The 57,671-nt window shown below is 41.3% G+C and carries 48 protein-coding genes, 1 tRNA gene and 1 pseudogene; 28 read left to right on the forward strand and 22 right to left on the reverse strand.

Annotation, left to right across the window (positions count from 1 at the left end):
- Positions 1 to 147 precede the first annotated feature (147 nt).
- Together nadA and CWC02_RS10710 are read left to right on the forward strand one after the other, a co-directional pair.
- Complete coding sequence (nadA, locus tag CWC02_RS10705) at positions 148 to 1,188, forward strand: quinolinate synthase NadA (RefSeq protein WP_138618121.1); 1,041 nt, start codon at positions 148 to 150, stop codon at positions 1,186 to 1,188.
- 151 nt (positions 1,189 to 1,339) lie between these two features.
- Positions 1,340 to 1,427, forward strand: a tRNA-Ser gene (locus tag CWC02_RS10710).
- Between the two features lie 10 nt (positions 1,428 to 1,437).
- Here CWC02_RS10710 and CWC02_RS10715 read toward each other — a convergent pair.
- Positions 1,438 to 1,962, reverse strand: a complete 525-nt coding sequence (locus CWC02_RS10715) for a carboxymuconolactone decarboxylase family protein (protein WP_138618123.1) — start codon at positions 1,960 to 1,962, stop codon at positions 1,438 to 1,440.
- 229 nt (positions 1,963 to 2,191) lie between these two features.
- Between CWC02_RS10715 and CWC02_RS10720 the strand changes: the two genes are divergently transcribed.
- On the forward strand, positions 2,192 to 3,076 hold the full coding sequence (locus tag CWC02_RS10720) for an AraC family transcriptional regulator (RefSeq protein WP_138618126.1): 885 nt from the start codon (positions 2,192 to 2,194) through the stop codon (positions 3,074 to 3,076).
- A 27-nt stretch (positions 3,077 to 3,103) separates the two neighbouring features.
- On the opposite strand, the gene CWC02_RS10725 is transcribed toward CWC02_RS10720, so the two are convergent.
- Both CWC02_RS10725 and CWC02_RS10730 read right to left on the reverse strand, forming a co-directional pair.
- Positions 3,104 to 3,502, reverse strand: a complete 399-nt coding sequence (locus CWC02_RS10725; protein WP_138618128.1) for a DUF2750 domain-containing protein — start codon at positions 3,500 to 3,502, stop codon at positions 3,104 to 3,106.
- An 85-nt stretch (positions 3,503 to 3,587) separates the two neighbouring features.
- Positions 3,588 to 4,169 carry a TetR/AcrR family transcriptional regulator gene (locus tag CWC02_RS10730; protein WP_138602417.1) on the reverse strand — a complete coding sequence of 194 codons (582 nt, stop codon included), beginning with the start codon at positions 4,167 to 4,169 and terminating at the stop codon, positions 3,588 to 3,590.
- A gap of 284 nt (positions 4,170 to 4,453) precedes the next feature.
- On the opposite strand from CWC02_RS10730, the gene CWC02_RS10740 reads away from it, so the two are divergent.
- The 8 genes from CWC02_RS10740 to CWC02_RS10775 all read left to right on the forward strand — a co-directional run bounded on the left by CWC02_RS10740 (position 4,454) and on the right by CWC02_RS10775 (position 19,854).
- Positions 4,454 to 5,497 (forward strand): alkene reductase, encoded by a 1,044-nt coding sequence (locus CWC02_RS10740; RefSeq protein WP_138618130.1) that lies wholly within the window; start codon positions 4,454 to 4,456, stop codon positions 5,495 to 5,497.
- 212 nt (positions 5,498 to 5,709) lie between these two features.
- Positions 5,710 to 8,067 carry a TonB-dependent receptor domain-containing protein gene (locus CWC02_RS10745; protein WP_138618132.1) on the forward strand — a complete coding sequence of 786 codons (2,358 nt, stop codon included), beginning with the start codon at positions 5,710 to 5,712 and terminating at the stop codon, positions 8,065 to 8,067.
- A gap of 57 nt (positions 8,068 to 8,124) precedes the next feature.
- Positions 8,125 to 9,252 carry a sulfatase-like hydrolase/transferase gene (locus CWC02_RS10750; RefSeq protein WP_138618134.1) on the forward strand — a complete coding sequence of 376 codons (1,128 nt, stop codon included), beginning with the start codon at positions 8,125 to 8,127 and terminating at the stop codon, positions 9,250 to 9,252.
- On the forward strand, positions 9,249 to 10,310 hold the full coding sequence (locus CWC02_RS10755) for an alkaline phosphatase D family protein (RefSeq protein WP_138618136.1): 1,062 nt from the start codon (positions 9,249 to 9,251) through the stop codon (positions 10,308 to 10,310). Before CWC02_RS10750 ends, CWC02_RS10755 begins: the two co-directional genes overlap by 4 nt.
- A gap of 153 nt (positions 10,311 to 10,463) precedes the next feature.
- The gene (gene recC, locus CWC02_RS10760; RefSeq protein ID WP_138618139.1) at positions 10,464 to 13,787 is read left to right on the forward strand and encodes an exodeoxyribonuclease V subunit gamma; all 3,324 of its coding nucleotides are present in this window, start codon (positions 10,464 to 10,466) and stop codon (positions 13,785 to 13,787) included.
- Positions 13,774 to 17,349: an exodeoxyribonuclease V subunit beta gene (recB, locus tag CWC02_RS10765; RefSeq protein ID WP_138618142.1), complete on the forward strand. Its 3,576-nt coding sequence runs from the start codon at positions 13,774 to 13,776 to the stop codon at positions 17,347 to 17,349. Before recC ends, recB begins: the two co-directional genes overlap by 14 nt.
- Positions 17,346 to 19,412 carry an exodeoxyribonuclease V subunit alpha gene (gene recD / locus CWC02_RS10770; protein WP_249364096.1) on the forward strand — a complete coding sequence of 689 codons (2,067 nt, stop codon included), beginning with the start codon at positions 17,346 to 17,348 and terminating at the stop codon, positions 19,410 to 19,412. Before recB ends, recD begins: the two co-directional genes overlap by 4 nt.
- A complete protein-coding gene (locus tag CWC02_RS10775) occupies positions 19,399 to 19,854 on the forward strand; it encodes a GNAT family N-acetyltransferase (protein ID WP_138618154.1) in 456 nt (151 codons plus the stop codon). The genes recD and CWC02_RS10775 overlap by 14 nt, the downstream gene beginning before the upstream one ends.
- On the opposite strand, the gene CWC02_RS10780 is transcribed toward CWC02_RS10775, so the two are convergent.
- Positions 19,851 to 20,480: a trimeric intracellular cation channel family protein gene (locus tag CWC02_RS10780; RefSeq protein WP_054553032.1), complete on the reverse strand. Its 630-nt coding sequence runs from the start codon at positions 20,478 to 20,480 to the stop codon at positions 19,851 to 19,853. The two genes, CWC02_RS10775 and CWC02_RS10780, sit on opposite strands and share 4 nt — an antisense overlap.
- 116 nt (positions 20,481 to 20,596) lie before the next feature.
- Positions 20,597 to 21,886: an amidohydrolase gene (locus CWC02_RS10785; RefSeq protein WP_138618156.1), complete on the reverse strand. Its 1,290-nt coding sequence runs from the start codon at positions 21,884 to 21,886 to the stop codon at positions 20,597 to 20,599.
- Between the two features lie 109 nt (positions 21,887 to 21,995).
- On the opposite strand from CWC02_RS10785, the gene CWC02_RS10790 reads away from it, so the two are divergent.
- From CWC02_RS10790 to CWC02_RS10815, 6 genes and pseudogenes are all read left to right on the forward strand, one after another.
- Positions 21,996 to 22,658 (forward strand): Crp/Fnr family transcriptional regulator, encoded by a 663-nt coding sequence (locus CWC02_RS10790; protein WP_138618158.1) that lies wholly within the window; start codon positions 21,996 to 21,998, stop codon positions 22,656 to 22,658.
- 54 nt (positions 22,659 to 22,712) lie between these two features.
- The gene (locus CWC02_RS10795; protein WP_249364097.1) at positions 22,713 to 23,117 is read left to right on the forward strand and encodes a V-type ATPase subunit a family protein; all 405 of its coding nucleotides are present in this window, start codon (positions 22,713 to 22,715) and stop codon (positions 23,115 to 23,117) included.
- A gap of 105 nt (positions 23,118 to 23,222) precedes the next feature.
- Positions 23,223 to 23,726 (forward strand): Mpo1 family 2-hydroxy fatty acid dioxygenase, encoded by a 504-nt coding sequence (locus CWC02_RS10800; RefSeq protein WP_138618162.1) that lies wholly within the window; start codon positions 23,223 to 23,225, stop codon positions 23,724 to 23,726.
- A gap of 21 nt (positions 23,727 to 23,747) precedes the next feature.
- The gene (locus tag CWC02_RS10805) at positions 23,748 to 24,536 is read left to right on the forward strand and encodes an SDR family oxidoreductase (protein WP_054561314.1); all 789 of its coding nucleotides are present in this window, start codon (positions 23,748 to 23,750) and stop codon (positions 24,534 to 24,536) included.
- 178 nt (positions 24,537 to 24,714) lie between these two features.
- A pseudogene (locus CWC02_RS10810) lies at positions 24,715 to 25,716 on the forward strand (branched-chain amino acid aminotransferase); the annotation flags it as partial.
- A 161-nt stretch (positions 25,717 to 25,877) separates the two neighbouring features.
- The gene (locus CWC02_RS10815; protein WP_138618164.1) at positions 25,878 to 28,031 is read left to right on the forward strand and encodes a prolyl oligopeptidase family serine peptidase; all 2,154 of its coding nucleotides are present in this window, start codon (positions 25,878 to 25,880) and stop codon (positions 28,029 to 28,031) included.
- Between the two features lie 68 nt (positions 28,032 to 28,099).
- Here CWC02_RS10815 and CWC02_RS10820 read toward each other — a convergent pair whose 3' ends face one another.
- Together CWC02_RS10820 and CWC02_RS10825 are read right to left on the reverse strand one after the other, a co-directional pair.
- Positions 28,100 to 29,191, reverse strand: coding sequence for a DUF481 domain-containing protein (locus CWC02_RS10820; RefSeq protein ID WP_138618166.1), 1,092 nt, complete (start codon positions 29,189 to 29,191; stop codon positions 28,100 to 28,102).
- Positions 29,192 to 29,292: 101 nt separating this feature from the next.
- A complete protein-coding gene (locus tag CWC02_RS10825) occupies positions 29,293 to 30,588 on the reverse strand; it encodes an anti-phage deoxyguanosine triphosphatase (protein ID WP_138602443.1) in 1,296 nt (431 codons plus the stop codon).
- Positions 30,589 to 30,802: 214 nt separating this feature from the next.
- On the opposite strand from CWC02_RS10825, the gene CWC02_RS10830 reads away from it, so the two are divergent.
- The 8 genes from CWC02_RS10830 to ttcA all read left to right on the forward strand — a co-directional run bounded on the left by CWC02_RS10830 (position 30,803) and on the right by ttcA (position 36,632).
- The gene (locus CWC02_RS10830) at positions 30,803 to 31,621 is read left to right on the forward strand and encodes a glucosaminidase domain-containing protein (RefSeq protein ID WP_054553042.1); all 819 of its coding nucleotides are present in this window, start codon (positions 30,803 to 30,805) and stop codon (positions 31,619 to 31,621) included.
- Positions 31,614 to 32,282 (forward strand): DUF2987 domain-containing protein, encoded by a 669-nt coding sequence (locus CWC02_RS10835; RefSeq protein WP_138618169.1) that lies wholly within the window; start codon positions 31,614 to 31,616, stop codon positions 32,280 to 32,282. The genes CWC02_RS10830 and CWC02_RS10835 overlap by 8 nt, the downstream gene beginning before the upstream one ends.
- A gap of 500 nt (positions 32,283 to 32,782) precedes the next feature.
- A complete protein-coding gene (gene ppk2, locus CWC02_RS10840) occupies positions 32,783 to 33,676 on the forward strand; it encodes a polyphosphate kinase 2 (protein WP_138618171.1) in 894 nt (297 codons plus the stop codon).
- An 11-nt stretch (positions 33,677 to 33,687) separates the two neighbouring features.
- Positions 33,688 to 34,002 carry a hypothetical protein gene (locus CWC02_RS10845; protein ID WP_054553044.1) on the forward strand — a complete coding sequence of 105 codons (315 nt, stop codon included), beginning with the start codon at positions 33,688 to 33,690 and terminating at the stop codon, positions 34,000 to 34,002.
- A gap of 117 nt (positions 34,003 to 34,119) precedes the next feature.
- Positions 34,120 to 34,542, forward strand: a complete 423-nt coding sequence (locus CWC02_RS10850; RefSeq protein WP_138618174.1) for a hypothetical protein — start codon at positions 34,120 to 34,122, stop codon at positions 34,540 to 34,542.
- 1 nt (position 34,543) lies between these two features.
- Positions 34,544 to 35,059 carry a demethoxyubiquinone hydroxylase family protein gene (locus CWC02_RS10855; RefSeq protein WP_138618177.1) on the forward strand — a complete coding sequence of 172 codons (516 nt, stop codon included), beginning with the start codon at positions 34,544 to 34,546 and terminating at the stop codon, positions 35,057 to 35,059.
- Between the two features lie 23 nt (positions 35,060 to 35,082).
- Complete coding sequence (locus tag CWC02_RS10860; RefSeq protein ID WP_138618180.1) at positions 35,083 to 35,496, forward strand: hypothetical protein; 414 nt, start codon at positions 35,083 to 35,085, stop codon at positions 35,494 to 35,496.
- Positions 35,497 to 35,738: 242 nt separating this feature from the next.
- On the forward strand, positions 35,739 to 36,632 hold the full coding sequence (ttcA, locus tag CWC02_RS10865) for a tRNA 2-thiocytidine(32) synthetase TtcA (protein ID WP_054553048.1): 894 nt from the start codon (positions 35,739 to 35,741) through the stop codon (positions 36,630 to 36,632).
- 64 nt (positions 36,633 to 36,696) lie between these two features.
- Here ttcA and uspE read toward each other — a convergent pair whose 3' ends face one another.
- The 10 genes from uspE to ccoN form a co-directional block, all read right to left on the reverse strand.
- A complete protein-coding gene (gene uspE / locus CWC02_RS10870; protein WP_138618183.1) occupies positions 36,697 to 37,620 on the reverse strand; it encodes a universal stress protein UspE in 924 nt (307 codons plus the stop codon).
- Between the two features lie 102 nt (positions 37,621 to 37,722).
- Positions 37,723 to 38,457: an FNR family transcription factor gene (locus tag CWC02_RS10875; protein ID WP_054553050.1), complete on the reverse strand. Its 735-nt coding sequence runs from the start codon at positions 38,455 to 38,457 to the stop codon at positions 37,723 to 37,725.
- 36 nt (positions 38,458 to 38,493) lie between these two features.
- Complete coding sequence (locus tag CWC02_RS10880; RefSeq protein WP_138618186.1) at positions 38,494 to 39,165, reverse strand: sulfite exporter TauE/SafE family protein; 672 nt, start codon at positions 39,163 to 39,165, stop codon at positions 38,494 to 38,496.
- A complete protein-coding gene (gene ccoS, locus CWC02_RS10885) occupies positions 39,158 to 39,325 on the reverse strand; it encodes a cbb3-type cytochrome oxidase assembly protein CcoS (RefSeq protein WP_054553052.1) in 168 nt (55 codons plus the stop codon). The genes CWC02_RS10880 and ccoS overlap by 8 nt, the downstream gene beginning before the upstream one ends.
- Positions 39,322 to 41,697, reverse strand: coding sequence for a heavy metal translocating P-type ATPase (locus CWC02_RS10890; RefSeq protein ID WP_138618189.1), 2,376 nt, complete (start codon positions 41,695 to 41,697; stop codon positions 39,322 to 39,324). The genes ccoS and CWC02_RS10890 overlap by 4 nt, the downstream gene beginning before the upstream one ends.
- Before the next feature lie 9 nt (positions 41,698 to 41,706).
- Complete coding sequence (locus CWC02_RS10895; RefSeq protein ID WP_054553054.1) at positions 41,707 to 42,198, reverse strand: FixH family protein; 492 nt, start codon at positions 42,196 to 42,198, stop codon at positions 41,707 to 41,709.
- A gap of 149 nt (positions 42,199 to 42,347) precedes the next feature.
- Positions 42,348 to 43,313, reverse strand: a complete 966-nt coding sequence (gene ccoP, locus CWC02_RS10900; RefSeq protein WP_054553055.1) for a cytochrome-c oxidase, cbb3-type subunit III — start codon at positions 43,311 to 43,313, stop codon at positions 42,348 to 42,350.
- Positions 43,310 to 43,495, reverse strand: coding sequence for a cbb3-type cytochrome oxidase subunit 3 (locus CWC02_RS10905; protein ID WP_010373992.1), 186 nt, complete (start codon positions 43,493 to 43,495; stop codon positions 43,310 to 43,312). The genes ccoP and CWC02_RS10905 overlap by 4 nt, the downstream gene beginning before the upstream one ends.
- Before the next feature lie 5 nt (positions 43,496 to 43,500).
- Positions 43,501 to 44,175 (reverse strand): cytochrome-c oxidase, cbb3-type subunit II, encoded by a 675-nt coding sequence (ccoO, locus tag CWC02_RS10910; RefSeq protein WP_054553056.1) that lies wholly within the window; start codon positions 44,173 to 44,175, stop codon positions 43,501 to 43,503.
- 12 nt (positions 44,176 to 44,187) lie between these two features.
- A complete protein-coding gene (gene ccoN, locus CWC02_RS10915) occupies positions 44,188 to 45,621 on the reverse strand; it encodes a cytochrome-c oxidase, cbb3-type subunit I (protein ID WP_036967883.1) in 1,434 nt (477 codons plus the stop codon).
- A 366-nt stretch (positions 45,622 to 45,987) separates the two neighbouring features.
- Between ccoN and CWC02_RS10920 the strand changes: the two genes are divergently transcribed.
- From CWC02_RS10920 to CWC02_RS10930, 3 genes are all read left to right on the forward strand, one after another.
- Positions 45,988 to 46,386 (forward strand): hypothetical protein, encoded by a 399-nt coding sequence (locus CWC02_RS10920; RefSeq protein ID WP_138600035.1) that lies wholly within the window; start codon positions 45,988 to 45,990, stop codon positions 46,384 to 46,386.
- Positions 46,387 to 46,976: 590 nt separating this feature from the next.
- Positions 46,977 to 49,568, forward strand: a complete 2,592-nt coding sequence (locus CWC02_RS10925; protein ID WP_138618192.1) for a TonB-dependent receptor plug domain-containing protein — start codon at positions 46,977 to 46,979, stop codon at positions 49,566 to 49,568.
- Between the two features lie 108 nt (positions 49,569 to 49,676).
- Positions 49,677 to 51,053, forward strand: a complete 1,377-nt coding sequence (locus CWC02_RS10930; protein ID WP_138618195.1) for a hypothetical protein — start codon at positions 49,677 to 49,679, stop codon at positions 51,051 to 51,053.
- A 56-nt stretch (positions 51,054 to 51,109) separates the two neighbouring features.
- Here the strand turns inward: CWC02_RS10930 and CWC02_RS10935 are convergent, their stop codons facing one another.
- Genes CWC02_RS10935 through CWC02_RS10955 form a run of 5 tightly spaced genes read right to left on the reverse strand, consistent with a single transcriptional unit; the run spans position 51,110 to position 57,665 of the window.
- On the reverse strand, positions 51,110 to 51,373 hold the full coding sequence (locus tag CWC02_RS10935; protein ID WP_055198739.1) for a hypothetical protein: 264 nt from the start codon (positions 51,371 to 51,373) through the stop codon (positions 51,110 to 51,112).
- Positions 51,374 to 51,384: 11 nt separating this feature from the next.
- Positions 51,385 to 52,218 carry a peptidoglycan binding protein CsiV gene (locus CWC02_RS10940; protein WP_054553059.1) on the reverse strand — a complete coding sequence of 278 codons (834 nt, stop codon included), beginning with the start codon at positions 52,216 to 52,218 and terminating at the stop codon, positions 51,385 to 51,387.
- The gene (gene mfd, locus CWC02_RS10945; protein ID WP_138618198.1) at positions 52,218 to 55,691 is read right to left on the reverse strand and encodes a transcription-repair coupling factor; all 3,474 of its coding nucleotides are present in this window, start codon (positions 55,689 to 55,691) and stop codon (positions 52,218 to 52,220) included. The genes CWC02_RS10940 and mfd overlap by 1 nt, the downstream gene beginning before the upstream one ends.
- A gap of 29 nt (positions 55,692 to 55,720) precedes the next feature.
- The gene (locus tag CWC02_RS10950) at positions 55,721 to 56,614 is read right to left on the reverse strand and encodes a carbon-nitrogen hydrolase (protein ID WP_138618201.1); all 894 of its coding nucleotides are present in this window, start codon (positions 56,612 to 56,614) and stop codon (positions 55,721 to 55,723) included.
- Positions 56,607 to 57,665 (reverse strand): agmatine deiminase family protein, encoded by a 1,059-nt coding sequence (locus CWC02_RS10955; protein WP_138618204.1) that lies wholly within the window; start codon positions 57,663 to 57,665, stop codon positions 56,607 to 56,609. Before CWC02_RS10955 ends, CWC02_RS10950 begins: the two co-directional genes overlap by 8 nt.
- Positions 57,666 to 57,671 lie beyond the last annotated feature (6 nt).

Genomic DNA, 57,671 nt, shown 5'->3' on the forward strand with positions numbered 1-57,671 from the left:
GTCCATCATGACCCACCATTCCTGATTTATCTTTTCTTTCTAAGTTATCCTTTATTTATCTTAACAGCTCACAGCAATACTGTTCATTAGCTTAAGATTCTCGTATAATTCGCGCCATGAATGCACTGTGGACTAAGTGGTCGAGAAATGAGTCTAGCTGAACAAATTATGCCTGAAGATTATATCTTCCCTCCAAAGCCAGCTCCGTTATCAAAAGACGAGCAAGCTGAGTATAAGGCACGTATCAAACAATTATTAAAAGACAAGAACGCGGTTCTTGTTGCCCATTATTACACTGATCCTGAAATTCAAGCACTAGCTGAAGAAACAGGCGGTTGTGTTGCTGACTCGCTAGAAATGGCGCGTTTTGGCGCTAAGCACGACGCAGATGTAATTGTGGTAGCCGGTGTTCGCTTTATGGGCGAAACAGCAAAAATCCTAACGCCAAATAAAACAGTTGTTATGCCAACGCTTGCTGCAACGTGTTCATTAGACGTAGGTTGCCCAATTGAAGAATTCTCAGCGTTTTGTGATCAGCACCCTGATCGCAAGGTAGTAGTGTATGCAAATACATCAACCGCTGTTAAAGCGCGTGCAGATTGGATTGTTACTTCTTCATGTGCCCTAGAAATCGTTGAGCACCTTGATGAGCAAGGCGAAAAAATCATTTGGGGTCCAGATAAACACTTAGGTTCTTACATTCAAAAGAACACAGGTGCAGACATGATCATGTGGAATGGCGCCTGTATCGTTCATGATGAGTTTAAAACCAAAGCACTTAAGGATATGAAAGCCTTACACCCAGATGCGGCTGTATTGGTTCACCCAGAGTCTCCTGCGGAGATAGTAGCCTTAGCTGATGCGGTTGGCTCAACAAGCCAACTAATCAAAGCAGCGCAAACTATGGACAACAAAAAGTTCATCGTCGCGACTGACCGAGGTATTTTCTACAAAATGCAGCAGTTATGCCCAGAGAAAGAATTCTTTGAAGCCCCAACAGCGGGTGAAGGCGCAACATGTAAAAGCTGTGCACATTGCCCGTGGATGGCGATGAATGGCTTAAAAGCGATTGAAGAAGCACTGACAGATCCACAAGGTAAAGAAGTGTTTGTTGATATGGACTTACGCGAAGGCGCATTAAAGTCGCTTAATCGTATGTTAGAGTTCTCAGCATCGCTTCAGCGTTAAGAACGACCGTCTATATACTTAAGGCAAGGTGTTTACCTTGCCTTTTTTGTTTGATTACTAATCACTTAGCAGCACAATTTTAAAAAGCCCTTGCGTCTGTAGGGTTGTTTTCATACTATAACGCCGCTGCTAAACTCTAAGCAGCGCCTTAGGTGACGTGTCCGAGTGGCTGAAGGAGCACGCCTGGAAAGTGTGTATACGGCAACGTATCGAGAGTTCGAATCTCTCCGTCACCGCCATTTCTTAAATTTACCCCACCATTGCAAAGTGCTTTTCAAGATTACATTTGGCGCGCATTGCTATGTGGCTACTGACTTTCCTAGCAAGTTCTATCACTAATAATTCAAGTTGTTCACGGCTATAACCAAGTAATACACAGCGTTTAAGTTGCTCGCTAACTAAGCTGCTGGCATCGTCTAATGCAAATAAAGCGCCTAAAGAGGCAAGCTCAAATACCTTGTTGTTTTGCTGATCTAAACCAAAAGGTAGTTGGCCGAATGTGAGCGCGGTTTTTAGTTGCTGCTCTGTGCGTTTGATAAGCAACGTATTTGAACCTTTAATATCATCAAGGGACTTTAAAACCTCCAGTGCTAGCAATGATTTTGGCACCCCAGAATACACACTGATATGCGGTAAAATATCACACAATTCTTGCATTGAAACGCCATCATTCAATGCGTGCTGACATGCTCGTTTTAACAAGGGCTTGTCATGAACGGTGACCAAGGCAGCGATCGCGACAAACACAAATAAATCCGTGTTGTTATGGTTCATAATTTCTCTTTTGATTTTAGATATTGAATGTATTGAGGTTTTGTAGCATTGGCTGATTGCAAAGAGCATGCAATCGAAAAATTGAAAATACATTATGGTTGATGATGGCCGTTTCTGCTTGCCATAAATGATTTAATTTTTGCCTAAAATAACGAACTGTTACCTAAAATGGTCCTAACCTCAAATTACGGTGATACACTTAATTGAGTATTTCTTAGAGGTAATCTAAATGCGTCAGGCATTGATAGAAGCGGTTAAAGCGATAGCGATTTCAGACGGTAATTTTGAAACAGCAATTCCTGAGTTATTGGTTTTCAGACGAAGCGAAGTCTCATTGCCGATGGCCTGCGTGTATGAATTAGGACTGGGCATTAGCTTGCAAGGTGCAAAGCGAGTTGTGCTGGGTGAACATAGTTATGATTACACTGACGGGCAATCGCTGGTGACCTCAGTCGATGTGCCTGTTGCCTCGCATATTACTCGTGCCAGTAAAGAGCAGCCATTTTATGGCCTTTACTTGCGTTTAGATGCTCATCAAATTAGCCACATTGTTGCTGAAATGGAGTTCGCAGGGCAAGACAAGTTCCCTAAGCACCAAGCTATGTCGGTGGTTGATACTGATAACGGCTTACTTGATGCTTTACTAAGGCTTATTCAACTCGACAACGAGCCACAATTAAAAGCTAACCTTGCGCCACTCATTAAAAAAGAAATCATATTGCGGTTGTTAAATAGTCCGCATAGCCCTTATTTAAGGCAGATTGTGATGTCAGGCTCTTCCCATCAAAAAATCGCCAAGACCTTATGTTGGTTAAAAGAAAACTACACGAGTCAATTTTCAATTGATGATTTGGCCCGTGATGCACACATGAGCCCCTCGACATTCAGGCTGCATTTTCGTGATGTAGTAAAAATGAGCCCGTTGCAATATGTAAAAAATCTACGGCTACAAGCGGCAAGGCAATTAATGCTGAATGAGCGAATTGATGTAGGCTCTGCGGCTTTAAAAGTGGGCTACGAGAGTCCATCGCAGTTTAGCCGCGAGTACACACGCTTTTTTGGCAAGCCACCGATTAAAGATATTTCAGCACTGCGGTTACAACAAATCGCATAAAAAAGGGAGCGCATGGCTCCCTTGTATTTAAAATCGTCTTTTTGGCATTCTCAGTTGTGAGTCAAACTCATCGGGGAATAAAATGGTGCCGTCGTCTTGGTCTGTTGGAAATACAGCAATAAGTAAGTCATCTTGTTCAAGGCCTGGTGTCCAGCGGCTTAACCAGTCTTTTACAGGGATGGCTTTTGGTGTGCAGTCTTGCCATTCACCGGTTGCCCAACTTTGGGCAAATTCGCGGCTAGGCCATACAGGCACGCAGTCGTCATCTTCGTTTGAGAGCATGACGCAGCCATGTTCATCATTGAGGATCCACACTTGTTTAAACTCTTGTACCGTTTCAAACATATAAGCGAGTCGTTTCTTTGCGCCTAAGGCGAGTACAGTATCAAATTCAGTTTCAACACGTTTAGCAGTTGCATTATTCATGACAGGCTCACTCTTTTAGTTATACACAGCTACACCTTAATCATAAGGTGATAAATTAATATGACAAGTAAAGTTATTAGCTAAATTAATTTACTAATGCAGCAAATAGATCGTCAGCAAGTTGTTGCAGAGATTTAGGGTCTTGATTTGTCAGCGCATAGGTACGAATACCGTATATGCCCATGACTAAAAAGCGTGCAAGTTGTTGCGCTGACTTGCTACTTACAAATTCGTTGTTATCTAGGGCTTTTTGAAGTTGCTCAGCGAGGGCATGCTCGTATGCATTAAGGTTGCTACGCAGCACAGTGCAAATTTGTGGGTCATTGCCTTCAACCTCAGAAATACTCTTCGTAAGTAAGCATACTTTAGCTACTTCACCTTCAATACACTCATCAACAATCACAGTTAAGTAATGTTTAAGAGTTGATAAAATTGATTGTTGGTCATTAAAAAGGGCTGTAAATTGTTGGTTTCTGTCTTTTTGATATTGCTCGGTGGCGGCTAAAAACAAGCCTTTTTTGTTGCCATAAGCCGCGTAAATAGAACCCGGGTGAAGGTGAGTCACTTCTTTTAATTTTTGCATACTGGTCTTCGCATAGCCATATTTCATAAAAGCATGCATGGCTTGGCGTAGTACAAATTCAGTATCAAATTCAGCAGTTCTCATTAAAGCTCCTCACGGTTTATAATACCAATCCGCAATAATACTTAGTCATTTTGAGGGATTAAACCTGTCGCTACCCGTGTTAAAAATTTCTGATTTAGAACAACTAAATAACGAAATTTTTGCCTTGTTATCAACGAGGTTTTCTTGCCTCAAAATAGACCACTTAATTAAGCGAATTGGTATAAACGAAGTTTACGTAATCTTGAACGATTATTCAAAATAAACCTTGAAGTATGTTTGTTTCGCCCTTATCTTGAATGTATGTTCAAGATAAGGATAAAACCATGACAACCGATTTACTTTCTCCGTTTAAATTAAATGACAGCATTGAGTTGCAAAACCGTGTACTAATGGCACCCCTTACACGCTGTATGAGCGACGATAATCTCGTACCTACCCAAGCAATGGTTGACTATTATGCGCGCCGTGCTGATGCGGGTTTAATTATTAGCGAAGCAACGATTATCCGCCCAGATTCACAAGGTTATCCAAATACACCGGGTCTATTTACTAGCGAACAAATTCAAGGTTGGAAGAAAGTCACCGATGCTGTGCACGCAAAAGGCGGCAAAATGTTTGCTCAGCTTTGGCACGTAGGTCGTGTTGCACACCCTCACTTTTTTGGTGGTGATGTACTAGCACCATCAGCAATTGGTGTAGAGGGGTCGGTACCAAGAATGCGCGAGTTAACTTACGTTACTCCAAAAGCGGCAACCATTGAAGACATCCAAGGTTTAATAGCTGATTACGCAAAAGCCGCCGAAAACGCTATTGAAGCGGGTTTTGACGGCGTTGAAATTCATGGTGCAAATGGTTATTTAATCGATCAATTCTTACACTTTGCTGCCAACCAACGTGAAGATCAATACGGGCAAACACCAGAAAACATGTCACGTTTTGCTCTTGAAGTCGTTGATGCTGTCGTGGCAGCAATTGGTGCAGATAAAACTGCATTACGTTTATCGCCAGGGGCGTATTTTAATATGACCGAAAGCGATGGTGATAAAGCGGTATTTGATTATCTATTACCAGCGCTTGAAACACGTAACCTTGCCTACTTACATGTTGGTATTTTTGATGACAGCATGCGCTTTGCAAGCTTAGGTGATAAGTCAGCGTCTGAATATATGCGCGGAGCGTACAAAGGTACGTTAGTAGGGGTAGGTAGCTATAGCTTTGAGTCGGCTAATCAAGCTATCGATAACAACCAATTTGATTTAATTGCGATTGGTCGCCCATTCATTGCGAACCCAGATTACATAAGTAAAGTTAAAAATGGTGAAGCGTTAACACCATACAGCGACGAAATGCTGGCTGAACTGATTTAAGCAAACCTAATAATATTGTCCAACCAACAAGCGCTCAGTTAATTTAACTGGGCGTTTTTTCTAATACTTTCTTATTTATTAAACAGTTAAGTCTTAAATCTGCCATGAAAATGCATTAATTGTTTAATTGTTGTGTCAAAAATTTTGACCCTAAATGTCATACACGCTCTGCATACTGTGCCCGCTTTTAAATACGTAACCTTGGAAAAACAATGAGCACAGTAACTAAAAAAACAAAGCTAAGCCTTGTAGTCGCAACGCTTTTAGCAACATCGGCAAATGCAAACACGAATAACGAAATTGAAGAAATTACCGTTGTTGCAAAGCCAACCAGTTATGCAAACAACGTTATTGAACCTGCCATGCTTGAGCAACAAAGTTCAGTATCAAGTGTGTTAGCCGTGATTGATAACCTACCGGGTATTAGCATCAACGAAGGTGATGCATTCGGTGGTGACGATTGGTCAACCACCATTACTATGCGTGGCTTTAGTATTGATGGTAATCAACAGCAATTAGGTATGACGATTGATGGTATTCCTAATGGTGGTTCTAACTATGGTGGCGGTGCAAAAGCAAACCGTTACTTAGACAGCGAAAACTTAGCAACGGTTGAAGTAGGGCAAGGTACGTCTGATATTGCTTCAGCATCACTTGAAGCATTAGGCGGTACTTTCAATTTTGTGAGTGCACAACCGAGTACCGAGCAAAGCACTACGTTTGCTTACACAACGGGCGATCATAACGCTAGCCGTTACTTTGTTAAGCACGAAACCGGCACTGTGTTTGATAACACGCAAGCCTATATCAGCTATTCGCAAACAGATACCAGCCGCTGGGTTGGTGATGGTAGCAATGGTGGTAAAGACAATCAGCACATTGAAGCGAAGTTTGTATCAGACTTTAGTGACTTAACTGTAACAGGTCGTGTTTCGTATGATGATGTTCATGAAATTAACTATAACAGCATCAGTATTAGTGAATTTGAACAAAACCCTGATTGGGATCGTTTAACTTGGAATTGGACAGGCGTGCCGCATTTTGATCAAATGTTTGCTGAGGGCTGGGGTACACTGCGTGAAAATACCCTTGCGTATGTAAAGTTTGATTACGCGTTAAGTGCCACTTCAAACTTAAGCTTGTCGCCTTACTATCATAAGAATTCAGGTCGTGGCGATTGGATCCCGCCTTATTTAACATCACCGGTTGATGGCGATGGCAACCCAACAACGATTGGCGGCGAAAACGCTGGTAGCTACGGCTTCACCGACAGCGACGGTAATCCACTTGCACCTGCTGCAGGTTGTACGGCAAGTTTAGAGTGGCCATGGTCATCTGGCCCCGGCTTAAACCCAGCCTGTTACCCAGATAATGCCATTCCGGTTATGTCGTATCGTCATACTCACTACAAAAAAGACCGCTTAGGTATGACCGGTGAGTACCAAGTAACGCTTGGCAATCATGATATTGAAGCCGGCTTTTGGTTTGAACAAACAGACCGCGATGAATCACGTGACTGGCATAAAGTTATTGATGCCCGTGTCTATCATCACTTTGACCATACGCCGTATTGGACACAGTACAAAAACACCTTTGAAACCGATACATTCAAATGGTACATACAAGACTCAATCAGTTTAGGTGATTTCACGCTTAATTTAGGTGCTAAACAGTATCTTGTTGAGCTGCAGCGTTATAACCATTTTGAAGATGAATACTCAGATAAAATCGACAGTGATTCTGACGTACTATTCAGCGGCGGGGTGTTGTATCAGCTATCTGCAAGCACAGAGCTATTCACCAGCTACAGCGAAAACTTTGCGGCAATTAAAGATGGTGTACTTGAACGTGATTCATCAACACTGACCGAAATTGAACCTGAAACAGCTGAAAACATCGACCTAGGTTTGCGTTACAGTGATGACCGCTTAAGCTTAACGGCAACCGCTTACAGCATTGAATTTGATAACCGTATTACCTTTATTGCTCCGGGCAGTGATACAGATGGAATTGATTACACCATTGGTACGAACGGTTCTTACATCAACGTTGGTGGTATTGAGTCAACGGGTGTGGAGCTTTCAGCAAGTTATATGCTGACTGACAAATGGAACCTTTACACATCGTATACCTACAATAACTCTGAGTATCAATCGAACGACCCAAGTGCTTATAACAGCGATGGTGAGTTACTTGAGGATGCATCAGCTAGCTTTAAAGCGGGTGATGAAGTGATTGACTCAGCACAAGATTTATTTGTGGTATCGGCAGATTACTACAGTGGTGATTTCCGCTTTGGTTTATCGGCTAAATACACAGGTGAGCGTTTAGGTGCATGGACTGATGAGCAAACCCGTTCGCGTAACGAGGTTGATGGTTACACTTTGGTTGATTTAAACATTGGTTATAACACCAGTCTTGATTCAGGCGTGTTTAAATCAATCGACCTTGCATTTGTGGTGAATAACCTGTTTGATAAATCATATCTCGCAGGTGGCACAGGTAATGGCTCTACCTACTTTATTGGTGCACCACGTACCGCAGCTTTAACACTTACAGCGCAGTTTTAAGTAATAAGCTAACGTTTTAAATAGCCCATCGTTGATGGGCTTTTTTGCAGGTGAGATATGAAAAAAATAATTTTAGCCACGGCGGTGGTGGCAGCATCACTTTTAAGCATAAGCTGTAAAGCTGCCGACAATGTTGTGCTTGTTACTCTTGATGGGCTTCGCTGGCAAGAAGTTTTCTCAGGGGCTGATGAGAACCTTATTGATAACACTGATTTTGTTGCAAATACAGATGAACTAAAGGCGCTTTTTTGGCGAGATGATCAAGCACAGCGAACTCAAGCGTTAATGCCATTTTTTAGTGAAACATTGGCAAAGCAGGGCGTTTTGATTGGCGATAGAACTCAAGGCTCATTCATGTCGGTAAGCAACCCGTGGTATTTCTCATACCCAGGTTACAGTGAAATTTTAACCGGCATAGTAGACGAAAATATCGATAGCAACGATAAAGTGCCTAACCCGAATAAAACCATTTTAGAGAGTTTAAATTCTCAGCCAGAGTTTAAAGGTAAAACCGCGCTTTTTGGTAGCTGGGATGTGTTCCCCTATATTGTAAATCGTGAGCGCAGTGGAGTGTTTGTTAATGCTGGCTTTGAAACTTTTGATGCGGTGAAGTCAGGGGAAGTGACTCTGCTAAACCAAATGCAAAGCGAGATCCCAAGCCCTTGGCATAATGTGCGTCTCGACAGCTTTACCTACCGATTTGCCAAACAATATTTATTAAATAAACAGCCGCGTTTGCTGGTTATTAGCTTGGGTGAAACCGATGACTTTGCTCATAACGGTAAATACGATGCCTATTTAAAATCGGCTAAACAAAGTGATGCGTTTATCCGTGACCTTTGGCAAACAATTCAACAAACACCGGGCTATAAAGACAATACCACATTGATCATCACGACCGATCATGGCCGTGGCAGTCATGCTGATGATTGGCAGCATCATAGTTCGAAGCGTGCTTTGGCACGTTCAGAGCAAGGAAAGCAGCGTTTTCCAAACGGCATTGTTGGCTCTGAGCATATTTGGTTAGCAGCTATTGGCCCAGATATAAAAGCAACAGGCTTAATTAAGCCAAGCAATGAGCTCAAACAAGCGCAAGTAGCGGCAACTGTGCTGAATATTTTAGGCGTCAACAGTCAGCAAGTTAACCCGAAAATGGCCGCGCCAATTAAGGAGATTTTAAAATGAGTTTAACTTTTAGTTTGTTTAAAAGCGCCTTATCTGGGTTAATGCTCGTTAGTAGTGTGAGTGCGATTGCCGCGCCAATTAAAATTTTGTTTGGCTCATGTGGTCATCAAGACAAGGCTATTCCGATTTTTGATGCTATCAACAAAGAGCAAGCCGATTTATTTATGTTCCTTGGCGATAACATTTATGGTGATACCGAAGATATGTCGGTACTTGCTGATAAATATCAACGTTTAGGGCAAAAGCCGGGCTTTAAAACATTACGTGCGAATACGCCAATCATTGCCATGTGGGATGACCATGATTATGGCGAAAATGACGCTGGCAGCGAATACCCCAAAAAACAGCAATCACGAAAAATCATGCTAGACTTTTGGCAAGAGCCTGCGGATTCTGCTCGCAGGACCCGTGAAGATGGTATTTACACTTCGTACACGTACGGTGAAGGTGAGCAAACAGTAAAGGTGATCATGCCTGATCTGCGTTTTAATCGCGCACCGTTAAATCACGTATCGGCGATGACCTATCAGCTTGAACGAAAACCTGCAAAACAAGGGCCTTATAGCCCAACAACTGATAAAAACGCCTCTATGCTTGGCGAAAGCCAATGGCAATGGCTCGAACAAGAGCTTAAGTCAGATGAGAAGATAAAAATCATTGCCTCAAGCTTGCAGCTATTAGCTGATTTTACAGGTTGGGAGTCATGGGCAAATTATCCAGCTGATCGTGAGCGTTTATTTGCGCTTATTAAAAAACATAAAGTAAATGGTGTAATTATTGTCAGTGGCGATACCCATTGGGGGGAGCTGTCTAAATATCAACAAAACCTAGATTACCCGTTATATGAGATGACTAGTTCTGGGCTTACAGAAAAGTGGAAAGATGTTAGCCCTAATAAACACCGTGTGGGTGATTACACTCATGAGGTAAACTACGGCGATTTAACAATCGATTGGGAAAAAGCAGACCCTACCATTCGTATTGCGCTTAAAGGTATTAAGGGTGATGAGATAATGCACACTGAGTTCGCGTTATCAACGATAAGTCCATACCAGTAAATATTGCCTGCTGCGCATATCCTAAACACATGCCCGCAGCACATGCCTGCAAACATGGAATAAGCCTTGTTTGCGGGTATTTCTCTCTATCCCATCTAATTAAAATATCTTACACTGTGTCAATTAGTTAGTTTCAAGCAAGGACAGTGTAAAGTGCTGAATATAATTCAATCAAATCGCATGGAAGCACTGCAAGCGCGGTTTCACGCACTTCTTAAAGTTAATCCGTTAACGAGCCCTTTTAAAAAAGAAATTGTGCTTGTGCAGTCACCGGGTATGTCGCAGTGGCTAAAAATAGGTTTAAGCGAACACTTAGGGATTGCCGCTCAGGTTGATTTTCCGCTGCCTTCGAGTTTTATATGGCAGCTTTACCAACAATTATTGCCTGATGTACCCAGTGAATCACCGTATAACAAAGCGAACCTTGCTTGGAAGCTGTTTGCTATTTTACCAAACTGCATTGATGAGCCGCTGTACTTACCACTTAAAACCTATTTAGATGGTGACAGTGAAGGGCAAAAAACCTTTGCTTTGTGCGAGAAAATTGCCGACGTTTATGACCAATATTTAATGTATCGCCCTAATTGGATTGCCACTTGGGAGCAGGGTATCGATGAACTTGATGATGTTGATGTGGGCATTGCACCATGGCAGCCAGATCTCTGGCGTAAGCTGGTGGCGCACAGTAAAGAACTAGGGCAAAGCCAATATCACCGCGCCAATATGCAAGACAAACTCCTTGCAGCCCTTGAAGAAATGGACGCAAGCCTATTACCTGAGCGCATTAGTTTATTTGGTATTTCTGCAATTGCGAGTAGCCAGCTTGAAGTATTTCAGGCCATTGCGAAAAAAACGCAGGTGTTTTTGTTTTTCTTTAACCCTAGTGAGCATTATTGGGGCGACACACTCGATGAAAAAACAGCAGCCAAGATTGCTGCTAAATATGCTAAACGCCCGCAGTTGCAAGCGCTTGAAGACAGCGCTAAAAACCCTGATCACGAGTACTTTTTTATTGGTAACCCGTTACTCTCGTCGTGGGGTAAATTAGGCCGAGACTATTTTGAGCAGTTACTACAACTAGACGCGCAGTGGCTTGACGGATTTGATAACGAGTTTGATCAAAGCTTGCTATCGCAAATTCAGTCTGAAATTTACCAATTAGCTTTTAAGGGAGAATCACTAACGCCTGATAAAGAATGGTTTATTAATGACGAAGGCAAATTGCCGATTCAGACTTATGACACCAGTATTGTGCTGAGCGATTGTCACACGCCACTTCGTGAAGTAGAACGACTACATGATTACTTACTCAATTTATTCAATGAAAATAAAGCGCTAACACCAAAAGATATTATTGTAATGATGCCAGATGTTGGCACATACAGCCCGTATATTGAGGCGGTGTTTGGTGGTGCCGAAGGGCGACGTTTTATTCCTTATGCGTTAGCCGATTTAGCGATAGAGCAAGAAAAACCAGTACTTAGCTCGTTTGCTAGTTTAGCCGATTTACCTTACTCACGCTTTGGTGTATCTGACATTCTTGATTTACTGCAAGTTACACAAATTGCCGAAAAGTTTAACCTCGAAGCCCATGAATATGAGCAAATTGGTTTTTGGCTTGAACGCGTTGGCGTTAAATGGGGCTTAGATGCCGCTCACAAAGACAGTTTTGGCTTACCCGCAATAGATTTAAATACTTGGCAACATGGCCTAAACCGCTTGTTATTAGGTGTTGCACAACGTGATGAGCAATTGCCGTTTTCGGGGATTTACAGTGCCGATGAAGTTGAAGGTATGGCACTGAATACCTTAAATAAACTTATTGAATTTATTGATGTACTGGCCCGTTATAAAACTAAGTTGCAAGCTGATGCACCGCTTAACGAAAAGGCAGATATTCTAAAAGAGTTATTAAACGATATATATAGCGATGAAGGCGAACAAAGCTGGGATTTATTAGTGCTGCAAAAAGTGCTCGATACACTGATTAAGCATTATGACAATGGTGATTACCAACAAGCTGTTTCGCAGCGCATTGTTAGTTACCTTGTAAAACAAGGTATTCAAGAAAAAGGCGTAGGACAGCGCTTTTTAGTGGGGCAAGTTAACTTTTGTACGCTGATGCCAATGCGTGCAGTGCCATTTAAAGTGGTGTGCATGCTAGGTTTAAATGATGCAGATTACCCGCGTACCGTTCAGCCAATCGGTTTTGACTTAGTGCCTTTCTCAAAACGCCAAAAAGGCGACCGCTCTCGCAAACTTGATGACCGTTACCTGTTTTTAGAAGCGATTTTAAGTGCCCGTGAGAATCTATACATCAGTTATATTGGTCGTTCTTGTTTTGATAACCAACCAAGAATGCCCTCAACTTTAGTGAGCGAGCTTTTGGAATACATAGCCCGTAGTTTTGAATTTGCTGTTCAAGACACTCACTTAAAACTACCAGAGGCATTGATTAATTATCAGCACTTACAGCCATTTAACCCAGCTTATTATCTAACAGAGAAATCAGATGACGAGCAAAAAGCAAACAAACAGTTAGCCACACAATTACACAGCTATAACCCTGTGTGGATGCCAACTCAAGCTGTTAACCCTGAGCCACAGAAAGCGCTTAGTGTACAGCCAGAAAGCAGTGTTGAGTTAACTCAGTTTATTCGCAGTATTTGCCAGCCGCACGAGAGCTTTTATCAACAAAGTTTGGGTTTACGCTTACCGCAATTTAACGATATTGCTAAAGATGAAGAGCCATTTAGTTTAGACGCATTACGTCGCTACTTTTACCTAGACGAAATTCTCGAAGCCAGCATTCAAGAGCTACCGCTTAATAAAGCGCAAATAATGCAGCGCGGTGAATTACCCCAAGCCCATGTTGGCGATCTTGTGTTTGAAAGTATGCAGCACCGGGTTGATGCGCTTGCAGGGCAAGTTAAAGCGCATATTCAAGGTGATGAAGCATTACCCGTTGAAGTAAATATTAAAATAGCCAATACCACACTAGAGGGTTGGTTAAATCATATTTATGGTCAAAAACAGGTGTTTTATCGCACCGCCAGTATTAAAGCAAAAGATGTAATTCGTGGCTTTGTGCATCATTTAGCGGCGCAAATAATGGGTCAGCCAGTCGAAACCCTTATTCTTGGTTTAGACAAGCAAATTAGTTTTTCACCCTTGTCAGAAGACGATGCCCGCAAGTATTTAAACGATTGGTTCTCGCTTTATAAAACGCTTTTAACTCGCCCAGTGGCGTTTTTTCCGGTCAGTGGTTACGAGTACATAAAAACAGATAAAGACATGGTTAAAGCAAACAATAAATTCGCGCCGCAATACATAGGCATAGGTGAAGGTGAAAACCCATACATTCGCTTAACCATTAAAAGCCTTAAAGACTGTGAAGAAGAGTTTATAAAATGGAGCGAGCTGCTGTTATCGCCAATTGTTGAATTAGCACAGGAGGCAGATCATGCAAACGCTTAACCCAATGAGTATGGCACTGTGTGGGCAAAGCCTTATTGAAGCCAGTGCCGGTACAGGTAAAACCTACACCATTACAGGTTTGTATTTACGGTATTTGTTGGGCTTACAAAAAGCGACTGGTGAAGATGAACAATTAAATACGCCGCTGAGTGTTGAGCAAATACTGGTGGTGACCTTTACTGAGGCTGCAACTCAAGAAATTAAAGACCGTGTAAGGGCGCGTATAATCAATGCCAGAGATGCTCTGCTTGGTAAAAAGCCTGATGATGAGCTGATTGAGCAAATAATTAACGAGGTAACTGACAAACACGCCGCATTTGATTTGCTAGACGCTGCGGCAAAGTCGATGGATGAAGCCGCTATATTCACCATTCATGGTTTTTGTCAGCGAATGCTGAAACAACATGCCTTTGAATCCGGCGTGGCGTTTAACTTAGAGTTTATTTTAGATGAGCGTGAGCTTATTCAAGAAACCCTTAATGACTTTTGGCGTGCCTTTGTTTACCCACAATCAAAAGAGCGCACGCAAGCAATTACCGATATTTTCCCTGTGCCAGCGTCACTGTACTCACAGGTGGTGAGTTTACTCAATAAACAAGGGGCAACAATTACCCCTGAGTATGACCTTGATGAAATATGGCAAGCGCGCGACAACTTTGTGACAAAAGTACCAGCATTTAAAAAGGCGTGCCGTGAGAGTGAATTTATTAATGCCGTAAAAGCGTCTGATTTAAGTGGCTCAAAAACTCCAGGTCGAAAAAACAGCCTTGCTGCGCTTGAAGAGTATATAAACAATGATGAGCTATTTTTTGTATTTGGTACCAGTAAATACTCGTTCGAAGTGTGGAGCACAGAGAATTTAAGCGACCCTGCAAATTACAAGAAAAACGGCAGCTTGCTGAGTCATGAAATGCTGGCTCAGTTTGATGAAATGGCTAAACTCAGTAGCCTTATCAATAACGGCTTGAATATTGCGATAGTGCAATACGCAGCTAAATGGGTCGCAAATGCATTAGTTAAACGCAAGCAAGAGCAAGGCGTTATTACTCCAGATGATTTACTGAGTAACTTGCATCAGGCACTTTTAAGTGAGCAAGGCCAAGCGTTAAGTGAAAAAATTGCGACTTTGTTTCCGGTTGCCATGATTGACGAATTCCAAGATACTGACCCAGTTCAATATGGTATTTTTAGCCGCATTTATGGCATTAAAAACACCACGCTTGCCATGATAGGTGATCCAAAACAGGCTATTTATGGTTTCCGTGGTGCAGATATTTTTACTTATATTGGCGCAAAACAAGCTGTTTCAGATGATAAGCAATACACCCTAGATACCAACTACCGCTCAAGTGAAGGGGTTGTTGATAGCGTAAACCGTTTATTTGCTAAAAATGAAAATAGCTTTATTTACAACGACGCAATCCCATTTCAAAAGGTTAATGCGAAGGGAAAACAGCAAGACAAAGCGTTTTTAATAAACGGTGAAATGCCAAGTGCGTTTGAATTTTCGGTTTTTGTTGATGAATACGCCGAAGCGAACAACAAGCCAACCAGCAAAGGGGTGGCTCAACAGGCATTGGCTTTGCAGTATACGAAAAAAATTACTGAGCTACTCAAGCAAGCTGATGCAGGCGCTGCAACTATTGCAGGAAAGCCTCTCACTGCCGCCGATATCTGTGTGTTAGTGCGTGACCGAAACGAAGCACAGCTGATGAAAACAGCACTGGCAGAAGCCGCTATTGCCAGCGTATATTTGTCGCGAGATAGTGTTTTTAACCAAGAGCTTAGTCATCATTTACTGAACTTTTTAACGGCCTTGCATGGACAGTATGATGAATCATTACTGCGTGGTGTACTAGCAGGGCCATTGTTTTGCTTAAGTTACAACCACATTTATGAACTTCACGAAAATGAAAGTGCATGGCAAGAGCATTTAAACTTTTTTGCTCAGCTTGCTCACATTTGGCATAAACAAGGCGCTATGGCGATGCTCGAGCGTTTATTAAGCCATAATCAGCTTGCAGCGCGTTGGCAAGGTTTAGGTTACAACGTTGAACGCTGGCTCACCGATTTCCGCCATTTAGGGGAAATATTACAGCAAAAGCAAATTGAGCTTGAGGGAACCCATCGATTGCTGCGTTGGTTTGCGCAAAAAGTTAGTCAACAAGATGGTGAAGCGGTGCAAGTACGGCTAGAAAGCGATGCTAATTTGGTGAAAATTGTCACCATGCACGCTTCAAAAGGCTTAGAGTACCCGATTGTATTCATGCCGTTTGCCTGTGGCTATCGCGAAAGCAAAGAAGCCCTTTATCATAAAGACGGTAAGTTGATTTATGATCTTGCTAAAAGTGACGACGCAATGCAAAAAGCAGAGCAAGAGCGCTTAGCTGAAGATTTACGTTTACTTTATGTGGCGCTGACTCGTGCCGTGCATTTTTGTTCTGTGGGTATGTATAACATTGCCCAAGGTCGCAGTGCTCGCCCTGGAATTCAAAGTACCAGCATTGGCCACGTATTATTTGCAGGGTTAGAGATTAAATCGGGCGATGAATGGCGCGCATTGTTACAACAATTTTGTGATGGCTCTGCGCACATGCATTATGAGGCGTTTAGCCAAGCAGATGAGCTTGAAAAGTTAACATTTGCTGGTACAGACAGTGAGCAAGCCTATCAAGTTAATATTGTTAAAGCAGACATTCAGCGTGATTGGCGCTCAACCAGCTTTAGTAGCTTAACGCTGAAAAAGCATACTGATCATATTGAGCTTGGTCGCAGTGATGAAGATCACGAAAAAGATGAGTTTTTAGCCCAAAATGCCAATGCTTTAACTCCTTACAGCTTCCCTAAAGGGGCAAAGCCGGGTAGTTGTTTGCATGAAATCTTTGAGCAATTAGACTTTACCGACCCTTATGCGTTAAAGCGCCCAGTCAGCGAGCAAGACGACCACGCCCTTGATAAAGTGATCAAAACGTTATTCGAAAAATACCATATTGACGATAGCTGGCAGGAAATGACCGAGCAGTGGATCCTTGCCGCACTGAATTGCCCATTAAACGATAAAGGGCTTAGTTTATCAGTACTTGAACCTGATACCTGTTTGGTCGAAATGGAATTTAACTTACCGCTGTTGTCACTCTCAAGCGATAAGCTTAACCAAGTGTTGGTAAAGCACTTTAATTTACCCGGGCAGCTTGATTTTAGTGAGGTGCAAGGCTTACTAAAAGGCTTTATAGATTTAATATTTTGCTGGCAGGGTAAGTATTATATTCTTGATTATAAATCGAACTTTTTAGGTAACAGTGCGGCTGATTACCAACATGAGCAACTAGAACAAGCCATGACCAGTCACCAGTATCATTTGCAGTACTTGATATATACCGTGGCATTGCACCGTTTATTAAAACAACGTATTCAAGATTACGATAGCGATACGCATTTAGGGGGTGTTTACTACACCTTCTTACGTGGTATGAGCGAAGGGCAAGGGGTGTACTTTAATCAGCTTACAAAACAGCAATTAACTGAGCTTGATAGCTTATTCGCACAAGGAGCCATGCTATGAGTCAAATGACATTCGGCTTTGATGACCATGAGCCAAACGAGCCAATGAATAAGCAACCACAGCAGCCAGCACAACATGCCCAAAGCGACTCAGTGTTACCTGTCACAGAGGTTAAAACGCAGCCTTTACTGAGTTATTTACTTGAGGCAAAACGTATTCGCTTAGTTGATGTTAAACTCGCAGAGCTATTGACTGGCACAGAAACACTGGTAGAGAATAACGAAGCAGCGCACAACGAAGTGTTTTACCTGATTTTATTACTTGCGGCCGCGCAGCAAAGTCAGCACAGTTGTTTAGAGCTTGCGAATATAAACTGGCAAAATCCGTTTGAAATTAGAGAGCAAAGCTTTGCTGATGCCAGCATTGCAGCCCCTGAGGTTTTAACCCCGTTTGCGACAGAATTTGGCCTTAATGAGGCTGTTAATAAACTAATGAATGCTGAGTGTGTCGGGGACGACAAACCACTGCTATTGTTTGCGAATAAACTTTATTTTGCCCGCTTGGCAGAGTACGAAACCACACTGGCTTCGCGTTTACATCATTTAGCAACGAAAGAACTCACACTTGATGAAGCTGAATTAACGTCATTACTTGAGGTGTATTTTCCTAATAGTGAACATACAACCAACCTAAGCGATCCTATTAAAACATTAAACTGGCAAAAAGTAGCCTGTGCGATTGCTGCAACAAAAGGCTTTAGTGTGATCACTGGGGGCCCAGGTACCGGTAAAACCACCACGGTAACTAAGCTACTAGCCATATTACAATCTTTGTATGCCAGTGCGCCGCTAACAATTAAGCTGGTTGCACCGACAGGCAAAGCAGCAGCGCGTTTAACCGAGTCGATTTTAGGGGCAAAGCAAAAGCTCAGTATGATCCCTAATAATATCGCGCCACTTATTCCTGACAGTGCGCAAACGATTCACCGTTTACTGGGTGTTATTCCGCATACCAATAAGTTTCGCCATAACAAGCGTAACCCACTGCATTTAGATGTACTGATCATTGATGAAGCATCGATGGTTGATTTGTCACTAATGGCAAAACTAATCGAGGCATTACCGAGCCATGCAAGGCTTATTTTACTGGGTGATAAAGACCAATTAGCCTCGGTTGATACGGGCAGTATTCTTAGCGACCTATGCCAAGGGTTAGAGCTTGGCAAAATGCCTGATTACAGTAGTGAAAGAGCAGCGCAGCTTAATCGCGTTTGTTTTAATAATCAGAGCGAAATACCCGCGGCGAGCAGTCATTTTGTACTTAACGATTGTATTGCGTTTTTACAGCAAAGTTATCGTTTTGATGGTAGCAGCGGCATTGGTCAATTAGCACAAGCTGTAAATACCAATAACAGTGGCTTACTGGGCTATGTTGAGCAAACGATTAATCAAGGTGGCTTTAAAGACCTTAAACTTAATTACAGCGTGATCAGTAAACCGATTGAGCAATTTGTGCAACAAGCGGCGTTGCAATACCACGATTATTTGCAGCTTATCCAGCAAGGGGCAAGTGTTGCCAGTGTGCATAAAGCATTTGCGCATTATCAGTTACTGGCTGCCGTCAGAGAGGGTGATTACGGTGTAAATAGCCTGAATCAGCGTATTGAAAAAGCACTGGCTCAACAAGGCTTAATTTCGCCATATCAAAGGCATTACGTGGGTATGCCAATTATGATCAGCCAAAACGACTATCAGTTAAAACTGTTTAATGGCGACATAGGTATTTTAATGCACGATGAGCAAGGTCAGTTAAAAGCCATGTTTGTTGATGAACAAGAAAATATTCGCGCCTTTTCGCCCGCACGTTTACCTGCTCACGATAAAGTGTATGCCATGACAATTCATAAGTCGCAAGGTTCTGAATTTGCTTACACAGCAATGATTTTACCACCAATAAAACAGGCTAATCAGGGCATTAACAGGCAGTTGGTTTACACGGGTATCACCCGCGCGAAAACCACATTTGAGCTGGTGGCCGATAAAAATGTATTGCTCATGGCAATGAATAAGTCTATTACTCGTGCATCGGGTTTATACGATAGGTTAAAACATGAAGCTAGTTAAAGTAACGAGTGACCAACTCAACGAGTTAATGGGTTGGTTTAACTCAGAGGCTGAACTGCGTATTTGGTCTGGGCCATTTTTTAATTACCCATTTGATACGCAAAGCTTTAAAAATGATTTAAACCTAGATGCGCTGAATTCCTTCGCGTTGATTAATGACGAGGGCCAGATGTTAGGGTTTGGTCAATACTATTTACGTGAAGGTCGTTGCCATTTAGGGCGGCTAGTTATCGCGCCAAGTGAACGTGGTAAAGGTCTTGCAAAAGTGTTGATAAATTTACTAGGAGAGCAGGGTAAACAGCAACTGAACTGCGATAGTTTGTCGTTGTTTGTGTATAGTCACAATACCCTTGCTAAAACAGCTTATGAAAAAATGGGGTTTATACAAACCCAGTATCCATCGGACATGCCACTCGATGGCTGTATTTATATGACTTGCTAAGAGCGTTTAAAGCTGCTTTTACGAAACAGGTTAGGTTGCCAACCAAAGTGTATGGCGCCTAATCTTAAACAGACCGTCACAGCGAATGCGCCAAGAATGCACCAAATATAACTCACCTCCAGGGTGAATAAAGCCGCGTAAGTTAACCCGCCAGATAAGCAAGCGGTTGAATAGAGTTCTTCACCCATTACTAAAGGCACTTCTCGGCAGATCACATCACGCATCAGGCCACCAAAAATACCTGTGGTCATACCCATGGTGATGGCAACAATCATATCTGCGCCGCCGATCAGCGCCTTTTCGATACCAATAATGTTGAAAATTGCCATCCCTACGGCATCCATTAATAGCATGGTGGTGTTACTTAAATCGGGTAAGTGACGAATTGATAGAATAGACGCGAATATGGCTATGTAAGTTGCGTACAAATAATCGGGCTGAGCTATCCAAAATACTGGTTTGTTAAGCAATATGTCTCGAAGTGTGCCACCACCTAGAGCTGTGACTGTGGCAACAACCACCACACCAAAACCACCAACACTTTTTTCATGGCCCAGCAAGGTGCCGGAAATAGCAAAAAACGCTACACCGATAATGCTTAAAAAATGAAAGTATTCTGATGTCATGGGGTTTCCTTACCTGTTTATAGTAACTAAACCCTAGCAAAATGAACTTTATTGATGCTGAACAGCTAAGAAAATAGGGCGGGTAGTGATGTCACCCGCCGGTAAGAAAATAATTATTATTTTAGGTAATCAACCACTAATTGCGTCATTGCATTTACGCCAAGCTGTAAAGCTTTTTCGTCTGCAAAAAAGTGTGGTGAATGGTTACTTGGTGCTGTAACTGCATCTTGACCTTTTGGTGTGACACCTAAGAAAAAGAACATGCCTGGTGTTTCTAAGGCGTAGTAACTAAAGTCTTCAGCACCTGTGATAAGTGGTGTTGTGATCAGGTTTTCTTTACCAACTACACCAGCAAGTGTTGGTGTCATTTTCTTGGTTAATTTAACATCGTTCACTGTTACTGGGTAACCATGGTCAATGTGAACATGGGCTTCTGCGCCACTTGATTCAGCTACCATCTCAGCGGTTTTAGCTAAACGTTTTTTAATGTCAGCACGCATTTCTTGGTCAAAGGTACGGATTGTGCCAACCATTTCAACTTGATCAGGGATGATGTTGTTACGCACACCGCCATTAATGGCACCAAATGAAACCACCGAAGGCGCTTTGGTTACATCAACTTGGCGTGAGGAAATAGTTTGTGTTGCCATAATAATTTGTGATGACGCCACAATTGGGTCAACCCCATTCCAAGGGCGTGAGCCGTGAGTTTGGCGACCTTTTACTGTGATTGTAAATTTGTCGGCGCTGGCCATTAGCGGCCCTTCACGAAAACCAATTTGTCCGGTATTAAGAGAGCTGGTTACGTGTAAACCAAATACGGCTTCTGGCTTTTCTTTAAATAAGCCTTCTTTAAGCATAAGCTCAGCACCACCTTCTTCGCCATCTGGTGCACCTTCTTCAGCAGGTTGGAAGACAAACAGAATATCACCCGCGAGCTCTTCTTTAATTTTTACTAAAGACTCAGCGGCTGCCATTAAAATAGCCACATGGTTATCATGACCACAGGCATGCATTACGCCAACGGTATTACCTTTGTACTCTGTTGTTTGAGTTGACGCGAAAGGTAAGTCTACTTGCTCTTTAACAGGGAGTGCATCCATATCTGCACGCAGCGCAATAAGCGGACCTTTTTTGCCCCCTTTAAGTTTGGCAACCACACCGGTATGTGCCACACCTGTTTGAACCTCAAGGCCTAGAGAACGTAAATGCTTAGCAACGTATTTAGCTGTTTCAAACTCACGGTTACTAAGCTCTGGGTTTTGATGCAAATGACGGCGCCATTTAATGACTTTTTCGCTGACGCTTTTATTTGCAGATTTAAGTTCAGAATTAATATCACTAGCAAATGCAGGGGTAGAAATAGCACTGAGAAGTAGGCTGGTCGAAAGTAGTTTGTTTAACATCCCGTATCCTTTTATTATTTGGATATCCAAACAACCTGTGAAACGCTGAATTCTGCATTTTGAGATGGCTTGGATATATGCACACTAATCCAATGTAAAGGATAAACACTTGAATGAACAAGACCTTTCGGTAATTAACCAAGACAAATGGTTTAAAAATCGCACACAAATATTTAGGGACAAGCTAGTAAAAAATGCTAAATTAATCACCTTAAATGCGGGTGATGCATTGTTTTTGCGTGGTGATGAAAATACCGGTCTGTATTGTGTTATTAATGGCGTGCTTAGAGTTTCTGGGGTTAATAGCCAAGGCAAAGAAGCGGTGCTCAGTTTTGTAACCAGTGCAATGTGGTTTGGTGAAGTGGCTCTGTTTGATGGTGGTCAACGCACCCACGATGTGTATGCTCAAACTGCGGTACGACTTTTACACGTACCTGAGCGGGCATTAACTCAGTTATTACAAGAGCATCCCGCTTATTGGCATGACTTTGGGCTGCTGCTTACCAATAAAGTGCGAAACCTGTTTGACTCATTAGAAGATCACGCACTCCTTACAGCAAAGCAAAAGGTGAGTAAGCGGTTATGCATGCTTTTTCAATCGTCACACCAAAGCTGTTTGCCGCTTACCCAGCAACAACTTGCCGATATGACCTATTTAACACGGCAAACCATTAACCAAATATTACAATCCCTGCAAGCTGACTCAATTATTAACCTTAAATATCAATCGATTGAAATTGTTGATATCGATAAATTGCAATCTCAATGCTAGCTTGGAACTAAAATTGCTACAAAGTTAAAATCAAGCTTAAATGGAAGACAACTTGTGGCAATTACATTTCATAATCAATATAACCCTTATCACGCTTCGGCTGCTGCTAAGCTGTCGCAAACGGCTCGCACTGAGGGTGTGAAAGCCATGCATACGCCAGCATCTTCAGCACAACAACTTTTACAAAAGCAGCCTGAGTCCAGCTCTTTTTTAGCACAAGCTCAAGAAGCTTTGGTTTATCAGCGGCTCGGGGTTGATAAAGAGAAAATTGATGAAATAAAAGCGCAAATAGAGAAGCTTGCTGAACAAATGCAACAACAAGGTGCCGATACTAAAGCACTGCAAGAAAAAATGAATGAGCTGCAAGCGATGCTCGATGAAGAGTATCAAAAAGGTCGCGAACGCATGGGTATGCGACCAGAAGCTGAAAAAGGCAAAGTTATTGATGCGCTGGTTTAATGTGTGAGTTTAAGCTAGCAACTTTAAATGTCGGCTAGTTGACATTCTTGTTGGTGAATTTTCTGCTAATCTGAATTTTGAACACAGTTTTGGCAGGAAAAAAAAATGAAAACGTTAAAACAACAACTGACAAATTACGCCCTCTATCACCGTTCTAAACGCAATATTGTCACTCACTTTATCGGCATCCCACTAATTGTGTTTGCAATTATTTGTTTATTGCAACGCGTCACGCTTATCTCAGAGCCTGCTGTTATCTCCTTGGCAACCGTGGTAATTGCGCTCACCTGTCTTTATTACTTAATGCTTAGCTTATCTATGGGGTTAATTATGGCTGTATGCATAAGTTTGTTAAGCATTGCTGCTGAGCCTGTGGTGTCGCTTTCAACAGAGTTATGGCTAACTGTGAGCATTGGCAGTTTCGTTGTTGGTTGGGTGTTTCAGTTTATTGGTCACTATTTTGAAGGTAAAAAGCCAGCCTTTGTTGATGATTTAATTGGTTTGGTCATAGGGCCGTTATTTGTATTAGCAGAGTTTTTGATTATGCTTGGTTTTTATAAAGATATTGCTGATCATATCGAACAACATGCAGGGCCTAACAAAGCATAACAACAATAAAAAGGAACACACATGCAATTAAATGGTAAAACAGTTTGGGTTACTGGGGCATCTTCTGGAATTGGTGAGGCACTTTGTGAGCAATTGGCGGCAAAAGGGGCAACGCTAGTACTGTCTGCCCGTAATGAGGAAAAACTCAACGCTCTTAATACAAGACTCGGCGGTAATCATCATGTGGTCGCTCTTGATTTGGCAAAGCCCGAAGCCTTACTTGAAGATATGCCAGCAGTGATCGAGCGAATTGGCCGCATTGATGTGCTTATCAATAACGGTGGGGTGTCGCAGCGTAGTCTATTTTTAGAAAACGAATTTACGGTCTATCGCCAACTGATGGAAGTAAACTATTTTGGTTTAATTGCTTTAACTAAGGCGGTCGTACCACAGATGGTGAAGCAAGGTATGGGCATGGTGGTATCAATTAGCAGTGTAGCGGGTAAAGTCGGTTCAAAATTCAGAACTGGTTATTCGGGCTCTAAGTATGCAGTTGTGGGATTTATGGATTGCTTAAGAGCAGAACTAGCCGACAAAAATGTGAATTGCCTGACTATTTGCCCAGGTTCAATTAAAACAGCCATTGCGCATAATTCGTTAGATGGCCAAGGTAAACCGCAAAATAAGCCAGAGGAATCAATCGAAAACGGCATGGATGTGGCAAAAGCGGCTGCAAAAATGATTAAAGCCATAGAAGCTGAGAAAGATGAAGTTGTTATTGGTGAAGGAATAAGTGGTTTAGCACCGACTATCAAGCGTTTTTTCCCGGGCTTTTTTAATCGCCTTACAGCAAAAATGAATTACCGATAATCCATTGTCATTTGCCAGTGAATAATTCTCAGTAAACAATGCGCAGCTTGAGTTGCGCGTTTTTTGTACCGAACGGTCGGATTATTATCACTTTAATCGATAAAAGGCACTAGTTTGCTATGGTTAAACGGGGATGGATTAGCATACAATGGGGTAAAAGTAGTCCAAACAAGAGAGAACAACAATGGCCGCATTTGGTACTGTATTTATGCCACAAATGATCCAAGCACGTTTTGCTGATAACTCATGGAGTGAAAGCGCGCTGGTCCCATCTGATAAAATCGAATTACATGCGGGTGCTCACGTATTACATTACTCAAGCACCTGTTTTGAAGGATTAAAAGCTTTTCGTCACGAAGATGGCTCGGTCTATATCTTTCGTATGGATGCTAACATTGCGCGTATGAAACAAAGCTCTAAGTTACTTAACTTACCTGACTTTGACGAAAGCATGCTTGAGCAAATGATCAAAGACATTGTTAAAGAGTATGCAGACGAAACACCAGCACCGCCGGGTTCAATGTATATTCGCCCAACTCACATTGGTACAGAAGCGGCAATCGGTAAAGCGGCTGCACCGTCAATGAGTTCCTTGCTTTATGTATTACTTTCGCCAGTAGGTGATTATTTCTCAGGCGGTGCTACAGCATTACGTGTATTACTTGAAGAAGACGGCATGCGCTGCGCACCACACATGGGTATGGTTAAAAGTGGTGGTAACTACGCAAGTGCATTAGGTCCAATCTTAGAAGCTCGCTCAGAGCATCAAGCAGACCAAATTTTATTCTGCCCTGGTGGTGATGTACAAGAAACTGGTGCTGCAAACTTCATCCTAATTGATGGTGATGAGATCATCACAAAAGCACTTGATAGCACATTCTTACACGGTGTGACGCGTAATAGTATTTTAACGATTGCTAAAGATTTAGGTATGACAGTATCTGAGCGTAACTTTACAGTGTCTGAGTTACTAGAAAGAGCCGCTAAACCAGGTACTGAAGCTGCGTTATCAGGTACCGCTGCGGTACTTACCTCGGTTGGCACACTTATTCATAACGACCAAGAGTTTAAAGTGGGGTCGGGTGAACCAGGTGAGAAAGTTGCTAAATTACGCCAAGCATTGAATGATATTCAATGGGGTAAATCAGCAGATACTCATGGCTGGTTAACAAAAGTATAATCGCTGAGCAAATACATACTTTGAAGAGCCACGTTACTACGTGGCTTTTTTGTTTTTACATTGGTTTACAGCACTTCCTGTGTTTAACCGCAAATTACTAGACATTCTAATGCTTTAATTTTACTTTCATTTTATTAACAATAACTAAAAGTAAATTTATTATGATCAAGAAAACACTAGCATGTGCAATTGTTGTTGCATTGGCGGGCTGCGGTGAATCCACCCCAACAAAAACAGAACAAACAGTGAAAACTGCAGAGGTTAAAGCTGCTGTGAATTATCCAGAAACTAAAAAAGGCAATGTTGTTGACGAGTACTTCGGTGAGAAAGTAGCCGATCCATACCGTTGGTTAGAAGACGATATGAGCGACGAAACCGCACAATGGGTTAAAGCCGAAAATGACGTTACCTTTTCTTATCTAAAAAATATTCCGTATCGCGATGAGCTAAAAACTACCCTTGAAAAGCTGATGAACTACGAAAAAGTCACAGCGCCATTTAAAGAGGGTGAGTACACCTACTTTTATAAAAACGATGGTCTGCAAAATCAGTATGTAGTTTATCGTAAAAAAGGCGACTCAGAAGCTGAGGTGTTCTTAGATCCTAATACCTTCAGTAGTGACGGCACAACCTCAATGTCGGGCTTAACATTCACAGAAGACGGCACGCTAGCGGCTTATCAAATCTCTGAAGGCGGCAGTGACTGGCGTAAAATCATCATTATTGATACAGCGACTAAACAGCCGATTGAAGAAGCATTAGTCGATGTAAAATTCAGCGGTATCTCTTGGCTTGGCAACGAAGGGTTTTATTATTCGAGCTACGATAAGCCTAAGGGTAGTGAGCTGTCTGCAAAAACAGATCAACATAAAGTTTACTACCATAAGTTAGGCACGGCACAAGCAGATGATCAATTAGTTTATGGTGGCACAGAGGCTCAGAAACATCGTTATATTGGTGCTGATGTGACCCGTGATAATCGTTATTTAATTATTGCTGCAAGTACTTCAACATCAGGTAATAAACTGTTTATCAAAGATTTAACTAAGCCTGACAGCAAGCTAGTGACGATTTTAGATAACACTGACTCAGATACCTCAATTATTGATAATGACGGCTCGAAACTGTATTTGGTGACTAACTTAAACGCACCCAATATGCGTGTAGTAACAGTGGATGCTGCTGATCCAAGACCTGAAAATTGGCAAGATTTAATCCCTGAAACTGACAATGTACTTAGCATTTCGAAAGGCGGTGACTACTTCTTTGCTAAGTATATGGTTGATGCGATTTCGCAAGTAAAACAATACGATAAATCAGGTAAATTGGTGCGTGAGATTAGCCTGCCAGGTGTAGGTACTGCATATGGCTTTAGTGGCAAGCACGATGCACAAACACTGTATTACTCATTTACGAATTACACTACACCAGGCAATACCTACTCGTTTGATGTTGAGTCAGGAAAGTCTGATGTGTATCGCAAGTCGGGCGCTAAATTTAATAGTGAAGAATATATCTCTGAGCAAGTCTTCTATACATCAAAAGATGGCACCAAAGTTCCGATGATTATTTCGTACAAAAAAGGCACTGAGCTTAACGGTAAAAATCCGACTATTTTATATGGCTATGGTGGCTTTAACGTAAGTCTAACACCAAGTTATAGCCCTACAGTAGCGGCGTGGCTTGAGCACGGTGGCATCTATGCTGTTGCTAATATTCGTGGTGGTGGCGAATACGGTAAAGAATGGCATGTAAATGGTACACAGCTTAAGAAACAAAATGTATTTGATGACTTTATTGCTGCGGCTGAGTACTTAAACAAAAAACAATACAGCTCACCTGATTACCTAGCGGTACGTGGTGGCTCAAATGGTGGCTTATTAGTTGGTGCGGTTATGACACAGCGCCCTGAGCTATTTAAAGTTGCGCTTCCTGCTGTAGGTGTTTTAGATATGCTGCGTTACCACACCTTTACAGCCGGTGCTGGTTGGGCGTATGACTACGGTACGAGTGAACAAAGTAAAGAAATGTTTGATTACTTAAAAGGCTACTCACCAGTTCACAATGTAAAAGAAGGTGTTAGCTACCCTGCAACCTTAGTGACAACAGGGGATCATGATGACCGTGTGGTGCCTGCGCATTCATTTAAGTTTGCAGCAGAGCTACAAGAAAAAGGTGCGAAACAAAATCCGTATCTTATTCGCATTGAAACAAATGCAGGTCATGGTGCAGGAACACCAACAAGTAAGATCATCGATCAATACGCTGATATCTATGGTTTTACCCTATACAACATGGGTGTTAAATCGCTATAGGATATTACTTAACTAAAATGAAAACGCCGAGCTAAGCTCGGCGTTTTTGTATCGAATAATCGAGATGTTTATAAATCGATACCCAGCGCGAAAATCATTTTGTAATCTTCTTTTTCTGGTACTACACCGTTTTCATCGGCAATGGGGTCGGCAAGGTAATCCCAAACTAATGACACATCAAAATCAATATCATCAGTGATCTCAAATTCAAACGCAGCCATCGCATATTGAGAGTCACCGCCAGCATCACTGTTTGCAGTTAGGTAACGATAATTTAATGAAAAATCGATTTTCTTAGTGATCTCTAACTCATAATTTGTAGAAATAAACAAAGACATTGATGAGTTACTCTTATCTTCTCCAGCTGCTACAGTGTCAAATTGGGTTTTTTGATAAGCAGGTCCCGCTGTAAAATCCCATTCTGTTTTGTCGGTATCTATCACATAATAACCAACACCGGCGCCGACAGTGTATTTATTGGCGATATTTTGGAACGGGTCACGATAGTATTCGAAGAAAATAGGGCGATAATACATTTTTTGTGTGTAAAACCAGTCAAATGTACCGTTAGCACGAATATTGTTTTTAGTAATTTGATCATCACTGGTAGTGCGATAGCCTAAAATCTCAGATAAAAATCGACTTGAAGCAGTACGGCGCTTTATGTCAGCTTTAATAGAATATTCAGTTTGGTCAGTATTTCCACGGGCCAAATCTGCACCCATGGATAACTTTACAGTCCATGCACTGAGTTCGCTTTCAACAGAGGGAGCAATTGAGACTAAATCGCGATAACGGTATTTAGCTTCTTGTTCGCCAACTTTTACATAACCGCCCGATATATTAAGTGTACCACTGAGCTCATTGCCATCGTTAAAGCGAACCGTATGATGGCGATCTGAAATAATCATATAGATATCTTCGCGATCAATCATTAATGTATCAAGAATGTCGCTGTCAAACTCAACTTCTTTATCGTACAAAGAGACAAGCTCGCCTTTGAGCCATTCGCCAGAATTAAGCCGTATCCAATCAAAGTGGGTGGCATCTTTAATTATTATGCCGCGCTCTTCGAGAAGCGGATCTGGAAGTGTTTCTGCGCTATAGCAAGCAAATGAACTTGCAACAGCTGCACTGATGAGCAGGTATTTTTTGAGCATTATTTCAATCCATGTTAAATAGAATGCATCTAAAGAAGTGCGATTATTTATTAATAACCTGCTTAATTTTAGAACACTATCAAATAGTGTTCAAAAATTACTTAAGCAGAGGGCAAAAACAACCGCTGATAGGTTTTGTAGGCGTATTCGTCACTCATTCCTGACAAATAATCACAGATTATGCGCATCGCATTATCGCCTTGTTGGTGCGCATTTAGCCACATTTCTTGCGTTGTTTCTGGTAATAAGCGCATTGGGTCGCTGGCAAAAGCACTAAATAATTCAATCAGCAGGTTTTGCCCTTTAAACTCCACTTGCTGCATCTTCGGCTCACGAATTAAGCGTTTAAAAACAAAATGTTTTAGCACGTTAAGAATTTCGGCAAATTCATCTGGAAGACTCACCGTGTACTGTAATATTTCAGATTCGAAATCTGCGTTTTGTACAACTAACTGAGCGTTAATAATAAAGGTGTTTACCAACTCACCAATGGCGTCTTTACGCTCATACTCGTGATGAGAAAAGAGTCTGGCGGTTATCGAGCTTAAATGAGTGGTTAGCCACGCAGAGTCAAGCTCTTGTAGTTGTACAAGGGCATGATTTTGCCAATCAGCCAACGTTAAAACCTCTGTTGCTATAGCGTCTTCTAAATCATGAACGGCATACGCAATATCGTCAGCTAATTCCATAATTGCTGAGTCTATCGATTTATAGTGGGTTTTGGCTCTAAATTCATCAACCTTATAATGACTGCTCAGCAGTGCTTTATCGTTATTAGACAGTGGCTCCATGATCCAGTCGAAAATATCTTTATCGTCGGTGTATAACCCCTTAGCTGGTCGCCAATGGTCAGCTTTAATAAAGCTACGCTGCTCGCTCAAAGGTGGAATGCTGTGCCACAAATCATCAATGAAGGCTGGGTATTTAATAAAACCTAACAAGGTGCGCCTGGTTAAGTTCATGCCATAGCCATTTGAATAGGGCTCAAGCTTAGAGACAATTCTAAGTGTTTGCGCGTTACCTTCAAAGCCACCATGATCGCGCATCATGTAATTTAATGCTATTTCACCACCATGACCAAAAGGAGGGTGGCCAATATCATGAGCAAGGCATAAGGTTTCGAGTAAACTACCGCTAGGAAAATTCGTAAATTCAGGGTGCTGCTTTTTCAAATGGCGTAATAAACCACTGCCAATTTGGGCAACTTCTAAAGAATGAGTAAGACGAGTTCTATAAAAATCATTTAAGCCAATACCCATAATCTGAGTTTTGGCCTGCAAACGCCTAAATGCTGCGGCGTGTATGATTCGAGAGCGGTCAACCTGCCAAGCTGAGCGGTTATCGTTTGGACGATATTTTTGTTGATTAATAATGCGAGCTTGCCAAGATTGGCACATAAAAATAACCTTCCTATTCCTTGTTTGCTTACTTTTCAGTATACGCAAGCGCTTGAAAATTGCGAGCAAACTACACTGTTACGTCAATAGTTTGTCCCTTTTATGGGTGGTTTTATAGTGCTGAATTCGCTAAAAATCATCTGCTTTGGTATACTTCGCCTTTGTGTGTGCGTGAGTTAACCGCACATGAGTAGTAGTTTATTTGAGAGAATACATGCTTAAGTACGTTTTTCGAGCTTTATTAACCGCTTTTTTTGCATGGGCGTTATTTTCGCCATTTATCGAAAAAGAAGTGACAGTTGAAGAATCTGAACAAACTCAGAGCACGCCTACCGGAACCCAGCGCGTAATCAAAAAAGAAAAACCATTACATAATGTAAAACTGCCTGACTTTGCAGCATTTACTGATGTAAAAGAGAAGAAACATGCTTTTTTTGATTTTATTCGCCCACATGTTGAGGCCGAAAATAAAAAAATTTTACAGCAGCGAGCTAAACTAGAAATTGCGCGCATGATGCTTGAGTACAATGAGCCGCTTACGAGCAAGCAAAAGTCAGATATTAAAAAAATTCTTACCAGCTACAAGTTGCCTAACACTATTGACACTTTATCGCTTACCCAAGCACTACGTCGAGTTGATATCATTCCTAAAGAGCTTGCGCTAATGCAAGCAGCAAATGAATCAGCATGGGGCACGTCACGCTTTGCACGGATTGGTTTAAACTTTTTCGGTCAATGGTGTTACAAAAAGGGTTGTGGCATGGTTCCTCGTCGCCGTGCTAACGAAGCGGCCCATGAAGTGACAGCATTTAAATCGGTACGTGCTGCTGTAAGCTCATATTTTAAAAATATTAATACCCATGCTGCGTATAAAGATTTACGATTAATTCGTGCCGATTTACGTCGCCAGCAAAAACCTATAGAAGCAACCAAGTTAACACAAGGTTTGTTATCATACTCTGAGCGCCGTGAAGCATATATTGATGAATTAAACACTATGATAAATCAAAATAGAGCTTACTTTGATGAATAAACTCCTTCCATGGTTAAAAGCAGCAACCATCGCGGTTGCGCTAAGCGCGGTTTCCTCTAAAGCCGCAGCAACTGAATTTGTTATTGCTTATGATGGCTTTTATGATCGTTTAAAAGTCGTGAATAAAGGTGAGTTTCAATACGCTCAAGTTAACTTTTATTTGTCTGATATTGCTAGTAACGAAGTATGCACTATTAAATCAGGTAAAATAATTACAGAAAAACAAGAGTTTGACTTAACTTATACAGATAAAGCTCAGTTACTTTTACCTTTTGATAAGCAATTAGATACAGATAAAGCTGTTATTGTTGTGCAACCAGAAAACCCTAAACATGAATGCCAATTAAAGTTACAGATTGAAGCGACTGATTTGGCAGATTTTGAACTTAGTAAAGCAAACTTATATACGTTAAATGAAGAGTTTGACGAGCTGTTATCTGATTTATCAGGCTTTTTTGTCAGCAAATTAATGTGGTTTTTGCTTCCTGAACAACAAGGTGTTGTACTTAAATTTAATGGTCAAGACGCTATCTCGGCAAATGGCGTTAGCTGTAAAGAGCAGCGTTGCTCAATAAAAGTAACAGACGACTGGCAAGACGATAACACAGTGTTAAACAGTCATGCTGAGCTTATCAGCGCCACACCTTGGATTGTTAAATAACGGACTATATATTGGCTAAAAGCGTTTAAACTTCGACAAAAGGGACCTTAATTAGGTCCTTTTTTCGTTGTGAAGCACAGATAGTTCTTATGTTTCTTTTTTCAAAAGTTTATCTCAGCATTTAGACGTATGAGCAAAATTGAAAATTCATCGTAGTTAGTACAATTACTATGACTGTTTCTTTGCTCTAAATTATTCCCTTGATTCATATTTTTCCTAACTATTTGTATTGCTGTGTATTTAAGGTTCAGTGTGTTTTGAAACATAGAAATAGTCGGAATGTATTAGTTTTCTCTGATTGTTTTTTATTATAGAAAAAAGACTTGATTGTATATTGCTAGCCTGATCTTTACTTAATTATTAAGTGCTAACTTTCTATTTTTAAATGAATTTTTAAGGAATGAAAATATAGATTTAGATCAAGTTACTTAGCTATAACTGGCTTAAAGTAAAACTATAAAGTTCTCAATATAGGTAGTTATAGTTTAATAGGAGTCGTTATGCAGACAGTCAATGTCGAACCTGTATCAGTAAAACAGCAGAATTTATCCGAACACAATGCTAAACAGGATGTGGTTTTTGATCTAGATGTTAAAAACCCAAGCTTAAAGTGGAATGCTGACGGTAAATACCCATATAAACGCAAAATGGACGTAGTTGAATACGAGCGCCATAAACACGAATTGCAAATCGAGCTTTTAAAAATGCAAGGCTGGGTAAAAGAGACCGAACAACAAATTGTGATTTTATTTGAAGGTCGAGATGCGGCAGGTAAAGGTGGCACTATAAAGCGTTTTATGGAGCATTTAAATCCTCGCGGGGCACACGTGGTAGCCTTAGAAAAGCCAACTACTAGAGAGCGAGAACAGTGGTACTTCCAGCGTTACATTAACCACTTACCTACTAAGGGTGAAATCATACTTTTCGATCGTTCTTGGTATAACCGAGCTGGTGTTGAGAAGGTAATGGGGTTTTGCGATGATCACGAATATTTGGAGTTTATGCGTCAAACACCTCAACTTGAGCGTATGTTGGTGAATAGCGGTATTAAGCTATTTAAATATTGGTTTTCGGTTAGTAGAGAAGAGCAATTTAGACGTTTTAAATCGCGCCAAAACGACCCACTCAAACAATGGAAGCTAAGCCCAGTTGATATGGCATCACTGGCTAAATGGCATGATTATAGTGATGCCAAAGATGCCATGATGTTTCATACCCATACTAAGGATGCACCTTGGACACAAATTCGATCTGACGATAAAAAGCGCGGGCGTATCAACTGTATGCGCCACTTCTTAAGTTGTTTAGATTACCCGGAGAAAGATCACGATGTAGTAAATTGTGTCGACTCGCTTATTGTTACCGAACCTACCCGCATGTCTATACGCCAGTGAAGGAGAATACTATGCAAAATTCACAGTCAGTATTTGAGAAACGTCTTGCTAAGCTCGAAAAAATTCTTGAAAAGAGTAAAAAAGAAGTGGCAAGAACCACTGAACTTGCAAAAGATGCAGCACTAAAAGCACAAGCAGCTGTAGAGTGTGCCAGCGAAGCTGAGAACCTAGCTGAAAATGCTAAAAAGCGCTTTAAAGCAGCAAAAAAGCAATTAAAAGAGGCTAAAGTGTTAAAAATTGCGCAGAAAAATGCGTCGAAAAAATCGGCTATAAAACGTGCCAAACGATTGGCAAAGAATAAAAAAGCTAAAACTAAAAGCGCTTAAAGTTAACAAAGGGCACATGGCTATTGTGCCCTTTGTTTTTATTAAGCGTATCGCTGGACATTTTCACGATTCTCGATATGCTAAATGTCAATCTTTCAGGGACTTAAAAGCATCTTAATGAAACCTTTAGCGTCTATTTTTGTTATTTTACTGCTATGTTCAGCGTGTAGTAGTCATTCACTTATCAACCAAGAAATGCAAACTAAGTTGCAAGGCTCATGGCAGTCTACAAATAGCCCAGTTTGTGAAGCTAATTTTCATACCGTAGCTTTCAAAAACAACACATTAGAAATTTCTTACGACGAACAGGGCTATATTTCTGAGTCTGAAGCGAGAAAAACCTTCGTTTATAATATTCTCTCAGCAGAGAAAAATTTAGTCCGTGTGCAGCTTGAAAATGAAACTCGCTTAGATAATAAGGGCAAGCCAGTAGTTTGGCATCTAAAACCACTTAGAAATGATAAGTATTGCTGGGGTAGAGATGACTGGCCTGATCTTGCTTGTACAGCTTCCCGTTATAAATGCACAGTAAGCAATTAAGATGATCTCAAAAGAAGTCGCTAGAATTGTGCGTGTTGATCATGCAGGTGAATTTGGGGCGATAAGCATTTATAAGGCTCAGTTATTTGTCGCTAAGTTTTTATATCAAGATATCTCTGTACAGCTTAAAGAAATGCTAAATCATGAAATCGAGCATTTCAAAACTTTTGATTGTTGGTTAAAGGAACATAAAGTACGGCATTGCCACGCAATCTGGTTTTGGTCTTTGGGTGGTTATTGTTTAGGTTTGATTACTGCTTTATTTGGCCGTAAAGCAATTTGGGTGTGTACAGAAGCCGTTGAATCAACGGTTATTCATCATCTAGAATGGCAATTAAGCTATTTAGAGAAAAATAATAAAAGCGCATATCAAACGGTACTAAGCATTCAACAAGATGAAATTGAACACCAGAACCTAGGTAAAGTGAATGGTTCAAGTTCGCTTTATTATTCACCAATCAGATTAGTCGTTAAGCACTCCACTAAATTTGCTATTTGGCTTTCGACTAAGTTGTAAAACTAAAAAATAAGGATAATTAAATGAGAGTTTGTTTGCTGATTTTGTTTTCGTTGCCATTTATCGTGTGTTCGGCTCAGTCTGAGCCAAATGCAGAATTAGAATTTGAACGGTTCTATAATGCATTGAAAATGGATGAAATCTTCAATGGCCTTGGTGGTAATGTAGAGGTCGATACAAAGCAAATATTAGCAGATACACTAAAAGATTTACCTGAAAGTCAAAAGCAATTGTTGATAAATGCGATGGGGACATCGGTATTGGCAGAGCCAACAGACATGAGTGCCGCCAAGATGGCTTTTAAGCTTAAAATTCTTAGTTTATTATCACCACAAGAGCTTAAAATAGCAGCAGATTTTTATTCAACAAATATTAGTTTAAAAGCGCATAGAGCCATAATCGAGGCGGAAGTAGCTGCTTCGAACGTTTTAGATTAATTGTTGTTTCATATAAATTATTTAGTAAATCCAGAAAACACTACTTAACCTGTTATAAATATAAATAACCTGAATCCTTAACCTTCATTCCCAAAGCGCTTTGCTTTACGTGGTATCTCTACAAGAGAAGCGTTTTAATTATCCCACGCTAATCATTTCAACTCGCTCAAAAAGTCCGTATAATCCACGCCGAACTTTTTACTATGAAACATGGCTTACTAAAGCCTGTATGAGCAGAGCAAATGAATCAAACTGATACTAGAAAAGAAACTCTTGAATTTAATAAACTTCAAAAGCGTCTAAGAAGGCATGTTGGTACCGCAATTACTGATTATAACATGATCGAAGACGGTGATGTTGTTATGGCATGTATCAGTGGTGGTAAAGATTCTTTTGCAATGCTAGATATTTTGCTTAATTTACAAAAAGCAGCGCCAATTAAATTTGAAGTGATTGCGGTAAACCTTGATCAGAAGCAACCTGGTTTTCCTGAGCACATTTTGCCTGATTACTTTGAAACGCTAAATATTCCATATTACATCGTCGATAAAGATACTTACTCAGTAGTAAAAGAAAAAGTACCAGAGGGAAAAACTACCTGTGGTCTGTGTTCACGACTTCGTCGCGGCACACTTTATTCATTTGCCGAAAAAATTGGCGCAACCAAACTAGCACTTGGTCATCACATGGATGATATCGTTGAGACAATGTTCTTAAATATGTTCCATGGTTCACGACTAAAAGCGATGCCACCAAAATTGCGCTCTGATGATGAACGTAACGTGGTCATTCGTCCGTTGTCATATTGCCGTGAAAAAGATTTAATTAAATACGCCGAGCACAAAGACTTCCCGATCATTCCTTGTAATTTATGTGGCTCACAAGAAAACCTGCAGCGTCAATCAATCAAAGCGATGCTGACAGAGTGGGATAAGAAAACTCCAGGTCGTGTTGAAAGTATCTTTAAGTCTTTACAGAATGTCAGCCCAAGCCAGCTTGCAGATAGAAACTTATTTGATTTTGAAAATTTACCACTTGATAGAGAAGGCAATCGTGAAAGCTATGACTTTAGCGAGGCGGTGGTCTCATCAACAAACATTGATGAATCATTATTTATTGATGTAACAAATATATAAAACTCTTAAACTGTATATATAAAAAAGCCCCAAACTGGGGCTTTTTTAATGCATATTTAAATGGTTACTTAGCAAGTGGGCTTACATAGCCATCTGGTTTTAACGCTAACACATCGCAGTCAAGGCTATCAATGACATGCTCTGCGGTGTTACCGACAAGTGCAGCACTTAAGCCAGTACGTCCAACTGTACCAATCACTACTAATTCGCTGTTGAGGCGTGCAGCCACATCAGGAATAACATCTTCAGGTAAGCCTTCTTCAATGTGACAATGAGCTTGGTCAATATCAAAGCCTTCAGCTAATGAAAGCGTTGATTCAAAGTGATGTTTTTTAACTGATTCGTTGTAAACACCTGGGTTAAACTCAGGAATTTCAATCGCGATATTAACCGGCGTTGCTGGGTAGGCATTTACTAAGTTAAGGGTGGCGTTGGCCAAGTCACAAATGAAGCGAGCGTCATTAATAATACGCTTGTTAAGTTCAAGGTGTTGTTCATTCTCACTCACTGCGTTTACAGCAGCTAAAATATTGCCTTTTGCTGGCCACTCTTTCTCTTTAACAAGTAAAACTGGTGCAGGGCACTTACGAATAAGATGCCAGTCAGTAGGAGTGAAGATAACCGATTTAAGTGTATCGTGTTGATGGGTGCCTTTAACAACAAGATCAAAGCCATCATTGATCACGGTATTGATAATAGCTTCGTACGGACGGTTATGCCAAACCACACAGCTATCAATAGTAAGATCAGGATATAGGGCAATCTGCTCGTTTAACCATTCTTGGCGGTCTTTTATTACGGCTTCGCGCATTGCTTCACGCTCATCAGCAGAAAGCATAGTGGTCATTTCGTAAGAGAAGTCGTAGATACTGAGGAAAGCGGTGATGGTCGCGCCAGATTTTTTGGCTAGATCAATTGAGCGGCTTAAACTATGTTGCTGCTCTTTGGTTGGGTCTATAACTGCTAAAATTCGTTTAATTGCGTCCATGTGCTGCTCCTTAACTGTTCCGCAAAAAGTAGTACTTTGAGTGTAACCTAAATTTAGAACAGTTAAAGGGGCAAACAATATAAAGTTGCGTTAAATCAAACTCTATTTACATTTAATCGCTGCGGTTGCTGCAAGCGCTTGCTGGTCCAAAATAGTGATAAATTTGCCTTCAACTTTAATAAAGCCCGCTTTTTGGAAGCGGCTTAAAAGGCGGCTAATTGTTTCAACAGTAAGGCCTAAATAATTACCGATTTCACCACGTGTCATGGTTAAGCGAAATTCTTTACGTGAGAAACCACGTTCACCAAAACGCTCCGCAAGATTATAAATAAAACTTGCTAGACGCTCTTCAGCTGACTTTTTATTGAGTAACAATAACATTTCTTGGTCGTAGTTAATCTCATTACTCATTAAACGCATAATTTGTTGGCGTAGCTTAGGTAATTTACCTGCTAATTCGTCTAGAGTATCGAATGGAATTTCACATACCATTGAAGTTTCAAGGGCTTGCGAAAAGCTTTGATGAGCCATTTTGTTGATTGCATCGAAACCGACTAAATCACCAGCCAAGTGAAAGCCAGTAATTTGCTCATCACCTTGCTCAGACAAGGTATACGATTTAAATGAACCAGAGCGTACCGCATAAATAGCATTTAAGCTTTCGCCAGACTCAAATAAATAATCACCTTTGTGTAGAGGCTTTTTACGTTCGATGATTTCATCGAGACGATCCATTTCTTGACCGTTTAATGAAAATGGCAAACATAGCTGGCTGATACTGCAATTATTACAGCTAATTGTGCATAAGCCTTTTGACTTGTTTTGTGAGAAGTCCATACATCAAATCCATTCAAATAGGTTAACAACTTTAGGTTAATGAATTAACTTATCGGTTGCTATAATTAATAAGTATATACCGTACCATATTATTACGCTGCCTAGAATAACCCTTATCCAAACATGGTTAAAAAGAGTATTTATTTTTTGACTAACAAGACCAACACTGATCATTGCTGGAAAAGTTCCCAAAGCAAAAAATAACATTACGCCTGCACCGTGAAGAGCTGATGGGCTTGTGAGTGCCCAGGTTAACGCAGAATAAACTAGGCCACAGGGTAACCAACCCCACAAAGCGCCATAAAGCAAGGCTTTAGGGGTTGTATCGACCGGTAATAAAAAACGATTGAGTTTAGCTAAATGCTGCCATATGAGCGCCTTGCCTAGTTTTTCTAGCCACTGTAGGGTTGCCGCTAAGCGCATTATGTAAACCCCAACTAGTAGCATAAAAATACCACTCAAAAAAGACAAAGCTACCGATATACTGGTATTTTGCGCCGCGAAGCGACTACTAATTCCAGCTACGAGTGCACCGGCCAGCATATAACTGAGTGCTCGGCCTAGGTTGTATGCAACCGAAAAGCTTACTGCTCGATTTTTGTTGGCAGCAAGTTGTAAACTACTGGCAATGCCGCCACACATAGCTAGGCAGTGACCACTGCCTAACAAGCCCATTATAAATGCACTAATAAACAGCGGATCAATCATTACTTTTGTTATGCTGCTCTTTATCGTCTTCGAACAGAATACTGTGACCCTGTTTATTTAAATCAGAAAACTGCTCGCTTTTTACAGCCCAAAAGAATACCCCGATTGCAATTAGCACAAATAAAATGGCAATTGGGATAAGCATATAGATGATACTCATAGTTTTAATAACCTTAATGAGTTGGTAATAACCAAAATGGAGCTTGCAGACATACCGATGACGGCCATCCAAGGAGCTACGAGCCCAAGGGCTGCCAATGGTAAAATCGAACCATTGTAAATAAGTGATAATGCCAAGTTTTGCTTAACAATACGGCGCGTCTTTTTCGAGACAGTAAGCAAATGTTCTATAGCCGTTAGATCACTATTGAGTAATACCACATCGGCACTATTTTTGGAAATATCAGCGCCTGTTTCCATTGCAATAGATAAATGGGCACTGGCAAATACTGGGCTGTCATTCACGCCATCACCCACCATAGCAACAATGGCACCTTTACTGGCAAGTGCTTCGACATGGGTTTGTTTATCACGAGGGCTACATGCAGCATGCACGGTATCTAAATTTAGCTGTTTTGCAATTCGCTCACCACTGTTAGAGGCATCGCCCGTTAACATATGGCACTTAATTTGTTGCGAATGAAGTGTAGTAATCAATTTTTCTGCGTTATTACGTAGGCTGTCGGCTAAGTAAAAGCGAGCAATGACTTGTTTATCGATATATAAGGTTGCTTGCGCATCTGCTTTTTCGGTATCAAACCAACCGCTTTTACCTATCGCAAGGTGCTGATCATTGAGTAAAGCGGTAATGCCTTTACCCGGTTCGATAGTCACATTTTCAATAGGGTTCACTGTGTCGTTGAAACCAGCGAATGCATTAGCAATAGGGTGCTCAGAGAAACTTTCAAGTTGCGCTGCTAAGCGTAATGCATCAGCTTCACTGTATTGGGTGTTAACTAGTTCAACGCGTTCAATGGTAAAGCGACCTTGCGTTAAAGTACCTGTTTTATCAAAAGCGATATCTGTTAATTGTGGTAGCGTTTCTAACACATGGGCTTGTTTAATTAAAATTCCACGTTTTGTCAGGCTGGCTACAGCGCACGTGAGAGCGGTTGGAATTGCTAAGCTAAGCGCACAAGGGCAGGTTGCAACAAGTACAGAAATAGTAACCCAAAAGGCATGCTCGGGGTCTATTTGATACCAACCAATTGCTGTTATTGAGGCAAACACTAATAAACAGGCAACAAACCACTGCGCTACTTTATCTGTTATCTCAACTAATCGCGGGCGCTTGGTTAACGCTGTGTGTTGTAACTTAATAATTTGATTAAGCAGGGTATTTTGACCGATTTTGTTGATCTCAATACTGATCACACCATCATGGTTAATCGTTCCTGCGTAAACTTGATGGCTGACAAACTTATTAACGGGTTGATGCTCGCCAGTCATCATGGCTTCATCAACGGTTGTTTGACCTTTTGTAACAATACCATCAGCAGGAATGGTTTCACCTGCTTTGATCAACACAACATCACCCAGTTTTAGTTTTTTAGCTGCAATAATCGATTCTTGATTATTATCATCAATAATACGAGCTGTGAGCGGCAGTAACTTTTGCAAGTTAGCGGTAAATTCGCTGGCCTTTAAACGGGCTCTAAATTCTAAATATTTACCTAATAATAATAAAAAGGTAAACATACAGATAGATTCGAAATAAACTTCGCCAACCGACATTAATGTGGCATAACAGCTTGCCCCATAAGCACCAAAAATCGCTAATGAGACGGGTAAATCCATATTAAGCTGTTTGGCTTTTAAACCATTAATAGCATTGGTTAAGAATGGCAGGGCACTGTAAAGAATTACTGGAGATGCAAGTACTAAGCTTATCCAGCGAAAATACTGCTCGAAGTTCTCTTCCATGCCAGAGAACATGCCAAAATACATAGCGAAAGCAAACATCATTACTTGCATGGTCATCAGACCGGCAACCCCTAAACGGCGGATATAAGCTTTTGCGGCTTGTTGTTTTTGGCTCGCTTCAAGGTCTGCCTGAAACGGGTAGGCTTTATAGCCGATTTCATGTAATGAGGTGATAATTTGGCTAAGCGGTGTAACCGATTTATCCCATTGGATCATGGCACGGTTGGTCGAAGTATTTACATCAACACGTTTGATTGCTTTTAAGTTAAGTAGTTGTTTTTCGATTAACCAAGCACAGGCAGCACAGGTGATGCCTTCAACCGTTAATAGTACTTCTGATAAATCATTAGTGGCTGAAATAAACTCGTCTTGAATATCTTCGTTATCGTAACTTTTAATCAACTCGAGTTGCTCTGGAACAAGCTGTTCAACTTTACCAGAGCGAACAGTTCTAAATTTATAATAATCGGTCATGCCTTGGGCGACGATATTCTCAGCAACCGTTTGGCAACCAATACAACACATAGGTTGTGCCTTACCGTCTATTTCGACAGTCGCATTAAAGCCTTTTGGCACACTTTCAAGACAATGAAAGCAATTATCGGACATTAGAGTTTACTACTTATATTCAGGGCTAATCGAAATCGTTTTATCAGTTGGTAAAATGACATCTTCTTTAAGTTTCCAACTGTTATCGATTGGTTCAATAAACACTGTGTATGCACCGTCAACATGGGTGTCGAGTAGGGCAGTAAAATCGCCATGGGCGTTTTTCATTAAGCTTACATCAAAGTCATTGGCTTTAATGGTGCGATGATAAAAAGACATTTTTAAAGAGTGAACATTGCTTGCATCACCCTTGGTGAAAGTGAATGTTACTTTGTCGTCTGCAACATTTAAATCGCCATGTAAGTAAAGTGCTTTTGCTTTATTAAATTTGCTGAGTTCAAGGTTAATTGCCTTGCCTTTTTTATAATAATCGTCAACAACCATATCTGGGCCGTTGCCAATTGCCATATAAATAAGACCAGCACAGCCGATGATAGCTGCAAGAGGAAAAGAGATTAAAAACCATGGCCAAAAGTTTTTATACCAAGGAGTGGGTTTCATAGTACTTATACCTTTAAAAACGTTGTACGCATTTTATCGGATTTAAAAGCAAAAGACTAAAAAAAAGCCTCCAGATGGAGGCTTTTTTGATCTTAATTAATCTATTGAATTAAAAGATTGATTGTTTATACATTTTATTAACCGCGTGGTTATTTATCTTGCGATAAGCTGTAAACGTACGCTGTTAATAAGTGAACTTTATCTTCACCTAAAATGTCTTTCCATGCTGGCATTACACCGGCGCGGCCATTGATTAGTGTTTCTTCAACAGCACGTTTAGAACCACCGTATAACCAGATGTTATCTGTTAGGTTAGGTGCACCAAATGGTAAATTGTGTGCAACTGAACCTTTACCGTCAGCACCGTGACACGCAGCACACATTGCAAACTTAGCAGCACCTGCAGCAGCGTCTTTTTGGTTAACAGTACGGCCAGAAAGGCTAAGTACGTGAGCAGTCATTTCTTTAATGCCTTGCTCGCCAAGCGCATCACCCCAAGGTGGCATCGCAGCAACACGACCGTAAAGAAGTGTTTCTTTGATCTTGTCTGGTGAACCGCCGTATAACCAATCGTTATCTGTTAGGTTAGGGAAGCCTTGACCACCACGTGCATCTGAACCATGACATTGTGCACAGTTTTGAGAGAATAAACGTTGACCAATCTCAAGCGCTTTTTCGTCTTTAACTAGTGTTTCAATATCTTGTTTTGCGAATGACTCAAAGATTGGGCCAAAACGCTCATCAGCAGCGATAAATTCTTGGTCTAATTGAACGTTCTCACCGTTAGCTAATGCTTGTTCAGTCGCTTCTTTAGACTCAGCTAAAGAGGTAATACCTTGGTTAGAACTTGTCCATTTACCTAAACCTTCCCAGTTACCTAAACCAGGGTAAGCAGCAAGGTAGTATACAGACCAAATAAATGTCGCGAAGAACATATAAGTCCACCATTTTGGTAGTGGGTTGTTAAGTTCTTCAATGCCGTCAAATTCGTGACCACAGCTTTCGCCTTCTTTCACACCTGCGTAGTTTTTTAAGTTCCACAGAAGTAGGCCGAAGATGATAGCAAGACACGCTAGGGTTAATACAATAACCCATATACTCCAAAAGCTAGTCATTTCTCAGACTCCTTTTCCTCATTAGAGATTGTGTTGTTGTGTTTTTTTTCATCTTCAAATATGGCATTAGCAGCATCGTCAAAACGGCGTTTGCTACGCTTGCTGTATGCCCATACAACAATCACAATAAACAGTACTAAAATTACCAGAGTCAAAATGCCTCTGTATGTTCCGTAATCCATAATAATTACTTCAAGTGTGTGCCAAGCTGTTGTAAGTAAGCGATTAGAGCTTGCATTTCAGTTGCACCTTGACCACCGTTCATGGCTTCGATTTTCGCAATGTCAGCTTGTAGCTCTTCGTCACTTCCGTAACCTTTACCGTCGTAACGGTCGCTCGCTTTATCAATTCCGAAGCTATCACGGAATATTTGAAGCTTTTTAAGTGTATGGGTCGTATCGACTCTGTTTTCGTCTAACCAAGGAAACGCTGGCATGTTTGACTCAGGAACCACTGCACGTGGATCCATTAAGTGAGCATGGTGCCAATCGTCTGAGTAACGCTCACCAACACGCGCTAAGTCAGGACCAGTACGCTTAGAACCCCATTGGAATGGGTGATCCCATACTGACTCACCAGCTACAGAGTAGTGACCGTAACGCTCAACCTCGTCACGGAAAGGACGAATCATTTGTGAGTGACAGTTGTAACAACCTTCACGCACGTAGATATCACGGCCTTCCATTTCTAACGCTGTAAGAGGGCGTAAGCCATCAACAGGTTTAGTCGTATCGTCTTGGAACATTAGTGGAGTAATCTCAACTAATGCACCAAAGCTGATTGCAAAGACAGTCAAGATAGCCATTAGGCCAACGTTCTTTTCGACTATTTCGTGTTTGTTTTGTGAATTATTATTGCTCATCGTGCTACTCCATTATGCCAATTGTGCGTCAGCGTCTAGTTGAAGCGAATCTTTCTTCGCTGCAATAGTACGATAAACGTTGTAAGCCATAATTAGCATACCTGTTACGATGAATACACCGCCTAGGAAACGCATGATATAGAACGGATACGAAGCTTCTAATGACTGTACAAAGCTGTACATTAACGTACCGTCTGAGTTTACTGCACGCCACATTAGACCTTGCATTACACCAGAGATCCACATTGCTACGATGTATAGAACAACACCCACAGTGTGTAACCAGAAGTGCGTGTTAACTAGTTTAACACTGTACATACGGCCTTGTGAGAATAGTGCAGGGATTAGGTGATAGATAGCACCGATAGAAATCATTGCAACCCAACCTAGTGCACCTGAGTGTACGTGACCTACAGTCCAGTCAGTGTAGTGAGAAAGCGCGTTAACTGACTTAATAGCCATCATTGGGCCTTCGAACGTAGACATACCGTAGAAAGATAGAGAAACAACTAAGAAACGAAGTACTGGGTCAGTACGTAGTTTATGCCATGCACCTGATAACGTCATGATACCGTTGATCATACCACCCCAAGATGGAACGAATAGGATAACTGACATAACCATACCTAAGCTTTGCGTCCAGTCTGGAAGCGCAGTGTAATGTAGGTGGTGAGGACCTGCCCAGATGTATAAAGAAACAAGAGCCCAGAAGTGAACAACCGATAAACGGTAAGAATAAACAGGGCGGCCTGCTTGTTTTGGTACGAAATAGTACATCATACCTAAGAAACCAGCAGTTAATAAGAAACCAACAGCGTTGTGACCGTACCACCACTGAACCATTGCATCTACAGCACCTGCGTAGATAGAGTATGATTTAGTAAGTGAAACTGGAATTGCCATGCTGTTTACGATGTGTAAAACGGCAACAGTAATGATGAAACCAGCGTAGAACCAGTTCGCAACATAGATGTGCGATACTTTACGCTTGATTAACGTACCAAAGAATACCACTGCGTAAGTTACCCAAACAACGGCGATAAGAATATCGATTGGCCATTCAAGTTCTGCGTATTCTTTTGAGCTTGTGATACCTAATGGTAAGGTAATCGCTGCTAGTACGATAACAAGTTGCCAACCCCAGAAGGTGAAGGCTGCTAATTTATCTGAGAAAAGGCGCGTTTGACATGTACGTTGTACGACGTAATAAGACGTCGCAAAAAGTGCACTTGTACCAAATGCGAAAATTACTGCGTTCGTGTGTAACGGACGTAGTCGAGAGTAAGTTAACCATGGTGTATCAAAGTTAAGTGCTGGCCAAGCTAATTGGGCAGCAATCAGAACCCCAACACTCATGCCAACGATGCCCCAAATCACTGTCATAATAGCGAATTGGCGTACAACTTTATAATTGTACTCAGTTTGTGATGCTACTGTTTGGCTCATTTTCTGGCTTCCGCTGCAATAAATGCGTTTTAGAAATGAATTACCCACTTTTATTCAAAGTGGGGCCTACTATTACTTCACAAGCGTGTTACCTAAAGCCAACTTAGCGGTGCTAGCTTCAGAAAACAAACTCGAGAAACCCTTATTTTTGCGATGGAAATGATAAAATTTTTGACCTTAAAAAGATAGGTCAATTGCATAAAATTATGACATCAATCAAATTTTAGCGCTTTGTTGGTTATTTTTTGTCAGAGATTGTATTTTTATTGACTTATTATTAGGTGCCTGTTGTCTTTTTTGGGCATTCTAATTAGTATCTGACTTTATTTTATACAGGCAAATAGAGTGCGAATAAGCTTATTTCCCGTGTTCCTTTTTAGTCTTTTTTTAGCTGCATGTGATAGCCAAAGTATAGATAAGGGCAGCACAAGTACAAGTTGTCAGAACAATAGTCATTGCAATTACCCTAATAATGTAGAAGTTTGGCTAAGTAACCCAGATATCAGTCCAGAAACACCGTTTACGATTAACCTAAAGTTACCAAAGGAGGCTAAAAACCTCTCAGCAAAACTTGAAGGTGTCACCATGTATATGGGTTTTATCCCACTGCAGTTTAAACAGACAGGACAAGTTTGGGTTGCTGATACTATGGTTGGCGCATGCTCTGAACCTGTTATGACTTGGAAAATGATGCTCACTTATACTTCTGGCGATAATCAACCTCAAACCTTGCTTTATTATTTCGATTCACTGCAAACTCGATAACATCTTCCTTCATTATTGTTGATCGCAGTTTTTAATTATCTAAAAGCTGTGATTAGCGCAATTTCTGCTTCACCTTTTTTTACTTTGATGTTCTTTATTAGCCGTATTTTTATACGGTATTACAAACTGACGGAACAAAAACAAAAAATCATCCTCTAATACACTGTTTAACAGACTAACTTTGTCTATTTAGTTAATTTAAGTGAATAACTATGGTTAGCAGTCTTACCAAGCTTTTACGGTTTTTATAACGTTGTGTGATCAACTTGTAAAAATTTCATTTGTAGCATTAATTGGGCTCTGATTACACTTGATTACAAAGTGCGTGCAATTGATTTCAATCGTGTTTTTTTTGCTACTTAATAATGTTATTTTCCTGATATGTAAGTGTTTTTTTCTATTAACATTGATACATCGTGAAACCTTATTACCTAAAGTTGGTACGTCATTTTTGGGTTGTTTTTTATTTGGTCTTTCATTCAGTTTTCGTTCAGTTAACTGCGCCTAAGTTGCCCTCCGCTGACTCGTGATTCTAATAATAACGAGCGCTACCTGACTAAAGGTAAATTTCCAACAAGTAGGGTTTTCACATGAAAAAATCAATTCTTGGTTTAGCTGTTGTTTCAGCAATCCCAATGTTCTCAAGCATGCAAGTTTTAGCTGCTGATGATGCAGCAGAGTCTATTGAAAAAATTCAAGTTACAGGTTCTCGCATTAAGCGTACCGATATGGAGACGTCTAGTCCTGTAACTTTAATCGGCGCAGATGACATCAAAGCAATGGGTGCATCAAGCATCGATGGCGTTCTACAAAAAATGACTGCAGCAAGTGGTGCGATGACTAACCCTGCTGTTAACAATGGTTCAGGCGGTAACGCACGTGTTGACCTACGTGGTTTAGGCGCGCAACGTACTTTAGTACTAGTAAATGGTCGTCGTATGATCAACTCTGGTACTGGCGCAGCATCTACTGTTGACTTAAACACAATCCCAGTATCAATGATCAAGCAAGTTGAAGTACTAAAAGACGGCGCATCTGCTGTATATGGTACTGACGCGGTAGCTGGTGTTGTTAACATTATCTTAAAAGACGACTTCGAAGGTCTAGACATGAACCTTAACGGTGCTATCACTGGTGAAGGCGATGCAGACGAAACGTCTTTCGATATCACAATGGGTTCAAGCTTTGACCGTGGTAACGTTGTAATTGGTTTACAATACACAGACCGTGGCGACGCTTCTCAAGCAGACCGTGACTTCTCTGATTGTCCAATCGAAGAAGATTACGAAAACGGTAGCTTCTACTGTGGTGGATCTTCTTACACACCTTTCGGCCACGTTTGGGCTGAAAATGCAGACCTTCAAGGTCAAGCAGATGGTGAATGGCACGATTACACTGCTGCTGGAGATGCATATAACTACTCAGCAACAAGCTACCTTTACACGCCAATGCGTCGTTTAAACCTTACAGGTATCGGCCACTTTGACGTAACTGATGAAACGCGTTTAGTTTCTGAATTCACTTACTCTAAGCGTTGGTCAACTCAACAAATGGCTCCACAGCCAGTATGGTTTGACTTCACTTACGATGCAGCAACTATGGGTGATTCACTTCTTTCTCACGGTGTAGCTGACGGTGAAGACATCTCTTACGGTCGTCGTATGACTGACGTAGGTCCTCGTGGTTATGAGCAAGTTGTTGATACTGTACGTGCAGTAATCGGTCTTGACGGTGCATTCGACAACGGTTGGGGCTGGGATACTTCAGTAGTATTCGGTCGTAACGACTCAGTTGACCGTGCAACTAACCTACTTAACATGGGTTCAATCCAAGACGCAATCGAAGAGGGTACTTTCAACCCACTTAACCAAGCTGATTGGTCAGGTAGCAACCTTGCACAGTACAACTACACTGAAAACAACTCAGGTGGTAGCCAATTATTAGTTCTTTCTGCTGGCCTTAACGGTGAAGTAATGGAACTTCCTGCTGGTTACGTTGGTTTCGCGGCTGGTATCGAGCGTCGTGAAGAAAAAGCATGGTACGTTCCAGATTCACTAACTTCACAAGGTCTTGCAAATGACCCACGTGTTGAACCAACTGGTGGTCGTTTTGACGTAAACGAAGCTTACGTTGAATTCGCTGTTCCACTTCTAGCTGACGCACCATTTGCTCAAATGGTTGACTTAAGCGCTGCTGTTCGTGCATTCGATTACAGCACATTTGGTTCAGATGAGACTTGGAAACTAGGTCTAACTTGGCGTGTAAACGACGAACTAATGCTACGTGCCGTTCGTTCAACTGCATTCCGTGCTCCTACAGTATCTGAGCTTTACCAAGGTAAATCACCTTCATTCGAACAAGTTAACTTCCCTGGTGCACAAGACCAAGCTGAAGTAACTGTTGGTGGTAACGACCAATTAACGCCAGAGCTTGCTGATACAGTAACTGCTGGTTTCGTATACGCTCCAGAATGGTTCGACGGTTTCTCAATGACTGTTGACTACTACGAAATCGAAATTGAAAACTCAATTTCAAGCGTAAACAACCAGTACATCGTTGAAAACTGTCTTGATGCTTCTACTGGCGCATACAAGAACCAAGATACTGCTCTATGTCAGTCTTCTGCAATCAACTTCAACCAAAGCACTGGTCGCATTAGCTTCAACAACCAATTACAAAACATTGGTAATGAATCTACTAAAGGTTACGACGTAAACTTCAAGTATGCATTTGAAGCTGCAGGTCTTAACTGGCGCACAGGTCTTGATGTAACAATCCTTGATGAGTACATCGTTGATTCAGGCACAAGCACAATCGATTACACAGGTCTTGTAACTTCAGGTATCGGTAGCTACGCGAAAGTTAAGTCTAACTTCACTCTTAACGCGTCTGGCGACAACTGGGATGCACAATACCAAGCACGTATGATCGACGGCCTAGACAGCTACGCATGTCTTGCTGACGACAGCGAGTGTCTAGTACCAAGCGTTGGTACTGTTGTATACCACGACATCAGCGGTTCATACATCCTGAACGACACAGTGTCATTCTCTGCAGGTGTTAACAACTTATTCGATAAGCAAGCACCTTACTACTCAGGTAACAATGACTCAAACACTGACCCGTACACATACGATGTACTAGGTCGTCGTTTCTTCGCTGGTATGAACATCAAGTTCTAATCTAGTTTGAAATGATTACTAAGGCCCAGTTTTTACTGGGCCTTTTTTATTGTCTGAAAGCCTATCAACGCGTAAACTATAGAGGTAGTTTTAACAAACGAGGTGATATTGCTTAAACAAGACGAAAACTTATCTTTTATTATTGAGCCTGAGCTTAAACCACGCACAGAGCAACGACTCGACCTGTATTTCTCTATTCCGAATGAAATGAGTGTTAACCCACAAACACTGAGCGAAGAATCATTCTTTAATAATAACTTTAAATCGCACCTTGCGTATAACGCTAACAACATTCACTTACCCTTAGTGAGAAGCCGCTTTGTTAGTAAAAACAAAGGTGAACAGCAAGATTATCGGCAAAACTTAAACTTATATTGTTATCAAGTTCGACTCGCGCTGAATGCCGATATTAAAGACACCCTAAAACACCAAGAAGCCGACGAGTTTTACCCTGCAGCCATTGAGTTGTGCCAGCAAACCAAAGGCTTGTTGAAAAAGCTAAGACGCTATACCCCAGATGATGAAAAACTGCTGCCATTTTATAAAAACGCCGATAACTACTTAAGCTGGCATGTAGAGCAGTCATTTTTGAAACTACTGGATGAAGGGCCGCGCAGTAGTGATTTTGCAAAAGAGCGCAGTGATCTATTAGAGTTTTGTAAAGCTGAAAACAGTTACCGTGAAGAGCAAGAATATAATTCGCAATCAACACTTGAAGATGCCAACCGTATCACCAATAAAATGCGCCTATTACAACGTTTGATTGAGCATGGAGTTGTGCTTACACGTAGCACGCGTCACTTAAACAGTTATTTAAAACGTATGGTAAAGGGCACGGTGACCGCTGTGATCATGGCCTTTGTGATGTTGGTTGTGTTAAATGCTCGCTCAAATTTTACCGAAGTAACAGCGACGTTGATTTTGATCTTGGGTGTTATTTATGGTCTTCGTGAAATATTTAAAGAAGACATAACACGGGTGATCTGGCGAGCTATCGTACGAGGGCGACCAAAATGGCGCTTTCAATTTAAAAATAGCATTACTAAAGACAAAATTGCCAGCCAATACATTTGGCTTGAATACACCAGTTTTAAACGCCTGCCTAAAGCGGTAAGAAGAATTTTTTCGAAGCGACGTCATCAAAATAAACAGGCTGCTCAGTGGCTGCATTTTGCAAGCGAAACACAAGTTAACGCGAAAGAGTTTTTACCTGGCTACGATACCTTGCAACAAACCATGCAATTTAGCTTGGCACCGTTTGCTCGCTATTTAAAGCGGGGTGAAGGTAAGCTCTATCATCTAGATAGTAATAAAATCTCTAAGAAAGCTGTAGAGAGGCGTTATCAGTTAAATGTGGTATTAGTGTTTACACAAAGCGAAGATGAAACTTTATATCAGCGCTACAAGATTACGTTAAATCGCAGCAAAATTGTTAATATTGAGCGTATTTACTCACAAACTGACATTCTGAAAGATGAAAGATGAAAGATGAAAGATGAAAGATGAAAGATGAAAGGGTGGCCTTGGCCACCCATTTCGGTTTATTTAGCGTCTAAACCTGTTTTGCTGTAAAGCGACACTTTGTCTGATACTAAGGTAATTTCGATGTTTTTATCTTTGTTACCCCAGATACAGTTAGTGTGTAGTGTCTTTTCTTCACACTTATCAGCTGAACCTAAAATAGCTTCAACCTCAGTTTTATCCATACCAATTTCAATTTTTTCGTAGTTCTCTAAATTTACTTTTGAGCAACCAGCTAAAGTAAGTGCCGCAGCCGCTGCTGCAATTGCCATATATTTTTTCATAATTGTATCCATTAATGGTTGTAGCGTCTTATTTGCACGATCATACCCATACGTGGGTGATCAAAATAATGTATCTCGTTACTTATCACACGTTTAAATTGTGAAAAACGTGCTTTTTCGTAATCACCGTTTTCTAGGCGCTGACTAATATCAAAATCTGCGTTTATAAATAGGTAGTGACGAACATAAATTTTCATTAAACCATCAAATTCCCACTTTGGCACATTTTGCAACTGGTCGGGAATATAGCGCTCAGTAGGGCCCACTAGGCTTATAAAGTCGTTATTTTCATTCTCTACTGGGGTTGAGTGTTTTGCTAAGTGTTCACCGGAAAATAAACGGATACTGGGTGCGTTTCTTTCACTCATTTCAGGAAAACGCCACCCAGTGTGCAAAATAGGGGTTAAGCCTTTTCTATCAAGCTGATTTTTTTGCTCAACAAATTGTAATTGTTCTGGCGCCATTAAGTAAATGTCGTCAGTGTCTTCACGGGGCTCAACAACGGGTGTAACAGGCAGTTGATTATAGCTTGCTAAAAAATCAACACTGTCGTCACATACATTAGAGTGAGGGTTGCTATTCACTAAAGAATCGGTAAACGAATTTGAGCGAAAGCGGCTATCACCTTCAATACACGCTTGCTTCGCTTGTGCTGTGTATGCAGGAGATAATAAATCTTTGCTACGCTTTGCCTTGATCTCATCGTGTTTTAAACTGAAATCTTCCTGTAAATAAGGGGCTGGGCGCTGTTTATAAATAAGAACTTCTATTTCGAACCAACGTGCTGCAAATGACGAGCTTGTATATAAGCAACAAAGCAGTAGTAAACTATTTCTAAACAACATTAATGGCTAACCTTTTTTTCGAAATCTGCAATCATTGCAGTGACCATTTTTAAGCGTTCGCGAGCGTTGGCTTCGCTAATTGCAAAGCGCAGTTTATTTGCGCCATCCATTTTATACACCTGCGGTGCACTTTGTATCAAACCTATAATGAAGCTAGGGTTAACCTTTGTATGCTGGCTAAACTCAAAATAGCCGCCTTTCGGGTTTGCTTCAATCTTCTTAATGCCGATATTACTTGCTTGCAGTTTTAATTGCTGCAAACTGAATAAGTTTTTAGTGGCGTCAGGCAGCAGACCAAAACGGTCAATCAGCTCTACCTGTAACTCGTCCATATCATTGAGATTAGCACAGCTTGCAATGCGTTTATAGATTCCTAAACGTACGTTTACATCATGAATATAATCATCAGGTAATAACGCTGGCAGCTTTAAGTCAACCTCAGTTTGTTGACCTAATAAGTTCTCAAGGGTTGGCTCTTTACCTTCTTTGAGGGAGTTAACCGCTTGCTCAAGCATTTCCATATACAAACTAAAGCCAATGGTTTGCATTTGACCTGATTGATCATCACCAAGCAGCTCACCGGCACCACGAATTTCTAAGTCATGGGTTGCGAGCGCAAAACCTGCACCCAAGTCTTCCAGTGATTCAATCGCTTCAAGGCGTTTAACCGCATCTTTACTGAGTGATTTAGGGTTACCAGTCAGTAGGTAGGCATACGCTTGGTGATGGCTTCGGCCTACACGACCACGCAACTGATGCAGTTGTGCCAGACCCAGCTTATCTGCTCTATCCATAATAATGGTGTTGGCAGTGGGTACATCGATACCGGTTTCGATAATAGTGGTACACACAATCACGTTATATTTTTGGTGATAAAAATCACTCATAATTTGTTCAAGCTCGCGCTCTCGCATTTGACCATGTGCCGTTGTTACGCTGGCTTCAGGGACCCATTCACTGATTTCCTCTGCGACTCGGTCTATGGTTTCAACATTATTATGTAAGAAGTACACCTGACCACCGCGTTTAATCTCACGCAGAATTGCTTCGCGAATTAGTTCAGCATCTCTTTGTCTAACAAAGGTTTTAACCGCTAAGCGTTTCGCAGGCGGTGTGGCTATGATTGATAAGTCGCGCATGCCACTCATTGCCATATTTAATGTACGTGGGATAGGGGTTGCTGTGAGCGTTAAAATATCGACATCGGCACGTAATGCTTTGATTTTTTCTTTTTGACGCACCCCAAAACGGTGCTCTTCGTCAACAATCAACAAGCCCAAATCTTTAAATTGAATATCTTGTTGAATAAGCTTGTGAGTACCAATCACGATATCTAATTTACCCTCAGCCATTTTATCTAGGGTGTCTTTTTGCTCTTTGGTTGAGTTAAAGCGCGATAAAACGCCAACCTCAATTGGTAAATCGGCAAAGCGGTCTTTAAAGTTTTCATAATGCTGCTGTGCAAGCAGTGTGGTTGGTACAAGTACCGCAACTTGCTTGTTATCATTCACTGCCACAAAGGCTGCGCGCATTGCCACTTCAGTTTTACCAAAGCCAACGTCACCACATACTAAACGGTCCATCGCTTGCTTACTTTGCATATCACCGAGCACAGACTCAATGGCGTTGCGTTGATCGTCAGTTTCTTCAAATGGGAAGCTGTCGCTAAACTGACGATAAGCACTGCCATCAAGCTTAAATTTATTGCCAGGTTTAGCTTGGCGTTTTGCGTAAATATCTAACAGTTCAGCAGCCACATCACGGACTTTTTCAGCGGCACGTTTCTTGGCTTTTTCCCATGCATCGGAGCCCAATTTATGGAGCGGGGCCGAGGCCTCTTCGCCACCAGAATAGCGGCTAAGCATATGTAATGCAGAAACGGGCACGTATAGCTTTGCCTCGTTGGCGTAGATGATCGTAACAAACTCAGTGATCACACCGGCAGCATCAATGGTTTCAAGGCCTTGATAGCGTCCTACACCATGATCAAGGTGCACAATCGGTTGACCTTCACGTAGCTCAGCAAGGTTACGAATAAGCGCGTCTTGGCTAGCTTCGTATTTGTGTTTACGGCGTCGACGCTGCGAGACCTTGATGCCTAATAATTCTTGCTCTGTGATAATGGTTAAACGTGGCTTACCGTCTAGCACCACACTTTGCTCAAGTGGTGAAACAATTAGGCCAACATCACTCGAACTATTGGTAAAATCGCTAAACGATTCAAATTCTTTAAGCTTTAAACCACTTGGCTTTAATAAAGTGAGTAATGATTCGCGGCGGCCATCCGATTCAACCGAGAGCAGCACGCGGCCTTTTTGTTTTTTCTCACTGGCAACATAGTCAATTAAACCTTGGTACGGTTGATGTAACTTATGATCAATACGAACATTTGGCAGCTCTTTACTAGCAAGGTTGGTGTGACCCGCTTTGGTGCCTAATTTTGCTTGCGATAAACGAATACGCGCGTATTTACCAAATTCACCAAACAGCTCATTCACGCTTTGATACAGCTTCACGGGTTCAAGTAAAGGTCTGAGCGGATCAACACGTCGGTTTTCATAGCGTACATTCACATCATGCCAAAACTGATCAGCAGCATGTTCAATATCGCCAAAATGCATAAAGGTTGTATTACTTGGTAAGTAATCGAAGATAGTTGCCAATTCATCAAAAAACAGGGGCATGTAATATTCGATACCTGCAGGCCAGGTTCCTTTAGTCACCTGCATATAAATTGAGTCTTGCTCAGAGCTTGCGCCAAATTGTTCACGATAGTTGATACGAAAACGCTCAATGTCAGCGTCGTTAGTTGGGAATTCGTGGGCTGGCAGTAACTCAATTTTGTCGACCTTTTCATCTGAGCGCTGGCTTTCAACATCAAATAAACGAATGCTGTCGAGCTCATCATCAAAAAAGTCTAAACGGAATGGGTGTGGGCTACCCATAGGGTATAAGTCAACGATAGAGCCGCGAATCGCGTATTCACCGTGCTCCATCACTTGTTGTACATGTAAATAGCCCGCTTGTTCTAAGTTTTCACGCAGTGTGTGGGTATCTAAGGTATCGCCCACTTTAAAGTTAAGGGTTGAACCATAAATAAACGAAGCAGGGGCAGTGCGCAGCATCAAGGTCGACACTGGCACGATTAATACACTTTGTTGTTCTTTTTTTAAGGTATTTAACGTGGCTAAGCGCGCCGAAATAATATCTTGATGGGGCGAAAAATGATCATAAGGGAGTGTTTCCCAGTCAGGAAAGACCATGACTGGGTTTTCAGGCAACAGAAATTCGAGTTCAGTTTCAAGGCGTAGGGCGCTTGGCGTATCTGGGGTGACAATCACAACCAGCTCGTTGTGTTGTTTTACACCTTCTGCGATAGCGATGCTAAGCCCGCTACCGGTAAGTTGTCCCCATTGAATTTTATCTTTTTCAGATTTTACCCAAGGCAATGCTGCCCATTGCGCAAACGCCATTTACTACTCCTTTAAACTGTTTTTACTGCTTAGTCTCGATAAATCTTGGTTAAGTCCTGATAGTGATCGATACGACGATCACGAAGGTAAGGCCAAATTCGACGTATGTTTTCACTACGTGCTTGGTCTAATTCAACAACTAATAATTGCTCATCGCTGTTGTTCGCTTCGGCTAAAATTTCACCTTGAGGGCCCGCGATAAACGAGTTACCCCAGAACTGAATACCTTCACTTTGACCGCTTGGATCACTTTCGTGGCCAACACGGTTACAGCTGATCACCGGCACGCCGTTGGCAACTGCATGAGCGCGTTGGGAAATAACCCAAGCGTCTTTTTGACGTGTTTGCTCGTCTTTTTCATCACGCGGGTCCCAACCAATGGCTGTTGGGTAAATTAAAATTTCAGCACCGGCCATTGCCATTAAGCGTGCAGCCTCAGGGAACCATTGATCCCAACACACTAATACACCAAGTTTACCGACAGAGGTTTGAATAGGCTCAAAACCTAAATCACCCGGTGTAAAATAAAACTTCTCGTAAAAGCCTGGGTCATCAGGAATATGCATTTTACGGTATTTACCGGCAATGCTGCCGTCAGTTTCAAGTACCACAGCAGTATTGTGATAAAGACCCATAGCGCGCTTTTCGAATAATGATGACACGATCACCACATTAAGTTCTTTGGCTAGTGCACCTAAGGTGTCTGTGCTTGGGCCCGGGATTGTTTCTGCTAAATCAAAAACGTCTACATCTTCGGTTTGGCAAAAATATAAGCTACGGTGTAGCTCTTGAAGAACAATAAGCTTAGCGCCTTGGCTTGCTGCATCACGAATACCAGCAATTGATTTTGCCATATTGTCTTGAGCATTATCGGTGTTTGATTGCTGAACAAGAGCAACCTTTAAATGCGTTGGTTTAGTCATTGTTTGTTCCTGCTAAAAAGCCGCGCGGTAATTGCATTGTAATACAGTGTAAGCTGCCAAATTGGTGAATAATTGGCACACAATTAATACCCACTACAGTGTGATCTGGGTATGCTTTGGCAACCTGACCAAGCGCCAGTTGATCGTTTTCATCACCATAAATTGGTACTAAAACGGTTTTATTGATAATTAAATAATTAGCGTATGTGGCAGGTAATCTGTCACCATCTTCATCGAACACTGCTTTTGGCCAAGGTAAGGCAATCAGCGTGTAGTTTTCACCCTCTGCTGTTTTAAATGATTGCAGTTGTTTTTCCATTGCATCAAGGGCTGCAAAGTGCTCATCATTTTTATCGTCGCACTTAACATAAACAAGGGTGTTGTTTGGGGCAAAACGTACCAGCGTATCAATATGGCTGTCGGTATCATCACCTGCAAGGTAACCATGATCAACCCAAAGAAACGACGTAGCACCCAGTTGCTCAACCAGCGTTTGTTCTATATCTGCTTTTGTGAGTTCTGGGTTACGATTTGGGTTTAATAAGCACTCGCTAGTTGTTAGTAACACGCCGTGTTCATTGATCTCGACGCCACCGCCTTCAAGAACCAGATCACTTTGCTGATAACCATTTATAGGGCTAGCGACTTGTTTTACAAGTACTTGATTAATTTGGTTATCAAGATCACTTGCAAACTTATTGCCCCACCCATTAAAAATAAAATCCATTACTTTCAATTCTGTTGCGTCATCAATATTCGCACAGGTCAATGGGCCATGGTCACGTGCCCAGGTATCGTTACAGGGTGTCACCACAAAGTGAATGCGATTAGCATCAACCTCTGCATTTGCAAGTAAAGCTGCAATATGTGCTTTGAGAGCATTATCATGAGCTACAATCACAACATCTTGTTGTTGGCTTATTGCTTGGCAAAGTGCTACATACACAGGCTCAACAGCGGTTAAATTTGCTGCCCAATCTGTGTCTTGATGAGGCCAAGTAAGCATAACAGCATCTTGCTCAGCCCATTCAGGTAAAAGTCTAAATTTCATGAAGGT

Source organism: Pseudoalteromonas sp. S2721, from assembly GCF_005887425.1.
GTDB lineage: Bacteria > Pseudomonadota > Gammaproteobacteria > Enterobacterales > Alteromonadaceae > Pseudoalteromonas > Pseudoalteromonas simplex.

Coding starts and splice junctions, on each gene's coding strand:
- nadA (WP_138618121.1), top strand. CDS start 148: ATGAGTCTAGCTGAACAAATTATGCCTGAAGATTATATCTTCCCTCCA.
- CWC02_RS10715 (WP_138618123.1), bottom strand. CDS start 1,962: ATGAACCATAACAACACGGATTTATTTGTGTTTGTCGCGATCGCTGCC.
- CWC02_RS10720 (WP_138618126.1), top strand. CDS start 2,192: ATGCGTCAGGCATTGATAGAAGCGGTTAAAGCGATAGCGATTTCAGAC.
- CWC02_RS10725 (WP_138618128.1), bottom strand. CDS start 3,502: ATGAATAATGCAACTGCTAAACGTGTTGAAACTGAATTTGATACTGTA.
- CWC02_RS10730 (WP_138602417.1), bottom strand. CDS start 4,169: ATGAGAACTGCTGAATTTGATACTGAATTTGTACTACGCCAAGCCATG.
- CWC02_RS10740 (WP_138618130.1), top strand. CDS start 4,454: ATGACAACCGATTTACTTTCTCCGTTTAAATTAAATGACAGCATTGAG.
- CWC02_RS10745 (WP_138618132.1), top strand. CDS start 5,710: ATGAGCACAGTAACTAAAAAAACAAAGCTAAGCCTTGTAGTCGCAACG.
- CWC02_RS10750 (WP_138618134.1), top strand. CDS start 8,125: ATGAAAAAAATAATTTTAGCCACGGCGGTGGTGGCAGCATCACTTTTA.
- CWC02_RS10755 (WP_138618136.1), top strand. CDS start 9,249: ATGAGTTTAACTTTTAGTTTGTTTAAAAGCGCCTTATCTGGGTTAATG.
- recB (WP_138618142.1), top strand. CDS start 13,774: ATGCAAACGCTTAACCCAATGAGTATGGCACTGTGTGGGCAAAGCCTT.
- recD (WP_249364096.1), top strand. CDS start 17,346: ATGAGTCAAATGACATTCGGCTTTGATGACCATGAGCCAAACGAGCCA.
- CWC02_RS10775 (WP_138618154.1), top strand. CDS start 19,399: ATGAAGCTAGTTAAAGTAACGAGTGACCAACTCAACGAGTTAATGGGT.
- CWC02_RS10780 (WP_054553032.1), bottom strand. CDS start 20,480: ATGACATCAGAATACTTTCATTTTTTAAGCATTATCGGTGTAGCGTTT.
- CWC02_RS10785 (WP_138618156.1), bottom strand. CDS start 21,886: ATGTTAAACAAACTACTTTCGACCAGCCTACTTCTCAGTGCTATTTCT.
- CWC02_RS10800 (WP_138618162.1), top strand. CDS start 23,223: ATGAAAACGTTAAAACAACAACTGACAAATTACGCCCTCTATCACCGT.
- CWC02_RS10805 (WP_054561314.1), top strand. CDS start 23,748: ATGCAATTAAATGGTAAAACAGTTTGGGTTACTGGGGCATCTTCTGGA.
- CWC02_RS10815 (WP_138618164.1), top strand. CDS start 25,878: ATGATCAAGAAAACACTAGCATGTGCAATTGTTGTTGCATTGGCGGGC.
- CWC02_RS10820 (WP_138618166.1), bottom strand. CDS start 29,191: ATGCTCAAAAAATACCTGCTCATCAGTGCAGCTGTTGCAAGTTCATTT.
- CWC02_RS10825 (WP_138602443.1), bottom strand. CDS start 30,588: ATGTGCCAATCTTGGCAAGCTCGCATTATTAATCAACAAAAATATCGT.
- CWC02_RS10830 (WP_054553042.1), top strand. CDS start 30,803: ATGCTTAAGTACGTTTTTCGAGCTTTATTAACCGCTTTTTTTGCATGG.
- CWC02_RS10835 (WP_138618169.1), top strand. CDS start 31,614: ATGAATAAACTCCTTCCATGGTTAAAAGCAGCAACCATCGCGGTTGCG.
- ppk2 (WP_138618171.1), top strand. CDS start 32,783: ATGCAGACAGTCAATGTCGAACCTGTATCAGTAAAACAGCAGAATTTA.
- CWC02_RS10845 (WP_054553044.1), top strand. CDS start 33,688: ATGCAAAATTCACAGTCAGTATTTGAGAAACGTCTTGCTAAGCTCGAA.
- CWC02_RS10850 (WP_138618174.1), top strand. CDS start 34,120: ATGAAACCTTTAGCGTCTATTTTTGTTATTTTACTGCTATGTTCAGCG.
- CWC02_RS10855 (WP_138618177.1), top strand. CDS start 34,544: ATGATCTCAAAAGAAGTCGCTAGAATTGTGCGTGTTGATCATGCAGGT.
- CWC02_RS10860 (WP_138618180.1), top strand. CDS start 35,083: ATGAGAGTTTGTTTGCTGATTTTGTTTTCGTTGCCATTTATCGTGTGT.
- ttcA (WP_054553048.1), top strand. CDS start 35,739: ATGAATCAAACTGATACTAGAAAAGAAACTCTTGAATTTAATAAACTT.
- uspE (WP_138618183.1), bottom strand. CDS start 37,620: ATGGACGCAATTAAACGAATTTTAGCAGTTATAGACCCAACCAAAGAG.
- CWC02_RS10875 (WP_054553050.1), bottom strand. CDS start 38,457: ATGGACTTCTCACAAAACAAGTCAAAAGGCTTATGCACAATTAGCTGT.
- CWC02_RS10880 (WP_138618186.1), bottom strand. CDS start 39,165: ATGATTGATCCGCTGTTTATTAGTGCATTTATAATGGGCTTGTTAGGC.
- ccoS (WP_054553052.1), bottom strand. CDS start 39,325: ATGAGTATCATCTATATGCTTATCCCAATTGCCATTTTATTTGTGCTA.
- CWC02_RS10890 (WP_138618189.1), bottom strand. CDS start 41,697: ATGTCCGATAATTGCTTTCATTGTCTTGAAAGTGTGCCAAAAGGCTTT.
- CWC02_RS10895 (WP_054553054.1), bottom strand. CDS start 42,198: ATGAAACCCACTCCTTGGTATAAAAACTTTTGGCCATGGTTTTTAATC.
- ccoP (WP_054553055.1), bottom strand. CDS start 43,313: ATGACTAGCTTTTGGAGTATATGGGTTATTGTATTAACCCTAGCGTGT.
- CWC02_RS10905 (WP_010373992.1), bottom strand. CDS start 43,495: ATGGATTACGGAACATACAGAGGCATTTTGACTCTGGTAATTTTAGTA.
- ccoO (WP_054553056.1), bottom strand. CDS start 44,175: ATGAGCAATAATAATTCACAAAACAAACACGAAATAGTCGAAAAGAAC.
- ccoN (WP_036967883.1), bottom strand. CDS start 45,621: ATGAGCCAAACAGTAGCATCACAAACTGAGTACAATTATAAAGTTGTA.
- CWC02_RS10925 (WP_138618192.1), top strand. CDS start 46,977: ATGAAAAAATCAATTCTTGGTTTAGCTGTTGTTTCAGCAATCCCAATG.
- CWC02_RS10935 (WP_055198739.1), bottom strand. CDS start 51,373: ATGAAAAAATATATGGCAATTGCAGCAGCGGCTGCGGCACTTACTTTA.
- CWC02_RS10940 (WP_054553059.1), bottom strand. CDS start 52,218: ATGTTGTTTAGAAATAGTTTACTACTGCTTTGTTGCTTATATACAAGC.
- mfd (WP_138618198.1), bottom strand. CDS start 55,691: ATGGCGTTTGCGCAATGGGCAGCATTGCCTTGGGTAAAATCTGAAAAA.
- CWC02_RS10950 (WP_138618201.1), bottom strand. CDS start 56,614: ATGACTAAACCAACGCATTTAAAGGTTGCTCTTGTTCAGCAATCAAAC.
- CWC02_RS10955 (WP_138618204.1), bottom strand. CDS start 57,665: ATGAAATTTAGACTTTTACCTGAATGGGCTGAGCAAGATGCTGTTATG.